Genomic DNA, 40,980 nt, shown 5'->3' with positions numbered 1-40,980 from the left:
GTGTCCGCGGCATGGATGCCGCGGCCAAGCCCCCGGGGACGGGTTCACGGCGTCCCCCGCGAATCCACCCCGCCCGGCCAAGCAAGGCTTCTGCTCTCAAAACATCCAGCCACGAGGGGCTCAGCCGTTCGCCGCCAACTCAGCATCCAGCGCGCGCAGCCGATCCACGGTCCCGACATCGGTCCAACGCCCGCGATGGTGCTGCCCCGTCATCAACCCCTGCGCCATGAAATGCTTCTGCAACGGCACCACCGAGAACTTCGGCGGAACACGCTCGCTACCCGGCGCATCGCCGATCACCGTGTGCCAGTCGGCCACGATGGAGGGGCGATACACGCCGATGCCGGCATAGGTCAGGCACGGCCCTGCGCGGTCGTGGTGCAGCAGGCCCTGCGCATCGAGTCGGTAGTCACCGTCGGGGTGTTGCGCCGGATTGTCGACCAGCACCAGGTGTGCCTGGCCCTGCGGCTCGCGCGGCAGCGTGGCGAAATCGAAATCGGTCCAGATATCGCCGTTCACCACCAGGAACGGGGCATCGCCCAGCACCGGCAATGCGTTGAGGATGCCGCCGCCGGTTTCCAGCGGGGTCTGCCCTTCGTAAAGGAAATGCAGACGCAGGCCCCACTGGCTGCCATCACCCAGCGTCGCCGGGAACTGCTCGGCCAGCCACGCGGTGTTGACCACTACCTCGCGCACGCCGAGCGCCGCCAGGCGTTCCAGGTGCCAGACGATCAACGGCTTGCCGGCCACTTCCAGCAGCGGCTTGGGTGTGTGCAGGGTCAGCGGGCGCATGCGCTCGCCGAGCCCGGCGGCAAACACCAGCGCCTTCATCGGGCCACACGCATTGGTGCGCCCAGGTCGGCCAGCGCCGGCTTGATGCGGTTTTCCAGCAGCTGCTGCAGGGGGGCCAGCTCGCGATAGCGTGGCAGCACTTCATCCAGATAGCCGATGAAGCGCGGTGCGTCGTCCAGGTAATGGCCCTTGTTGTCGCGGTAGCGCAGGCGGCAGAACAGGCCGAGGATCTTCACGTGGCGCTGGATGCCCATCCAGTCGGCATCGCGCAGGAAGGTGGCGCGGTCGGGCACCGGCAGGCCGGCGTCGCGCGCGCGTTCGTGGTACTGCGCCAGCCACTCGTCAACGCGCTGCAGCGGCCAGCTCAGGAAGGCGTCCTTGAACAGGCTCACCGCGTCGTAGGCGATCGGGCCACGCACCAGGTCCTGGAAATCCAGCACCGCGGGGCCGTCGTCGACCGGCATCAGGTTGCGCGGCATGTAATCGCGGTGGGTCATCAGCTGGGCCTGGCCCAGCGCGTTGTCCATCAACCGGCGATGCACCCGCTGCAGCCCCTCGAGCTCACCGCAGTCCAGTTCCAGGTTCAGGTGCCGCTGCAGGAACCATTCGTCGAACAGCCCGGCATCGCGTTGCAGCAGCGCCTCGCCGAACTGGCCGAAGTCGGCTGGCACCGCAATCGCCTGCAGGCGCAGCAGCTGTTCGATCGAGCGGCCAAACCATTCATCGGCATTGCGCGCGTCGAGGATCCTGGCCAGGGTCGGACCGCCGAGATCTTCCAGCAGCAGGAAGCCGGCCTCCAGGTCCTGTGCCAACAGCGCGGGCACGCGCAGGCCGTGGTCGTGCAGCAGGCCGCGCATGCGCAGCCACGGCCGCGGATCTTCCAGCCCCGGTGGGGCGTCCATCACGACGTGGCTGCCACGGGTGCTGGTGGTGCGCCAGTAGCTGCGCATGCCGGCATCGACCGAAGCGCGCTCGACCACCGCGCTGGCATCGTCGAGCTGGGTACGGGCCCACTGCAGGCGCCGCGCGCTGCGCTGGGGATCGGAGGCGGGTTCGGTCATGCGGGCATATCCGGGGGCGCTGGGCGCGCCAACGTCGGGAACAGGAAGGGAAGCGGGGACGGGGTCAGCGGCGGCCGCTGAACAGGCGGAGGACGGCCAGCACGGCCACCGCGCCGACCACCGCACCGAGGAAACCGGCCGGTTCGCCGGGGGCGTACCAGCCCATGTACTGGCCGAACCAACCGGCCAGCAGCGCACCGAGGATGCCCAGCACGATGGTCAGCAGGCAGCCCATGCGGTTGTTGCCGGGCATGAAGAAACGCCCGAGCAGGCCGACGAAGAAGCCGACCAGCAGGATGTACAACCAGCTGCTGCTGCCGAACAGACCATTCATGCGCGCGGATTCCGCTTGAGTGTGGACGCAGCCTAGCAAGGCCAGGCTGCGTCCGTCACCGGTGCCGGATCAGCAGCAGCCGTGGTCGCCGTGGCGGGTGCCGCTGTCGGCAGCCACCGGCGAACCGCTGGTCTCGCCACGCAGGCTGGCGGCGTAGTGCTCGCTGATCACCTTGGACACGCAGGCGGTGACCTTCTTGCCCATCGGGATGTGCAGGAACTCATTCGGGCCGTGCGCATTGGAGTGCGGACCGAGCACGCCGGTGATCATGAACTGCGCACCCGGGAACTTCTCACCGAGCATGCCCATGAACGGGATCGAGCCGCCTTCGCCCATGTACATTGCCGGCTTGCCGAAGAAGGCCTGGCTGGCATCGTCGATGGCCTGGGTCAGCCACGGCGCCATGGCCGGGGCGTTCCAGCCGGTGGAGGCCTTTTCCAGGTCCAGGGTGACCTGCGCGCCGTTCGGCGGGTCGCGCAGCAGCGCTTCCTTCAGCAGCTCGCCGCAGGTCTTGCCATCGGCGGTTGGTGGCAGGCGCAGCGACAGCTTCACCGAGGTCTGCGGGCGCAGCACGTTGCCGGCCGATTCCAGCGGCGGCATGCCGCCCACGCCGGTGACCGACAGCGCCGGGCGCCAGGTGCGGTTGAGCACCAGCTCGGTCAGGTCCTCGTTCATCGGACGCAGGCCGTCGACCATGGGGAACTTCTCGAAGATCTCGGTATCGACCACTTCGGCAGCGCGCCTGGCCTGTTCCTGGCGCTCGGCGGGGATTTCGACGTTCATGCCGTCGATCAGGATACGGCCGGTGTCCTGGTCCTCGATGCGCGACAGCAGTTGGCGCAGCAGGCGGAAGCTGGACGGCACAACGCCGGAGGCATCGCCGGAATGCACGCCTTCGTTGAGCACCTTCACGGTGAAGTTGCCGCCGGTCAGGCCGCGCAGCGAGGTGGTGCACCACAGCTGGTCGTAGTTGGCGCAGCCCGAATCCAGGCAGACCACCAGCGAGGGCTTGCCGATGCGCTCGGCCAGGTGGTCGACGTAGGCCGGCAGGTCGTAGCTGCCGGACTCTTCGCAGGCCTCGATCAGCACCACGCAGCGGGCGTGCGGCAGGCCCTGGGCCTGCAGCGCCAGCACCGCGGCCAGCGAGCCGAAGATGGCGTAGCCGTCGTCCGCACCGCCGCGGCCATACAGCTTGTCGCCGCGAAGGACCGGCGTCCACGGGCCGAGATCGTCATCCCAGCCAGTCATTTCCGGCTGCTTGTCCAGATGGCCGTAGAGCAGGATGGTGTCGTCGCCGGTTTCGGCGCCGGTCGCTGGAATTTCCAGGAAGATCAGCGGCGTGCGGCCTTCCAGGCGCACCACTTCAACCTTCAGGCCGGGCAGCTGCTGGGCCCTGGCCCAGTTCTCCATCAGGGTGACCGCCTGTTCCATATAGCCGTTCTGCACCCAATTGGCGTCGAACATCGGCGACTTGTTGGGAATGCGGATGTAGTCGACCAACTGCGGGACGATTTCGCTGTCCCACTTGTCATTGACGAATTGGCCGAGCTTGGCGCTGTCCATCTGAAACTCCGGTTGCATGGGCTGATCCGGCCATTCTACGCCTGTGCCATGGGTAGGGTTTTTCCTACATCACGTCGGGTATTTGGCTGGCTTACGGAAATCCGGGAAACCGATAGGCTGTGCACATGTGGTGACGGACACTGTTCCTGCCGACGGGATTGCCGGTCGGGGCGGCCAGAATCACAGGGAGATACACGTCGTGCCTTGGAGTGTCGTGTTGAGGGCACTGGTGCTGGTAGTGGGGATCGCTGGGGCGCATGCCGCCGAACCGATCGACATCAACCGCGCCGATGCCCAGGCGCTGCAGCAGGGATTGACGATGGTCGGAGCCGCCAAGGCCGAGGCGATCGTCGAGCACCGGCGCAGACACGGCCCGTTTCATCGCGTCGAGGACCTGGCGCAGGTGAAGGGGATAGGGAAAGCGATCGTCGAACGGAATCGACAGCGGATCACCGTAGGCAACAGGTTGTTGCCGGCGGATCCGGTACCCGGATCGGTACCGGTGCGGACCGTACCCAGGCGCTGACAGCAGGAATCGTCGGAACCGGCAGGAGGCTGGTTCAGCGGTCGCGGACAGGAAGGCCGTGACCACCGACCGCCGCAGGACGCGGCACCAATCACCAGGATGGTGGCATCACAGACCTGTGGAAGGGGCTGAGATACAAACAGGACAGACGCGGCCGCGTGCAGGATGCAACGCTGCCCCCACAGCGCAGGATGCGAGGGGGCGGCAGCAGGCCGACAAGGACGTAACGATTGCCCGGTACGACACATGGCTGTGTCGCCGGGCAGTTTCATTTCCGGCGCCTGGTTTTGCCGCGGCCACCACGGGCCGATGGTGTACGGTGGCCGCTCTGCATGGAAAGGACCCCCGCTGGATGCTTCCGCACCGCCCCACCACCCTGATGCTCGCCCTGGCACTGGCCCTGCCGCTGCTGGCCCATGCCGCTGCGCCGGCACCGGCTGCCAAGCCCGCAGCTGCCACTGCCGGCACCGCCGAAGTGCGCGGGCCGACCGACCTGAAGCCGGGCGAATACCTGTGGCATCCGGAAATCTCGCCGACCGGCCCGATCGTGCTGGTGGTCAGCCTCGATGAGCAGCGTGCCTACGTCTACCGCAACGGTATTGCCATCGGCCTGACCACGATCAGCTCGGGCAAGGCCGGGCACGAGACACCGACCGGTGTGTTCACCATCCTGCAGAAGGACAAGGACCACAAGTCCAACCTCTACAACAGCGCGCCGATGCCGTACATGCAGCGGCTGACCTGGGACGGCATCGCCCTGCATGGCGGCAGCCTGCCCGGGCATCCGGCCTCGCACGGCTGCGTGCGCCTGCCGCAGGCCTTCGCGCAGAAGCTGTTCAGCGAAACCCAGCGCGGCGATACCGTCGTGGTGGCCGATGCCAAGAGCTCGCCGATGACCCTGGCCTATCCGTCGGTGCTGGCACCGGTCAATGCACGCGGCCAGGTCCTGCCGGAGACGGAGGGTGGGGCGCCGGCACAGGCCTGGTGGAACGACAACGCGGCGCCGACCGGGCAGGTCGGCATCCTGGTCAGCCTGCACGACCAGCGCCTGTACGTGCTGCGCGATGGCGTGATGATCGGCGAGTCGCCGCTGAAGGCCGACGCGCTGCCGGCCTTCCAGGGCACCACCCTGTTCGTGATGGGGCAGGGTTTCAGCGATACGCCCAGCCCGCTGGACGCGAACCAGCGCCTGCACCAGTGGACGGCCTACCCGTTGCTGGGCCAGGACCGCGCCCGGGCCACCCCGGACCTGCTGGCCACGCCCTCGCTGCCGATGGCGCTGCCGGCCGAGTTCGCCCGCCAGCTGTACCAGGTACTGGTGCCGGGCACGACCCTGCTGGTCACCTCGCTGCCGGCGGTCCGCCCAAGCCCGGCTGAATCCGGAATGCAGCCGGTCTTGGAATCCGAGCCGCCAGGGTCCACCCTCAAGGGCAACTGAGTCCCTTCGTTGTGCCCATGACTGCATCCCGCCTGTGCCGGCTGGCCGCGTTCGGCCTGCTGGCGACCTCCGCCAGCGCCCCGGCGCTGGCACAGACGCCCGCCCTCGCCACCAGTGCCGATGATCTGGCTGCCCTGCTGTCGCGCAGTGCGCCCAAGGCCGACCGCCACGTGTTGCAGCTGGCGGCGCACGCCATGCGCTGTGCGTTGCAGCGGCCGGAGCTTGGCATCAACGGTGATCGACTGAGCGTTATCGATTACTCGCGACCGTCCACCGAGCCGCGCCTGTGGGTGTTCGACCTGGCCCACCAGCGCCTGCTGTTCGAGGAATGGGTGGCGCATGGCCGCAACAGCGGCGAGAACCGCACCGAGCACTTCTCCAACCGCGATGGCAGTTTCATGTCCAGCCTCGGCGCGTTCACCGCGCAGGAGACCTACATGGGCGGCAACGGCTATTCGCTGCGCCTGGCCGGGCTGGAGCCGGGCTTCAATGACCGCGCGCGCGATCGCGCGATCGTCATCCACGGCGCGCCGTATGTGAACCCGGCCACCGCGCAGTTGCAGGGGCGGCTGGGCCGCAGCCTGGGCTGCCCGGCGGTGCGCCTGTCGGTGGCCAAGCCACTGATCGATGCGTTGCGTGGCGGCACGATGGTGTTCGCCTATTACCCCGACCAGGACTGGTTGAAACACTCGCAGCTGCTGGCCGGCGGGTGCGGCGGCCAGGGCACGCTCGCCACGCGGTGATGCACGATGGCGCGCGGCGTGATGCAATGCGCCGATGAACGTCGACTCCCTGCTGCACACTCCGAGCCGGGTGATCTCCCACCTGGACTATCGCCGCGAACGCTGGCGCAACGGCCTGGGCTGGACCCGCGAGATCCTGCGTCTGCCCGCGCAGGGCGACGACTGGGCGCTGCGCCTGTCGGTGGCCGAGATCGAGCAGGACGCGGCGTTCTCCGCCTTCCCCGGCGTGGAGCGCGAACTGGTGCTGCTGCAGGGCAATGGCGTGTGTCTTCGCTTCGAGGATGGCCGTCTGGCGGAAGTCCTGCCGCCGCACGGGCGCGTGCGCTTTGCCGGCGAGGAAACGCTGCACGGCGAACTGGTCGACGGCACCACGCACGACTTCAACCTGATGTGGAAGCGCGACCTGCTGCAGGCCGAACTCCTGCACCGGCCACTGGTGGGCAGCATGTTCTTCTTCTGCGAACCAGGTGTTGCCTGGGCGCTTTACCTGTTGGCCGGTCATGCCGAGTTCGGTGCCGACAGTGGCCTGCCGCCGCTGCAGGCCGGCGATACCGCGTGGCTGTCAGCGGGTGAACGGCAGCGGCACGCGTTGCAGGGCGGGGGCGAGTTGTTGGCGATCCGGGTGAGTGCGGCAGAGGGATGATTCCTGGGCGCCTGTTGGCGATATCCACGCATGGCGTGGATCTACTGCACATGCGGTTGCCACCCTGCCTGGACGCGCCGTCCAGTAGATCCACGCCATGCGTGGATGGGGCCACCGACACCGCGTCATGATGCGAACCAAGGTTCGCACCCACCAGAAAGCGGTTCGCACGCGTCGATGCCGTTCAGTAGATCCACGCCATGCGTGGATGGGGCCGCCAATGTCGCGTCATGGTGCGAACCAAGGTTCGCACCCACCAGGAGGCAGCTCGAACCCGCTGTAGATCCACGCCATGCGTGGATGCGGCGACCTCAATACACATCGCGCCGGTAACGACCGGCCAGCAGTAGCGCTTCCTTGTCCGCAGTCCCCAGCACCTGCTCGATCACCGCATCCACCGCCGGGGCCATGCCCTGCAGGCTGCCACAGACCAGGATCGTCGCGCCTTCATCCACCCACTGCCGCAGTGTTGCTGCTTCGGCCAGCAGGCGGTCCTGCACATAGCGATGCACACCGCCATCGCGGCTGAACACAGCATCCAGCCGCGCCAGCGTGCCGTCGGCCAGCATCGCCTGCAGCTCTTCGCCGAAATGGAAGTCATGCGCGGCGGTGCGCTCGCCGAACAGCAGCCAGGTACGGCGCGCGCCACTGCGTACGCGTTCGTGCAGGTGTGCGCGCAGGCCGGCGATGCCGGTGCCGTTGCCGATCAGCAGCAGCGGTACCTCGGCGGCGACGCCATGGAAATTGTCGTTGCGGCGCAGGCGCAGTTGCACCGGTTCGCCAAGTGCGGCGTGGTCGCACAGCCAGCCGCTGCCGATGCCGGGTGTTCCATCGGCGCGTAGCTGGCGACGCAGCAGCAGCTCCACCGCGCCGTCGGCCATCACTGAGGCGATGGAGTACTCGCGATGCGGCAGCGGCTGCAGGGTCGCCAGCAGCGCGGGCAGATCGCCCGGGGGGACCAATGAAGGCAGGTGCGAGTGCGCGACGCGTGCCAGCAACGTCTGTCCGTCATCCAGCACCCTGTCCGCATCGAAGCGCTGTGCGTCCAGCCAGGCACGCACGGTGTGCGACGCATGCTGCGGGCCGATCTCGGCGATGTCGCCGGCCTGCCACTGCACATCTGCGCCGGCCGGTGGCCGCAGGCGCAACCAGTACACTGGACCGCCGGGGCTGCCCGGGTTCAGATGTTCGCGCTGCAGCAGCGTCCACGGCTGGTATTCGGCCGGGCTCCAGTCGGGCAGTTCACTGGCGCCACCACCGAGTTGTCCCAGCAGCTGTTGCCAATGACGCAGCGCTGCCGGATCGGCGTTGTCGACCTCGATCGCATCGAACAGCGGATGCGCGCCGTGCTGCCGCAGCCATTGGTCAAGCTGGTGGCCGAATCCGCAGAAGTGGCCGTAGCTGCGGTCGCCCAGCGCGAGCACGCCGTAGTGCAGGTGCGGCAGTGAAGGCGACGAGACCATGACATCGCGCAGGAACGGCAGCGCGTGGTCAGGCGGATCGCCCTCACCGGTGGTGCTGGCGATGAACAATGCACGCTGGCTGCCGGCCAGCAAGGCGGCGTCGACCTCATGCAGACCGCGCACGCGCACCGGCACGCCGGCACCACGCAATGCCTCGCCACTGCGTTCGGCCAGTTCGCGGGCGAAGCCGGTCTGGCTGGACCAGACCAGCAGGATCGGTGCGGCATCGCCGAAGGCAGCATGGTCGCGCGGTCGCCCACGCCACCACAGTGCGGCGCAGGCCAGCGCATACAACGCCGTAGCGAGCACCGCGATCTGCGACTGCCGCGCCGGTGGCGCGCCCTGCCACCAGGCTTCGCCCAGATGCAGCCGCAGCAGCGCCCAGCCGATCACTGCCAGCAGGAACAGCACCAGAGCGTTGCCGAGCCACGCGCGCGACGGACGGGTGCTCATGCGCCTTGCTCGTCGAGCAGGCGCTGGAAGGCGCTGCTGAGAAATTCGAGTGGGCCATCCGCTGCGCGATGCAGGTAGCGCGCGGCCAGTCCTTCGCGTTCGGCCAGCGCCATGCCGTGCTCGCGGCCGAGTACGGTCAGTGCGGTGGCCCAGGCATCAGCATGCATCGCGTCGTCGGCGACCACCGTCACCGCCGCTGCAACCTGGCGAACCGGCCTGCCGCTGCGCGGGTCGAGGCTGTGGCTGTAGGCCTCGCCATCGGCCTGGTACTGATGCCAGCGATCGCCGGAGGTGGCGACCGCCTTGCCATCCAGCGCCAGCACCCGCAGTGGTGTTTCGGTGTGCGCGTCTTCTTCGGGTGCGGATTCCACCAGCACGCGCCAGGGATGGCCATCCGGTTTGCGGCCGTAGCCGGCCAGCTCGCCGCCGACTTCGATCAGCGCTGCCGCAATGCCTTGCCCACGCAGCCAGGCAGCCACGTGATCGACGCCGAAGCCCTTGGCGATCGCAGAGAGATCCAGTTGCAGTCCGCCCGGCTGCAGCAGCGCATCGCCGCGCCATTGCAGGCGCTGCCAACCGCAGCGCTCGCGCGTGGCCTGTACGGTGGTGGCATCGGGTTGGCGGCGTTCGCCGGCGTGTGCACCGAAGCCCCACAGCGCAACCAGCGGACCGATGGTGGGATCAAAGGCGCCGCCACTGGCGGCAGCGATGGCCTGTGCGCAGGCCAGAACGTGGCGGGTCTCGGCCGGCAGCACGCACCATTGGCCCGCGTTGGCGCGGTTGTAGCGACTCAGGTTCGAGCCGGGCTCCCAGGTGCTCATCTGCGCCACCACCGCATCCAGCCGCGCCTGGATGCCGGCATGCAGTGGATGCAGGTCGCGCTGGCGCGGCGCGACCAGCGACACGCTCCACGTGGTGCCCATGGTGGTGCCGCCGAGGCGGGCGATGTCGAGCTGGGGATCGGTCATGGTGGTCTACCGCAGGCACGATGCCGGGGCCTGCCCGGCATCGCGGTCCACATCTATTACTGCGGCAACACTTCCAGCGTGGCGACGTAGCTCAGGCGGCGCTTGGCGGCCTGCTTCACCGAGGTCTTGTTGTCTTCGGTGCCGGTTTCCAGCCAGTACATGCCGGCTTCCGGCCAGGTCACCTTGATCTCGCCCCTGGCGTCGCTGGTGAGCTTCAGTTCGTCCTGTGCGTTGCGGTAGCGGGTGGCACCCCGCACGATCTCGAACTCCAGGCCAGCGGTCGGCTTGCCATCGACCAGCACGCGGAAGGTGGCTTCCTCGCCGGCGAACAGGTCGTTCGGGTGGCCAACAGCGACCAGCTCGATACCCCGGTTGGTCGGCTTCAGCGCGGTGTCGTTCGGCGCACCGTTGGTGACGAAGGTCTCCACGCGGCCCACCGACTGGCTCAGTTCCAGCTTCTTCGCGTCCTTGGGCAGTTCGCCAAGGGTCGCCACGCTGCCGCGCCAGCGCTTGCGCTCGCCGTTCTGCTCGTAGGTGGCGAACAGGCCGTCATTGACCGACGCGATGCGGTAGGTGCCCGGCTGCTTCAGTTCGATGTCGAACACGCTGCGGTACTTGCCGGTGGTCGCGTTCTGAGGCTGCACGGTGCTGCCGTCCGGCGCGGTGATCACCAGCGATTCCAGTCGCAGCGGCACGTGGTTGAAGTAGAACAGGTCGTTGGAGACCGCACCGTCGACGGTGATCCACGGTGCGTTGCCGGCGATCACGGTCTGCGAGGGCAGCAGCCAGGCCTTGTGGGCCAGGGCGGAGAAGGGAAGGGCAGCGGCCAGGGCGGCGGCGAGGACGAGCGTGCGCTTCATGCGGAAGACTCCAGTGGATGCGGGGTGATGCGGCAAGGAGAAGGGGATTACGACTTAATCCCCTCCGTCCCCTTTTCAGGGTTTGACGGACAGGGTGACCTGACCCAGTTCGGTGGCGCCCTGCGCCTTGCCGTTCTGCGCGGCGGTGGCCGGCCAGGTGAAGGGGATCTTCAGCAGTTCGCGGCCGCCGACTTCGCGCACCGCCTCCACCACCAGGGTGTAGTTGCCCGGGGCCAGCTGCTTCAGTGCCGGCTGCCTGTCGCTGAACGACAGTGCGTGCTTGCCGGCCGGGCGGGTCGGGCCGGTCACGCCGTCCACCGGCACCTGCAGGGTACGGCCACTCTTGCGCCACCACTGGCGCAGGTCGGGCAGCCACTTGGTGCCGTGGCCCTCGCTGTTGCTGGTCTGCTGGTACCAGACCGACAGGTTGGCCGCGACCTTCTGGTCGGCGCCTTCCAGCCACACCGCCACATACGGGCGGTGGTACTCGGCCACGTTGAGCTTGGGCACTTCGACGTTGATGTCGAGGGTGGTGGCATAGGCCGGCGAGGTGGCCAGCAGGCCGCTGAGGGCGATGGTCAGGGTGACGCGCATGGGGCGGCTCCGGAGGAACGGATGGAATTCACGGTGGAAGTCAGTGGATCAGCAGCAGGGCGATCAACAGCGGGATCATCAGGCCGAGGCCGACCAGCGGCCAGGTCATGCGCCGTTGCCGCGCATGCAGGTGCAGCAGGAACAGGCCGGTGATGCAGAACACCAGGCAGGCCACGGCGAACAGGTCCAGGAACCATCCCCACGCCGGGCCTGCGTTGCGGCCCTTGTGCAGGTCATTGAGGTAGGAGACCACGCCGCGCGAGGTCGATTCGTACTCCACCGCGCCGGTTTCGCGGTCGATGCTCAGCCAGGCGTCGCCACCGGGGCGCGGCAGCGACAGGTAGATCTCCTCGGCCGACCACTCGGCCGGGCGCCCACCGATGGCGATGCCCAGCTGCGTGTCCAGCCATTGCCGGGCCGGGCGCGGAATCGGCGCGTTGCCGTCCTCGCGCGTGCCCAGCTGGCCCAGCAGCGCGGCCGGCAGTTCCAGGTGCTGGTTCTGCACCTGGGGTTTGGCCTCGATCTTCGCGGCATGGTTAAGAGTCAGGCCGGTCACCGCGAACAGCAGCATGCCGATCAGGCAAACCGCGGAGCTGATCCAGTGCCACTGGTGCAGCGTCCGCAGCCAGAAGCCACGGTTCTGTTGCTGCTGCACGGTGGAAGAGGCAGGACGGCTCACGGCACGGTTCGAAGCGGACGGGGACTGCCCATTACATCATTGATGAGAATAGCTCGCAATTGCGTGTCGTTCTGTATCCCGGAGCAGGCATTCCGGGGTGCCGGCCAGCGGCCGGCACTACCGATCGGTAGATCCACGCCATGCGTGGAGCAGGAGCAGGGCGCGGCGATCAGAACTTCGCGTTCAGCGAAATCCAGTAGCTGCGCCGCTGGTCCTTGGTCGCATAGTCGTCCACGCAGTTGAATTCGCTCTGGCTGATCAACAGGCACGACTGCGAGACAAAATCCTTGTCGAGCAGGTTGTTGACCCGCGCGTTCACCGTCAGCCAGGGCGTGGCCTTCCAGCTGCCACCGAGATGGAAGATCGTGTAGTCCTCGTAGTAGCGGGCGTTGCTGGCGCCGTTGGCATCCAGCAGCGTGTCGCGGTAGCGGTCGTAGCGGCCCTCACCGATCAGCGACAGGCTGACCGCTTCATTGATCTGCCAGTTGAGGCTGGCGTTGGCCATGTGTCTTGCCGGCATGGTGCCGCTGATCGGCAACCCCTTCTGTGCGCCACTGGTCTGCTCACTCTTCGTCCAGGTGTAGTTGCCGCGCAGCTGCAGAGTGTCGAGCAGGTCGACATGCGCGGCCAGTTCGGCACCGCGGGTCTCGGCCTTGTCGATGTTCACGCTCTGGGTGAAGGTGCTGTAGCCCAGTGCCGCCCAACCCGGGCCGATGTCCACGCAGTAGCCGCTGCCGACGCGCGCCACTTCGCAGTTGGGGAAGGTGCCGCCGCTGGCGATCTTGTCTTCGAACGTGTTGAAGAAGCCGGTGACGTTGAAGCCCCAGCGCTGGCCCTCGTAGTAGGCGGCCAGCTCGTAGTTGGTGCTGGTTTCAGGCTTCAGGTTCGGCGAACCCACCAACGGCAGCACGCCCTGGCCACCGAAGCCGGTGATGCCCGGGAACAGCTGGTCCGGTCGCGGGGTCTTGTAGCCGGTGCTGACGCCGCCCTTGAAGGTCCACGCATCGCTGGCGTTCCACACCAGGTAGCCACGCGGACTGACGTGGCTGCCGAACACGTTGTGGTCGTCGTAGCGCAGGCCGAAGGTGGCGGTGAGGGTGTCGGTCAGCGCCCAGTTGTCCTCGGCGAACAGCGCCCACATGCGGTGCTTCTGCCTGGTGTTGCTGCGGTAGCCAGCGCCATCCATGCCGAACACGCCATCGACCATGTCAGTGTTGTTGTACTGGCCACCCACGGTCAGCTTGTGTGCGCCGAAGTCCAGGTCGAGCATCGTGTCGAGCACGTAGCCTTCCAGTTCCATGGTGCGCAGCGGGCGCGGCAGGAACGCCTGCAGGCGCGCCATCTCGCTGGGATGGAGTGCGGCCAGCGCATTGCCACGGCCGGCCGCGCAGTTGTTGGAAGCGCCGGTGCGACGGCAGACGTCATTCCACAGCGTCTGCAGGTTGGCACGCTCGTCCAGGGTCAGCGGCAAAGAACGGCCGAGATTGCTGCTCTTGCTGTGGGTCAGCGAAGTCTGCCAGGTGCCGAAGCTGTAGCGGCCCTGGTGGGTCAACGATAGCTGATCGCGCTCGTAGCGCTGGTAGGCGGTGTAGCCCACGCGCGGCTGCACCACACGGCGGGTGACGGTGCCGCTGCCGTTCGGGTTGGGGATCACCGCATTGCCGACGCGCCACAGGCTGGCCAGGCTGTCCAGCGTGCCGGTCTGGCCTTCGCGGTTGTCGTACTTCTGCCGAGACACGTCGTAGTCCAGCCACAGTTCGTGGTCATCGTTGACATGGAAGTCCAGGCGCACCCCGGTATTCCAGTTGGTGTTGGCGACCGACTTGCCGCCACCGCCGAAGCCGATGCTGCGCTCCCACAGGCTGCCGTCGGGCAGGGACAATGCATCCCATTCGGGGTTGGATGCCTTGGCATCGTAGTAGCTGCCGCGTAGTGCCAGGCTGAGGCGATCCTTCAGCAGTGGGCCGCTGAGGTAGAGGTCGGTGGTGCGCGCATCGCCGAACTGGTCGTCCTGCTGCACGGTGAAGCTCTGGCTGACCGAGCCGTGCCAGCTGTCCTGGTTGCGGCGGGTGATGATGTTGATGACGCCGCCCATCGCGTCCGAGCCGTACAGCGTGGACATCGGCCCGCGCACGACTTCGATGCGTTCGATCGCCTCCAGCGGCGGCAGGTAGGCGAACTGGCCGCCACCGAAGTTGTTCGGATAGATCTGGCCGACATTGCTCTGGCGGCGGCCGTCGATCAGCACCAAGGTGTACTCGGACGGCAGGCCGCGCATCGACACGGTGGCGCGGCCGTTCTTGTCGGTCGCTTCCAGGCCCACGTCGATGCCTTCGACGTCGCGCAGCGCGTCGACCAGGCTGGTATAGGGGCGCTTGCTCAGTTCCTCGCGGCTGACCACGCTGATGCTGGCCGGGGCATCGATCACCTTCTGTTCGAAGCCGGAGGCAGTGACCACCACCTTGTCCAGCGTCTGCGGTGCGCCGGCGGCGTCACCGTGGGCGAAGGCGGGGCTGGCGAAAGCCGCCAGCACGGCGCTGGTCAGCAGGGTACGGGACAGGGACGAACGGACACGATGGCGCTGGGCCATGGCAGTTACCTCGAAGGATGCAGGGTGGCGCGATGCCGTGCGCGAAGGGCGCGGCAGGCACGGAAGGCCCGGTCAGGGGCGGCAGGGATGAAGCAGACAGCGGCGTGCAGGCGCGACCGCGCGGGCGGTCACGCCAGGCCGTGGATCAGGCGAGCGGCGGCGCCTGGCCGCGTTGCTGGCGGCGCCCGGGCGCATCGGCCCAGGGCGTGTCCGGAGCGGCCAGCGGCCAGTCCGGGCGCACGCCGGGCATGGCCGGCGTGGCGGGTACGAGTTCGAGTTCAGTGCGCAGCCAGTGGCTGGCCAGCAGCAACGGCGGGTGTGCCTGCTCGGCCGCTTTCACCGGGGTGGCGGCACAGCGGCGCAGCTTGGCCGGCGCCTCTTCCTGCAGGGGGCTTTCGCCACCGCGCTCTTCCAGCGGCATCTGCATGGCCATTCCGGCCTGGGCCTGTGGCAGCAGTGGCAGGGTGCCCAGCAGCAACGCCAGCATCGCCACCCATGCCAGCAGGCTGGCCAGCGCCGGACGCTGGCCGCGCATGGCGGTGCCCATCTTGCGATGGATGAGTGGGCGAGGGCGAAGCGGACGCAGCAAGCAGGGGTCCCCAGGGGTCTGCCGGCAGCGGCCGGCACCAACGGGGCGTGATTGTAATGAGAGCCGTTAGCTGTTGCAAATGAGAATGATTGCCAAAATGCCGCAGGCCGGCCCGGCAAGGCTCAGACTTCGCTCCAGCGCCGCAAAAGGTTGTGGTACACGCCGGTCAGCTGCAGGATCGCCTCGGCGTCGCCGCCGGTCTGCCGCAGGCGCTCGATCGAGCCATCCATTTCCCACAACAGGCGGCGCTGCACGTCGTCGCGGATCATGCTCTGCACCCAGAAGAAAGAAGCCACGCGTGCGCCCCTGGTAACCGGCCGCACCTGGTGCAGGCTGCTGGACGGATACACGACCAGGTCGCCGGCCGGCAGCTTCACTTCGTGCTCGCCGTAGGTGTCGCTGATGATCAGCTCGCCGCCTTCGTACTCCTCGGGCGCGGACAGGAACAGGGTGCAGGAGATGTCCGAGCGCAGCTGCTCGCCATTGGCCAGGTTCATCACCGCACCATCGACGTGGTAGCCATAGGCGCCGCCACCGCTGTAGCGGTTGAAGCGCGGCGGCAGGTACTTCAGCGGCAGCGCGGCGCTGAAGAACAGCGGGTGCCGGGCCAGCGCGACGAGGATGATCTCGCCCAGTTCGCGGCGCAGCGGGGAAGCCTCGGGCAGCTGCTGGTTGTGCTTGGCCTGTGCGCCCAGATGCCCCACGGTTTCGCGGCCATCGGTCCAATCGGCGTCGTCGAGGCGGCGCCGGAAGCCGGCGACCTGGTCGGCGCTGAGAATGTCGGGGATGTGCAGCAGCATGCGGGACTCCTCAGAGGGACGGCGGTGCGATCAGGGCGCGCACCTGGGGATGCGGCGACGCGGCCAGTTCCGGCACGATGTGCGCCATGAACGCCGGACTGCCGTGCGCCAGGGCGAGCCGCAGCCAGTGCACGGCCTGCTCGACCTGGCCGGCCTGCAGCAGGATCGAGGCGTAGTTGGCCTGGCCGCGGAAATCACCGGCCTCGGCCGCACGCTGGTACCAGGCGAGTGCCGCCTGCGGATCAGCCGCGGTATCCAGCCCGTCTTCGAGATGGCGGGCCAGCAGGTTCATCGATTTGGCATGGCCCAGGTGCGCGGCACGGGTGTACAGGGCCAGTGCCTGCGCGCGGTCCTGGGGCACGCCGCGGCCGGTGGCCAGCAGGTTGGCCAGGTTGTACAGGCCCCAGTCCAGCCCGGTGTCGGCCGCGCGCCGGTACCACACCGCGGCCAGCGTGGGATCGGGCGTGGTGCCCTGGCCCAGCTCATGGCAGCGGCCGAGCATGTTCATCGCCATCGGCGCGCCGTTGTTGGCGGCGGTTTCGTACCAGAGCAGCGCAGCCGAGGCGTCCTGCGCGGTGCCTTTGCCTTCCATGTGCATCTGCGCGAGCAGCAGTTGTGCATCGACCTGCCCGGCCTGTGCGGCGTCGCGCACGCGTGCGAACGCAGCCTGTGGATCGTGCTGGAGCAGCTCGGCCAGGGCGTCGCTGTCGATGGGGGTACGGGGTGCCATGATGGGGTGAGTATCGCCGGAAACAAAAACGGCGGCAGGAGCCCCTGCCGCCGTGATGGAGCGCCGTTACATCAGAACTTGACGTTCAGTGCCAGGGTGGCCGAGCGACCCGGGGCGATGCTCGCGTAGTGCGAGGCATAGGCCTTGGTGAAGTAGGTCTTGTCGGTCAGGTTCTGCACGTTGAGCTGCAGGCTGATGTTGTCCTGGATCGCGTAGCTGGCCATCGCGTCGAAGCGGGTGTAGCTCGGGATCCACTTGGTGTTGGCGACATCACCGTACTGCTTGTCCGAGTAGAACGCGCCGGCGCCGATGGTCAGGCCGATCGGGAAGCGGTAGGTGGTCCACAGGTTGGCGCTGTGCTTGGCAGTGTTCGGGAACACGTTGCCGTTGTATGGCGACGGCACGTACACGTTGGACGGGCAGGTGCGGCCCACCGGTGCGCCACAGACGAAACCGTTGTCCTTCAGTTCCGAGTCCAGGTAGGTGTAGCCGCCGTACAGGCTCCAGGCGTCGGTCAGCTGGCCGGTGAAGCCCAGTTCGAAGCCGTTGATCTCCTTCTTGCCGGCGTTCTGGCTGGTGCCGTTGTCGACCGTCACGCGTGCGTTGTTCATCACGGTGTGGAAGATCGCTGCGGTCAGGTTCAGGCGCTGGTCGAACAGGTCCCACTTGGTGCCCAGTTCGAGGTTCCTGGTGTCCTGCGGCTTGAGGTCGGCCACGGCGGCGCTCAGACCGTCCGAACCGTCACCACCGTCCATGCCCGGCGGGGTCGAGGAGGTGCCCCACGACAGGTAGATGCTGCCGTTGGCGGCCGGCTTGAACACCACACCGGCCTGGTAGTTCAGGAAGTCGTTGCTGTTGCGCACGCGGGTCGGTGCCTTGCCGGCCACCGGAGTGGTCAGGGTGGTGCGGAAGTCGTCGTAGCGCAGGCCGAGGTTGATCATCCACTGCTCATTGAGCTCGATGGTGTCGAACACGTAGGCGGAGGTGGTCCTGGTGCGCTGCTCGACGTCCAGTGCCTTGTCGCTGCGGTACACCGAATGGGTGGCTGCCCACGGATCGCGCGGATCCGGATTGGCGAAATCGGTGCAGTTGTAACCGGTGGCCGCGCCGGTGGTCGGGCACTTGCTGTTGCCGGTGAGCGGGTTGCTGGTGCCCGGCGTCATCAGGTAGCTGCCGCGGGTCATCTTCTCGTCGCTGTATTCGACGCCAGCGCTGTAGCTGTGCTTGAGCGCGCCGGTCTGGAAGGCACCGGTTAGGCCCAGCTGGTCGGCGAAGCTCTTGACGTCGACGGCGCGGGCGTTGGTACGGCGCCACAGGGTGCCGTAGTTGTTCGGGTTGCCCTGGCTGTCGTCCGGCTGGGTCCACAGGTAATCGTTGCTGGTGTTGCCCAGGCGCGCGATGTTGCGCAGCTTGTGGCCGCCGAAATCGTAGCTGGCATCCAGGGTGCTGATGTCGGCGCGGGTGCGCTGGAAGTCACGATCGACCAGGCCGTAGTAGTTGTTGCGGTCCGGCACCATCGGGCGGCCATCGACCCACTTCGAGGCCGGCGCCCCGTTCGGGTTGCCATACGGGAAGCCACCGGCGTCCGGCAGGTCATCGCTCTGCATGTGGTAGTGGCTGGCGATCAGCTGTGCCGGGCCGTTCAGGCCGAATGCGATCGACGGCGCGATGCCCCAGCGGCTGACATTGGCGGCGTCGCGGCCAGCGATGTCCGATTCGTGCTTCATCAGGTTCAGGCGCGCGGCGATGCCATCGCCCAGCACGTAGTTGGCGTCCACGGTGCCGCGTGCGTAGCTGTCGGTACCGATGCCCATGCTGGCGCTGGTCTCGTTCTTCAGCTTCGGCGTCTTGCTCACCAGGTTCAGGCTGCCACCACCGGAATCGCGGCCACCGTAGGCCGAGCTCGGGCCCTTGACCACTTCCACCTGCTCCAGATCGAAGATCTCGCGGGTCTGCGAGCCGACGTCGCGCAGGCCGTCGACGAAGACGTTGCTCTGCGAATCGAAGCCACGGATGAAGGGGCGGTCGCCGGTCGGGTTGCCGCCTTCGCCGGCACCGAAGGTGATGCCCGGCACCATGCGCAGCGCATCCTGCAGGTTGGTCGCACCGGTTTCGGCGATCAGCTTCTCCGACACGATCGACACTGACTTGGGGGTGTCCAGCAGTTCGGCGGTGAATTTCGGCGAGGACGGATTGAACCAGCTGCCGCGCACCTGCACCTTGTCCAGGTCGGTGGCCTTGCTGGATGCGGCATCAGCGCTGTCGGCAGCCTGCGCGGCCAGCGGCGCGAAGCCTGCGGCCAGGGTGGCGGTGGCGAGCAGGGAAACGCGCGGGGCGTGCTTGCGGGACGTGATGTGGGTCATGGCTTTGGGTAGTGGCGTGGATCGGGAAACGGCGAAGGCCGAAGCGCAGACAGCGCGACGACAGGGAGGGAGCGTCTTCTGTAGAGCCGAGCTGATGCCCGGCGATGCGGCGAACGACTTCAGGCGCACGGCAACAGCCGCAGGGCGCCTCAGCTGGCGTGGGGTGCGGGCGGTGCGTGGCCGGGGTTCAAGCGCAGTGCGGGATCGTGCAGTTGCCGGCGCAGGGCATCGGAGCGCCATAGCGGGATATGTGCGACCAGGGGCGCGCGCAGGGGTGCCACACCGGTGCAGGGCGTGTTGCCCTCACCATCAAGCGGCGGCTCCGGTGCAGGTGCAGCATGTTGCGGGCATTCGTCTGCCGACGGCGCCGGCAATGGCATGACCTGGCGCAACCCTTCGGCATGTGCCTGCCAGCCTTGGGTAGTCGGGGCGTTGCTGCGTCCTTCGTGCAGCGCCGACCAGCCCAGCAGCAGCGTCAGCAGCACGGCCACGGCCAGTGGCCACCCCTGGCGGGCGAGCTGGCACAACGTGGCAGTGGGCGCGGGCGAAGCCATGGCGCGAGGGCGAAGTCGTTACGAAGATGTTACGTAGAATAACATCAACGATAATGATTCGCATGTACGGGGTGTTGCGGGACGCCGGGGCGGCCGGGGAACGCCCTGCGAAGGCCCTTGCGGGGCCTCCTGCAGATCCAGCCCAGGGAGGATACCCCCAGGTCGGGGCGCCGCCTCAATCCCGGTCGTCGCGCGTCCAGACGGCGTCGTGTTCGCGCTTCACCGGGAACTTGGGCACCGGGGTATAGGCCGGTGCGCACAGGGCGCGGCCATCGCGTACGTCGAAGCGCGCGCCGTGCAGCACGCACTCCACGCTGCCTTCGGCAGTGTTGAACTCGCCCGAGGACAGCTCGAATTCCTCGTGCGTGCACTGGTCTTCCAGCGCGTACAGCTCGCCGTCGAGGTTGAACACCACGATCGGGGTGCCGGTCACCTCGTCGAACACGCTCTTCATTTCACCGGGCAGCAGCTCGTTGCTGGCGCACACGAAGGTCCAGGTATCGCTCACGCGGCCGCTCCGGCCAGCGGTTTTTCCAGGATCTCGAAGCGCAGGTCGTCGCGCTTGGGGATGCCGAAGCGTTCGTCGCCATATGGGAAGGGTTTCTTGATGCCGGTCCGCTGGTAGCCACGACGCTCGTAGAAGGCGATCAGTTCCTCGCGTACGTCGATCACCGTCATCTGCATCACCGGCACGTTCCATTCGCGTGCGGCGTGGGCTTCGGCGGCGTCCATCAGCTGCTTGCCGACGCCGCCGCCCTGCTGTGCGGGGTCGACCGAGAACATGCCGAAGTAGCCCTTGCCCTCAACGTCGGCAACGTGGGCGCAGGCCACAAGAACGCCTTCGCGCTCGGCCAGCAGGATGGTGGAGCGGGGGCGGTCCAGGTCGGCCTGGATGCCTTCGGCGTCGATGCGGGCGCCATCCAGCAGGTCGGCTTCGGTAGTCCAGCCCACGCGGCTGGCGTCGCCACGGTAGGCCGAGGTGACGAGGGCGATCAGGGCGGGGATGTCGGCCGGCGTGGCGGCGCGGAAGGTCAGGGTGCTCATGGGGGCATTTTAGGTGGGCAGTAGGCGGGCGCAAATGGGGGAGGCCCTCGGCGGCCCTGGCAACCGCTATGCTCGTGCATTCTTCAAATGCCAGGCGGAGTGCAGGGGTGGGCATACCGAAGGGAATCGCGCTGGCCGCAACTGTCCTGCTTGTGGCTCTTCTGGCTTGCCTGCCGGCGCAGGAGGAGAGTGGCGGCATCGCGCCCAACGGCCTGGGATGCCCGCGTTTCAGTGCGTCCCGTGCGTTGCCAGTGACGGTGGAGGCGCTGCGTGCCGATCCCATGCGTTATCACGGCAGACTGGTGCGCGTACGGGGTGCCTACGTTGAGAGCTTCGAAATGTCTGCGCTGCACGCGGGGCCACCGGTGCAGGATCCATGGGCGGCCGACGGCGTGTGGGTGAATGGAATTCCCGTCACGGCGCTGCCGTCGGAGCAGGCGGTTGAACTCACCGGAATCGTATCGGCGGGCCAACCCGCGTTCCCTTACGGCAAGGGGCACCTTGGGCAATGGCCTGCGGAGCTCTGCGTGTCTTCGATCCTGCCCTTGGCGGCGCCATGAAAAACGCCGCGGTTTCCCACGGCGTTCTCGTTGCTTCCGGCTGCGCTGTGAGTCTTACCCCAGCAGCTTGCGTACCTTGGTCAGCGCGGTCATGAACCGCTCGATCTCGGCGTGCGTGTTGTAGAACGCCAGCGAGGCGCGGCAGGTGGCGGCGACGCCGAAGTACTGCAGCAGCGGGTGTGCGCAGTGCTGGCCCGATCGCACGGCCACGCCTTCCAGGTCGAGCAGGGTGGCCAGGTCGTGGGCATGCGCACCCTCGATCAGGAACGAGACCACGGCCGCCTTCTCCGGTGCCTGGCCGATGATGCGCAGGCCGTCGACACGGCGCAGTTCCTCGGTGAAGTGCGCCAGCAGTTCGGCTTCGCGCGCTTCCACGTTGTCCTGGCCAAGCTGCTGCAGGTAGTCGGCGGCCACGCCCAGGCCGATGAAACCGGCGATGTTCGGGGTGCCGGCTTCGAACTTGTGCGGGGCGTCGTTGAACACGGTGCCGTCGAAGCTGACTTCCTTGATCATCTCGCCGCCGCCGAGGAACGGCGGCATCGCGTCCAGATGCTCGCGACGGGCCCACAGCGCGCCGGTGCCGGTCGGACCACACATCTTGTGGCCGGTGATCGCGTAGAAGTCGCAGCCGATCGCGGCGACGTCGACCTTGCGGTGCGGTACTGCCTGCGAGCCATCAACCACGGTGATGATGCCGCGCTTGCGCGCTTCACGGCAGATCTCGCGCACCGGGTTGACCGTGCCCAGCACGTTGGAGACATGGGTGACCGCCAGCAGCTTGACTTCGGGGGTCATCGCCGCACGCAGCGCATCCAGGTCGAGCGCGCCATCGGGGGTGATCTCAGCCACGCGGATGGTGGCGCCGGTACGCTGCGCGACCAGCTGCCACGGCACGATGTTGGCGTGGTGCTCCATGCGCGACACCAGGATCACGTCGCCGGCCTTCAGCCGCGGCAGCGCCCACGAATACGCCACCAGATTGATGGCGAAGGTGGTGCCGCTGCAAAGCACCAGGTCGCTGGGGCGCACGTTGAGGAAGCGGGCCAGCGTGTTGCGTGCGCCTTCGTAGGCGTCGGTAGCTTCGCTGCCGAGCGCGTGCACCGCGCGGCTGACGTTTGCGTTGTAGCGGCGGTAGAACTCGTCCACCGCGCCGATCACCTGCACCGGCTTCTGGCCGGTGTTGGCATTGTCGAAATAGACCAGCGGCTTGCCGTGCACTTCGCGCATCAGCAGCGGGAAGTCGAGGCGGACGCGGTCCCAGTCGGGCGCGCCGGTGCGTTCTTCGATCGGGCGCGGCGTGGACAGGTTCATGCCACACCCGCCTCGGCCAGGGCCTTGTCCAAACGGCGTGCCAGCTGCTCGCGCAGGGCTTCCGGCAGGATCTTCAGCGGCTCATGGCAGAACGCAGCGCTGAGCAGCGCCTGCGCCTGGGCCTGCGGCAGGCCGCGCGAGCGCAGGTAGAACAGCGCATTGGCATCGAGCTGGCCGACGGTGGCGCCATGCGCGGCCTTCACTTCATCGGCGTCGATCACCAGCGTCGGCTGGGTATCGATCTCGGCGTCGGCCGACAGCAGCAGGTTCTTGTTGGACAGGTTCGCATCGGTGCCGTCGGCGCCTTCGCGGATCTGGATGCCGCCATGGAACACCACGCGGCTGCGGTTGGCGGCAACGCCGCGCCACAGCAGTTCGCAGGCGGTATCGCGCGCGATGTGATCGATGCCCAGCCGGGTCTCGACGTGGCGGCGGCCATTGCCGAGCAGCACGCCGTTGGCGGTCAGCTGGGCGTTGTCGCCTTCCAGTCGCACGTTCAGTTCATGGCGGCTGAGCGCGGCGCCCAGTTCCAGGTCGACGCGGTGGTACTGCGCGTCGCGGGCCAGCACCGCGTCGGTACGCAGGAAGCTGGTCTGGCGCGCGCTGCCGGCCTGCACGCGGGCGTGCTTGAGCACGGCGTCGCGCGCGACGTGGGCATGCAGCACGGTGTTGTCCAGGTGGGCGGAGTCACCCACGCTGAAGCGGTGCTCGACCACGCCGAGGCTGGCGCCGGCACGCAGTTCGATCAGGTGGCGGTGATGCCAGGCCAGGTCGGTCTCGCCGGCCACACTGGCGAACACCAGCTGCAGCGGCGCTTCGACCTGCACGCCTTCATCCACGCGCAGCACCACGCCTTCATCGGCCAGCGCGGCATTCAGGCGGGCGAAGATCTCTTCGCTGCGTTCGTAGCGACGGCCAAGGAAACGAACGGCGTCTTCGCCGGCGGCCAGCGCGGCCGACAGCGGCTGCAGCTGCACGCCGGACGGCAGGGCCTGCACGTCGCTCAGCGCGGCATCCAGGCGACCGTTGACGAACACCAGGCGCGGCGCCGGGATGTCGTCCAGCAGCGCGGCGTCCAGCGCCGGGCCCTGCACCGGTGCCGCAGCAAACGCACGGCGTTCGAGCTGGCGCAGCGAGGTGTACTTCCAGGCTTCATTGCGAGCGGCCGGCAGGCCATCGCGCAGGGCCGCATCCAGCACTTCGCGGCGCGCATCGCTGCCGCAGAAGGCCTGGGCCATCGAGTCGAGCAGGGCGCTCATCAGACCGCCGCCTCGGGCACGACCCGGTCCTTCAGGAAATCATAGCCGTGCGCTTCCAGTTCCAGCGCCAGCTCGGGGCCGCCGCTCTTGACGATGCGGCCATCGGCCAGCACGTGCACCACGTCCGGCTTGATGTAGTCCAGCAGGCGCTGGTAATGGGTGATGACCAGGAACGAACGGTCGGCGGCGCGCAGCGCATTGACGCCGTCGGCCACGCTCTTCAGCGCGTCGATGTCCAGGCCCGAGTCGGTCTCGTCGAGGATGGCCAGCTTCGGTTCCAGCACGGCCAGCTGGAAGATCTCGTTGCGCTTCTTCTCGCCGCCGGAGAAGCCTTCGTTGACGCCACGATGCAGCAGCTCGTCCTTCAGGTGCAGCACGGCCAGCTTCTGGCGCACCAGCTTGAGGAACTGCATGGAGTCGAGTTCGTCCTCACCGCGTGCCTTGCGCTGGGCGTTCAGTGCCGCGCGCAGGAAGTAGGTGTTGTTCACGCCCGGGATCTCCACCGGGTACTGGAACGCCAGGAACAGGCCGGCAGCGGCACGCGCTTCCGGGTCCTGCTCCAGCAGGTCGACACCGTCGAACTGCACGCTGCCTTCGGTCACTTCGTAGCCGTCGCGGCCGGCCAGGACATTGCCCAGGGTGGACTTGCCTGCGCCGTTCGGGCCCATGATGGCGTGCACCTGGCCGGGCTTCACATCCAGCGACAGGCCCTTGAGGATTTCCTTGTCGCCGATGCGGGCGTGGAGATTGTCGATCTTCAGCATGGTGGGGGTTTCCGTGGGGCGGGCCTGGGCCCGCCGGTAAAGAGAATGCGTTTGCGAGGGGCAGGGGCGGGCGGTCAGCCCACCGAACCTTCCAGCGAGACTTCCAGCAGCTTCTTGGCTTCCACTGCGAACTCCATCGGCAGTTCGCGGAACACCTGCTTGCAGAAGCCGTCGACGATCATCGACACCGCGTCTTCCTGGCTGATGCCACGGGCGCGGCAGTAGAACAGCTGGTCGTCGGAAATCTTCGAGGTGGTGGCTTCGTGCTCGACGGTGGCGCCCGGGTTCTTCACCTCGATGTAGGGGAAGGTGTGGGCACCGCACTGCTTGCCGATCAGCAGCGAATCGCACTGGGTGTAGTTGCGCGCGCCGTCGGCATTGCGGTCCACGCGCACCAGGCCGCGGTAGGTGTTCTGGCCGCGGCCGGCGCTGATGCCCTTGCTGACGATCTTGCTCTTGGTGCGCTTGCCGACGTGGATCATCTTGGTGCCGGTGTCGGCCTGCTGGCGGTGATGGGTCAGCGCGACCGAGTGGAACTCACCGACCGAATCGTCGCCCAGCAGCACGCACGAGGGGTACTTCCAGGTGATCGCCGAGCCGGTCTCGACCTGGGTCCAGGTGACCTTGCTGCGCGCGCCGCGGCATTCGGCACGCTTGGTGACGAAGTTGTAGATGCCGCCGACACCGTTCTCGTCGCCCGGGTACCAGTTCTGCACCGTGGAGTACTTGATCTCCGCATCTTCCAGTGCCACCAGTTCGACCACCGCAGCGTGCAGCTGGTTCTCATCGCGCATCGGTGCGGTGCAGCCTTCCAGGTAGGAGACGTAGGCCTTGTCCTCGCACACGATCAGGGTGCGCTCGAACTGGCCGGTGTGGCCGGCGTTGATGCGGAAGTAGGTGCTCAGTTCCATCGGGCAGCGCACGCCTTTGGGAATGAACACGAAGCTGCCATCGGAGAACACCGCCGAGTTGAGTGCGGCGAAGTAGTTGTCACCCACCGGCACCACGGTGCCCAGGTACTGGCGCACCAGCTCCGGGTGTTCCTTGATGGCCTCGGACATCGAGCAGAAGATGATGCCCTTCTCGGCCAGTTCCTTGCGGAAGGTGGTACCGACGGAGACCGAGTCGAACACCGCATCCACCGCCACGCCGGCCAGCTTGGCGCGCTCGTGCAGCGGCACGCCCAGCTTGTCGTAGGTGTCGAGCAGTTCCTTCGGCACGTCGTCCAGCGAGGCGTACTTCGGGCCCTTCGGCGCGGAGTAGTAGCTGAGCGCCTGCAGGTCGATCGGGGCGATCTCCAGCTTGGCCCAGTCCGGCATCGGCAGGGTCAGGAAGTGGCGATAGGCGTCCAGGCGCCACTGCGTCATCCACTCCGGCTCGTCCTTCTTGGCCGACAGGGCACGGATGGTGTCCTCGTCCAGGCCCGGCGGCAGGGAGTCCGACTCGATCTCGGTGATGAAGCCGGCCGAATACTTGCGGCCGAGCTGCTCGTGGATCTCGCGGTTGGGGGTGTCGTCGTGGGCGACGTTTTCGATGGTTTCGGTGGCCATGGGGGGGCTGCCTGTGGATCAGGAGACGACGTCGACAGCGATGGTGCGGCGCTGTTCGTCATCGGCAAGGGGAAGGGGGGGCAGGATCTGCGCAAGACTGACGTCGCGCAGGGCCTCGGAGACCACGTCGTTGATCAACCGCCAGCTGCTGCGCGCGCCGCACTTGGGTGCCATGCCGCACTGGTGGTGGTCGTGGCTGCATTCGGTCAGGGCAAGCGGCCCTTCCATCGCTTCGACCACTTCGAACAGCGAGATCTCGATGGCCGGGCGGGTCAGCCGGTAGCCGCCACGGACGCCGCGCAGGCCTTCGACCAGGCCGGCCTGGGCCAGCGGCTTGAGTACCTTGCTGACGGTGGGCGGCTCTAGGCCGGTGAATTCGGCCAGTTCGGTGGCACTGAGCACCTCGCCCGGACGGGCGGCGAGCACGGTCAGCACGACGGTGGCGTAATCGGTGAGCTTGGTGACGCGCAACATGGGGATGCGAGTGGTTCTTAAAGCGGACTGAAATTGTACGCTTTTATTCGCCACCATCCAACCCGGGCATTCAGCCGGCGCTGGGGCCGGGCCGGGAGGCGTTGCCAGCGGGCGCTGCCGGGGGCGCCATGCTGCGCCAACCGGGTGATTTTCGCAATCACCCGGAATGGGCGAGAATCCCTGTTCCATCCGCTGCAAACAGCCCGTGCCGATGCCGAAGAAGATCCAAGCCCGCAAGTCCGCCATCCATGGCAACGGCGTGTTCGCCGTCGCCCCGATCAAGCAGGGCGAGCGCGTGATCCAGTACAAGGGCCTGCTGCGCAGCCATGGCGACGTTGATGCCGATGACAGCGGCGACGTCGAAAGCGGCCATACCTTCCTGTTCACCCTCAATGACGACTGGGTGATCGATGCCAACTACAAGGGCAACGATGCGCGCTGGATCAACCACAGCTGCGACCCGAACTGCGAGGCGGTGATCGAGGAGGATGAGGATGGCGACAGCCGTGGCGACAAGGTGTTCATCGAGGCGCTGCGCGATATCAAGGCTGGCGAAGAGCTGACCTACAACTACGGCATCACGCTGGCCGAGCGCCACACCGCCAAGCTGAAGAAGATCTGGGAATGCCGCTGCGGCTCGCCCAAGTGCACCGGCACCATGCTGCAGCCCAAGCGTTGACCCGCGACGGGGAGTGCCGGCCAGCAGCCGGCACTAGCGGGAGGCTCTCCACCTGCCGTGCACGGCAGGGTCACCGCCGTGCAAGGGCCGTTCGTCCACGCTGTGCACTCCCCCAACTGGAGTGCACCCATGGCAGAGCGATTGAAGGGCAAACAGATCGCAATCCTCGCGACCCACGGCTTTGAACAGTCCGAATTGACCGAGCCCAAACGGCTGCTGGAAGCGGAAGGTGCGCGGGTCAGCGTGGTGTCGCCCGCAAAGGAGGCGACCATCAAGGGCTGGAAAGAGAAGAACTGGGGCGACGCCGTCGCGGTCGACATTCCGCTGGACGAGGCGGATCCGGCGGGCTTTGATGCCCTGGTGCTGCCAGGGGGCGTCATCAATCCGGACACACTGCGCACCGACGACGCGGTGCTCAGCTTCATCCGCTCAGTGGATGAAGCCGGCAAGCCCGTCGCGGCGATCTGCCATGGTCCGTGGCTGCTGATCAACAGCGGGCTGGCAGATGGCCGCGAGCTGACCTCCTGGCCCTCCCTTCAGCAGGACCTGGCCAACGCGGGCGCGAACTGGCGCGATGCCGAGGTCGTGGTCGACGGCAACGTGATCACCAGCCGCAAGCCGGATGACATTCCTGCTTTCAGCGAGGCGGTGGTCAAGGCACTTGCCGCGTGATGCCTTGCCGGTAGTGCCGGCCGCCGGCCGGCACTACCTTATTTGCCCAGCAGGCCTGCCGGCACCAGGTTGCCCAGGTTCTGGTTGAAGGTGACCACCAGCTTGCCGTTCTTGACCTGTGCCGCCTGCACCTGCAGCGCGCCGAGCACCCCGGCCACGGCCGGGTCCAGCTTGTAGATCGGTTCGCGCTGGGCGTAGTCGCTCAGCCAGGCATTGAGCAGGCCGCGGGTGCGTGAGTCGAGGCGGCCGCCCTGGTTGGCCGGGGTGAAGTCATCCACGCTGGGCTGCTGCAGGTGGAAGCCCTGGGTCTGCGCGTCGTAGCGCAGGCCGCTGCTGAGCTTCACCGTACCCAGTTTGGCCGGGTTGCCGCCGGCGGTGGCCAGTGCCACGTCCATGCCAAGGTTCAAGCGCTCGCCGGCCGGAAGGCTCAGCTGAGGATGGCTCATGGTCAGGGAGATCAGGCCGCCAAGGGCATCCTGGGTGCGCGGGAAGCTGCCATCGAGGTACTGCTGCACGTCGCTGGCACCCACCGACAGTTCGCGGCCGGAAATGGAGGGAGCCGCCTGCGCGCCGATCGCAGCGGCGATCAGTACGGTGGAGGCAGCGAGGCGGGTCATCAGGGAACGCAGGCGCATGGCGGTGACCGATGGCAGGGAATGGATGGATCAAAGAGTAGCCGTGCAGGCTGAATCGCGCGTGCATGCGGCTGTAACGGTTCAGTCCAGCATCGGACGCAGTTGCGCCGACTGGATCTGCCAGGCGCTGCCATCGCTGCTGGGTTGCACGCGGTACCAGCCACCGAAGCGGAACGCACCGTTGGCGGTGACCGCGCGGATCTGCACCGGCACTTCAAGCAGCTGCGGTGGCTGCCGATCGTCGCGGGCGAGCGGGGGGTCGCTGTGCAGGCGCAGGGTGCGCAGGTCCTGCAGCTGCCGCAGTGCGGCGTCGTCCGCATGCCGCGGGTCGCTGGGCGGGATCGTCCAGGCGGCATCGCTGGCGGCGCGGTCGCGGTTGAGCAACGCCGCTACGTAGCGGTTGAGCATCGTCGATGGCGGCTCGGCACCGTCGGCGACAGCAGACAGCACCGGCATTTCACTTGCCTGCACTGCTGCGGGATCGGGGCCGGTGCGGGTGTCCGTGGCTGCGGTGGCAGCGACGGGAGCGGACGCTGCCGCGATGTCGCCGGTCGTCTGTGCTGCCGGGCGTGAACAGCCCAGCAGCACCAAGGGTGCGATCAGCAACAGGTTCCTGCGCATGTCTGCCTCCTCCGCGAGGCAACCTGGAGGGCGGCAGTGTAGCGATTGCGCCGGGATCAGCGGGAGGAGGGCAGCTGATCCAGAGCGTCCAGCGCTGGCAGGACCTGGCCGGCGATGGCCGCCAGTGCATGGCCGCCGGTCTCGGCATGGCGCTGCACGATATCGCGCAGCAGCTGGGTGGCGATCACCAGGGTCGCACGCTCGTCGCCGCTGATACCGGCGGTACGCGGGGCCGCCTCCAGCAGGCGCATCAGGTCGCGGCTGGCGCGATGCTCCAGTTCGATGGTGCAGCGCCCTGTGCACTGCAGCCCGTCCTTTTCGATGGGGGTCACCGAGATCCGGTAGCGGGTGGAGGGGCTGGCCATGAGGGTGTGCTCGCCGTAGCTGTGGAGGATGTGCCCACCATAGGCAAGGCCACGGCCTGAGGCGACGGCCGGCGCTGCACGCAGTGTTCCACCCGGTACGTTCCAGCACCTGCCCAAGCCGCGCTCGGCCAGTGGCGACGGGCCTGTACGGGCATTGCCGGGGAGGCGGCAACGCTGTGTTGCGGATTGCCGCAGCGCGACGCATCCATGCATGGCGTGGATCTACCGCCGGGCACGCAAAAAAAAACGGGACGGCCAGAGCCGTCCCGTCGGAATCCACGTTGGGGCGCGCGCTTACAGCGCGGCGTCCTTCAGCTTCTTCAGCGGACGCACCTTCAGCTTGGTGGTGGCCGGCTTGGCGGCGAACCACTGCTCTTCCTTGGTGAACGGGTTGATGCCCTTGCGCTTCGGCTTGGCCGGCACATTGACGGTGGTGATCTTCAGCAGGCCCGGCAGGGTGAAGGAGCCAGCGCCCTTCTTGTGCACCGAGGAGGCGACGGCGCTTTCCAGCGAGGCCAGCACAGCGCGGACGTCCTTGGCGATGACGCCGGAGGCTTCAGCGATGTGTGCAACCAGGCCGGACTTGGTCAGCACTTCCTTGATCGGCTTCGGAGCGGCCGGCTTGGCGGCTGCCTTCGTCGCGACTTTCTTCGCTGCCTTCTTCGGGGCAGCCTTCTTAGCGGTCTTTGCCATGGTTTCCTGTTCCGTGAACGGTTGGTTGTTTGGTCGGCGCCGAACCCCGTCGGCAAGCGCAATGTAGGGCAACTCTTGGGCGCCGCCAATAGCCCGAAGCGCGGAAAGTGCATGTTTTTTCATATCCAGGCCGATTCAGTACATGGTCGGCGGTGGGGGATGGGGGCACGCCAGCGTGTTCGATCGCCGGCGCCCGCCGATCGGTGGGGTGCGCGAAACCACTGAAAACAAGAGGAAAATGCGTTCCGGGCTGGCGAGGAAGTGTCCACGCGCCGGGCTCGGGGACGACGTCCGGCGTGCGGCGGAGCGACGCAGGGCTAACGCGTGGCGTGCCAGGGTAGCCGTTCATCACCGCCACGCAGGAGCAGCACAATGGGAATCTCGCGACACGCCACCGCGCACTGGGAAGGCGATCTGAAGACGGGCAAGGGCCAGTTGAGCACGCCGCAGAGTGGGCTGCTGGAGAAGACCCGCTACGGTTTCAACAGCCGCTTCGGCGACGAAAAGGGCACCAATCCGGAAGAGCTGATCGCCGCCGCGCACGCGGGTTGTTTCACCATGGCGCTGTCGGCCAAGCTCGGCGAAGCAGGCTTCACCCCGACCTCGCTGGACACCGAAGCCAAGGTCGACCTGTCGCTGGAAGGCGGTCCGCAGCTGTCGCAGATCCGCCTGAAGGTCAGGGCGGTGGTGCCCGGCATCGATGCGACGCAGTTCCGTGCCATTGCCGATGACGCCAAGCAGAACTGCCCGGTATCCAAGGCGCTGAGCGCGGTGCCGATCAGCCTGGAAGCCGAACTGGGCTGAGCCGGCGCATCTGTAGAGCCGAGCCCATGCTCGGCTTCTGCAGGTCCCGTGATCTGGCCGAGAAGCAGCCGAGCGTGGGCTCGGCTCTACAGTATCCCTTTACCAATCAAGGGTGCCGGTGATCACCGTCTGCACCTGGCCGCCCGACCAGACCTCGCCGTCCTCGTCGACCCGCAGGGTCAGGCGCGCATCGTGGCCGACTTCGCGGCCCTGGCTGACTTCGAACGGCGCACGGCCACGTGGCAGCGCGTCGCGCAGGTCCAGCCACGCGGCCAGCACTGCATTGGCGGCCCCCGAGGCGGCGTCCTCGAAGCGCCGACCATTGCCGACGAAAGCGCGCACGGCCAGATCGAATCCCTCACTGCCATCGCTGAAGGCATAGGCGAACACGCCCATGCTGTCGGTGGACTCGGCCAGCGCAGCCACCGCGTCCCAGTCAGGGCGCAGCGCGCGTAGCGCTGCTTCATCGGCCACCTGCACCACCCACCAGCTGCGTCCGCCCTGCATGCGCGCCGGCGGCAGCGAGCCCAGTGGCCAGTCCTTCAGTGCTGCCCGCAGGCGCGGATCGGTGGCTTCAGCGGTCTCCGCCAACTGCGCGCGCGGGGTGCGGATGGCGATGCGCTGCTGCGCGCCCTCACCGCTGACGCGTAGCGGCAGGGCGCCGGCAATGCCGTCCTGCACCAGCACGCCATCGATCGGTGTGGCCAGGCCTGCCTGCAGTACCGCATGCGCCGTGCCGACGCTGGGGTGGCCGGCGAACGGCACTTCCTTCTGCGGGCTGAACATACGCAGCCGGTAGCTGGCACCGGCGGCCTGGGGCGGGAACACGAAGGTGGTCTCGGGCAGGCGCGTCCAGCGTGCGATGGCCTGCATGCTGGCGTCGTCCAGGCCTTCGGCATCGAGTACCACGGCCAGCGGGTTGCCAGCGCCGGCGCGCGGGGAGAACACATCCAGCTGCAGGAAACGGCGGGTGGTCATCGGGGCGAAACTCCAGGATCGGGTGGCGCGCAGCTTAACGCGCCGCTGCAGCGCCGAGCCTACGCTCGGCTTTACAGCCAACGGATCTGGCCGTCGATGACCGGCTGCACCTGGCCGCCGATCCACACCGTGCCCTGCGCATCGACCTGTACCTGCACGCGACCATCGCGACCGACTTCGCGGCCCTGGCTGGCCACGTAGCGGCCCTCGCGGCCGGGCAGGGCATTGCGCTGCCGCAGCCAGGCGCCGATCAGTGCATTGGCACTGCCGGTCACGGGATCCTCGGGCACGGCGGACGCATCAGCGGGGCAGAAGGCACGCACCACGCGGGTGTGGCCGGTGCCGGCTTCATCGGCGAAGACGGCCAGGCCTGTAGCGTCGGTGGCGAGGCTCCAGTCTGCCAGCGCGGCCATGTCCGGTGCCAGCTCGCGAACGGCGGCGGCATCGCGCAGTGGCAGCAGCCACCAGCGTGCGCCGTTGTCCCAGAGTTCGGGCACCTGCCCGTCGGCAGCGAGCGCCAACAGCGCGGCGGGCGCTCCGTCTGCCTCCGTGTCCAGTTGCCGTGCCGGCGGGCTGGCCAGCTGGATCTCCAGTGCCTCGGCCGGGCCGCTCACCCGTACTGGCAGCACCCCTGCCGCGCATTGCTGCAGCAGGGCGCCGTCGCGCGGTTGGGCCAGGCCGCAGGTCACCGCCGCCCAGGCGGCGCCGACGCTGGGGTGGCCGGCGAAGGCCAGCTCACGGGTCGGGGTGAAGATGCGGATGTGGTAGTCGGCGCCGGGCGCGGTGGGGCGCAGGAAGAACACCGTCTCGGACAGGTTCAGCCAGGCGGCCAGGGCCTGCATCTGGCTGCTGGAGAGCGCGTCGGCGTCCAGGATGACGCCCAGTGGATTGCCGGTTCCGGGGCGGGGGGCGAAGACATCGAGCTGCAGGTAACGGAGGACGGCCATCTACGGGGATATTGCGCTTAGAATCAAAGGTTCCGCCCCCGAGGGCGGCTTCCCCACATTCTACATAGCCAATCCATGTCAGCTTCCCCCCTTGTCGATCGTTGGATCGTACTGAAGTTCGGCGGCACTTCGGTGTCGCGTCGTCACCGCTGGGACACGATCGGGAAGCTGGCGAAAAAACGCGCGGAAGAGACCGGATCGCGCGTGCTGGTGGTGGTATCGGCGCTGTCCGGGGTCACCAACGAACTGACCGCGATTGCCGACGGCGCGCCGGACAGCGGTGATCGAGTGGCAGCGCTTGTCGAGCGCCATGAGGGCTTCCTGGCCGAACTCGGCCTGGGCCGCGAGGTGTTGGCCGAACGGCTGGCGGCGCTGCAGGGCCTGCTCGACGATGCGCGGGCGGCCACCCGTCCGCTGGATTGGCAGGCCGAAGTGCTGGGCCAGGGCGAGCTGCTGTCCTCCACCCTGGGCGCGGCCTATCTGCGCGCCTCGGGCCTGGACATGGGCTGGATGGACGCCCGCCAGTGGCTGGACGCGATGCCGCCGCAGCCGAACCAGAGCGACTGGTCGCAGCGCCTGTCGGTGAACTGCCAGTGGCGCGCAGACGCGGAGTGGATGCAGCGCTTCCGCGCGCAGCCGACCCGCCTGCTGATCACCCAGGGCTTCATTTCGCGGCATGCCGATGGCGGTACCGCCATCCTTGGCCGTGGTGGCTCGGATACCTCGGCGGCGTACTTCGGTGCGCTGCTCGGCGCCAGCCGGGTGGAGATCTGGACCGATGTGCCGGGCATGTTCAGCGCCAATCCGAAGGACGTGCCGGACGCGCGCCTGCTGACCCGCCTGGACTATTACGAGGCGCAGGAAATCGCCACCACCGGCGCCAAGGTGCTGCACCCGCGCTCGATCAAGCCGTGCCGCGATGCCGGCGTGCCGATGGCCATCCTCGATACCGAGCGCCCGGAACTGCCGGGCACTAGCATCGATGGCAGCGCCGCACCGGTGCCGGGGGTGAAGGCGATCAGCCGCCGCAATGGCATCGTGCTGGTGTCGATGGAAGGCATCGGCATGTGGCAGCAGGTCGGCTTCCTGGCCGATGTGTTCAACCTTTTCAAGAAGCACGGCCTGTCGGTGGACCTGATCGGTTCGGCCGAGACCAACGTCACCGTGTCGCTGGACCCGTCCGAGAACCTGGTCAACACCGATGTGCTGGCCGCGCTGTCGGCCGACCTGTCGCAGATCTGCAAGGTGAAGGTGATCGTGCCGTGCGCGGCGATCACCCTGGTGGGCCGCGGCATGCGGTCGCTGCTGCACAAGCTGTCGGACGTGTGGGCGACCTTCGGCCGCGAGCGCGTACACATGATCTCGCAGTCGTCCAACGACCTGAACCTGACCTTCGTCATCGACGAGGCCGATGCCGATGGCCTGCTGCCGATCCTGCACGCAGAGCTGATCGACAGCGGCGCGATGCCGGTGGAAGAGACCGAAGTGTTCGGCCCGCGCTGGCGCGAGATTGCCGGCACCGTGCGCCCGCGCGGCACGCCGTGGTGGCGCGGCCAGCGTGCGCACCTGCTGCAGCTGGCCGATGCTGGTACGCCGCGCTACGTCTACCACCTGCCGACGGTGCGTGCCCGCGCCCGTGCGCTGGCCGCGATCAAGCCGATCGACCAGCGTTACTACGCGATCAAGGCCAACAGCCACCCGGCCATCCTGCAGCTGCTGGAAGCGGAGGGCTTCGGCCTGGAGTGCGTGTCGCACGGTGAGCTGAAGCATGTGTTCCAGCACCTGCCGGAACTGTCGCCCAAGCGCGTGCTGTTCACCCCCAGCTTCTGCCCGCGCAGCGAGTACGAGGCGGCGTTCGCGCTGGGCGTGACCGTGACCGTCGACAACGTGGAAGCGCTGCAGCGCTGGCCGGACCTGTTCCGCAACCGCGAGCTGTGGCTGCGCGTCGATCTGGGCCGGGGCGAGGGCCACCACGCCAAGGTCCGTACCGGTGGCAAGGAGTCCAAGTTCGGCCTGCCGATCGCCCGCGTCGACGAGTTCGTGCGCGCGGCCACCGAACTGGGCAGCCGCGTGGTGGGCCTGCATGCGCACCTGGGCAGCGGCGTGGAAACCGCGCAGCACTGGCGCCTGATGTGCGATGAGCTGGCCGGTTTCGCTCGCCGCATCGGCAGCGTACAGACCATCGATATCGGGGGCGGCCTGCCGATTCCGTACAGCGACGAAGACGAACCCTTCGACCTGGACGCCTGGGCCGAGGGCCTGGCCGAGGTCAAGGCACTGCACCCGGCATTCCGCCTGGCGATCGAGCCGGGCCGCTACCTGGTGGCCGAATCGGGCGTGCTGCTGACCCATGCCACCCAGGTGGTGGAGAAGGACGGCGTGCGCCGTGTCGGCCTGGACGCCGGCATGAACGCACTGATGCGCCCGGCGCTGTACGACGCCTGGCATGACATCGAGAATCTCAGCCGCCAGGGCGGTTATGCCGAAGCGGCGTTCGATGTGGTCGGGCCGATCTGTGAATCCAGCGATGTGTTCGGCAAGCGCCGCAAGCTGCCGGTGTCCACTGCGCCGGACGACGTGATGCTGATCGCCGATGCCGGTGCCTACGGCTATGTGATGGCCAACACCTACAACCAGCGGATGCTGCCGCGCGAAGACGTGATCGAATGACCACCGCGCGCGCCCTGCACCCGCCCACCGACACGCCCCGCGCCTTCGCGCGGGCCCGTGCCTGACCGGATACACCATGACTGCTTTCGACAAACACCAGGTTTCCCGCTTCCGCTTCGTCCACTGCGACTTCGCAGCGGATACCGGCGTGGCCCGGCTGGTCTACGCCTTCGACGACGGCCCGGAGATGGTGGAAACCATCACCGTGCCGGGCGCCCCGTTCGTGCTGGACGAGGCGCGTGCCGCCGCCGTGCAGCGTGCGCTGCAGCTGCTGCACCTGATCGCCGGCGTCAGCTACTACAAGGCCGGCGTACCGGATACGGTCAGCATCGACAGTTACAGCATCGATGCCGATACCGCCGCACTGGTGGAGACCATTTACCTCAATGGCCTGGGCGAATTCGCCTATCGCAACGGCCTGAACCTGCGCGGCCGCTTCCGGTTGCCGGTGCAGGGCGAGGCCGTGCAGGCGCCGGCGCTGGGCCTGCGGCCGCACGCGCTGGTGGCCATCGGCGGCGGCAAGGATTCGCTGGTCAGCATCGAAGCGCTGCGCCGTGCCGGCGTGGACGAGACGGTGACCTGGATCGGTGGCTCGCAGCTGATCCGCGCCTGCGCCGAGCGCACCGGCCTGCCGACATTGAACCTGGGCCGCACGCTGGCACCGGAACTGTTCGAGTTGAACCGCCAGGGTGCCTGGAACGGCCATATCCCGGTGACGGTGGTGAACTCGGCAATCATGGTGCTGGCCGCCCTGCTGCACGGCGTGGACCAGGTCGTGTTCTCCAACGAGCGTTCGGCCAGCTACGGCAGCCAGATTCCGGGCACCGGCGAAGTGAACCACCAGTGGTCCAAGGGCTGGGCCTGCGAGCAGGCGTTCGGCAGCCATGTGCGGAAGTACGTGGCGGCGGATCTGCAGTACTACTCGCTGCTGCGCCCGATGTCCGAGCTGGCGGTGGCCCGCCAGTTCGCCAAGACCGATTTCTACGACGCGCACTTCTCCAGCTGCAACCGCAATTTCCACATCCTCGGCGAGCGCCCGGTGAACCGCTGGTGCGGCGTCTGCCCGAAGTGCCATTTCGTGTTCCTGGCGCTGGCTCCGTTCATGCCCAAGACGCGCCTGGTGCGCATCTTCGGCCGCAACCTGCTGGACGATGCCGAGCAGGCCGCTGGCTTCGACGCGCTGCTGGAGTTCCAGGACCACAAGCCGTTCGAGTGCGTGGGCGAAGGCCGCGAATCGCGTGCGGCGATGGCGACCCTGGCCCAGCGCCCGGAATGGAAGGAAGACGTGTTGGTGAAGCGCTTCTGCAATGAAATCCAGCCGCAGCTGGATGCCGCCGAACTGGAACTGGCGCCGCTGCTGCAGTTGCAGGGCGAGCACCGCGTTCCGGCTGCGCTGTGGGACCGGGTGCGTGAAGATTTCGAAGCTTGAAGGAAAGCGCGTCGCGCTGTGGGGCTGGGGCCGCGAGGGCCGTGCCGCGTTTGCAGTACTTCGTGAGCGCCTGCCCACGCTGCCGCTGAGCCTGTTCTGCCCGGCGGCCGAAGTCGGGGCCGCACGCATGGAAACACACGGCGCCCTGGACGTGCGTGGCGAGCCTTCCGCTGAAGCGCTGGCCGCGTTCGACGTGGTGATCAAATCGCCCGGCATCAGTCCCTATCAGCCGATCGCGCTGGCGGCGGCAGCGCAGGGCACCACCTTCATCGGCGGCACTGCGCTGTGGTTCGCCGAGCATGCGGCTGACGATGGCATCGTGCACGACACCGTGTGCGTGACCGGCACCAAGGGCAAGAGCACCACCACCGCGCTGGTCGCGCACCTGTTGCGCGCGGCCGGCCACCGCACCGGACTGGTCGGCAACATCGGCCTGCCGCTGCTGGAGGTGCTGGACCCGCAGCCGGCGCCCGAGTACTGGGCCGTCGAGCTGTCCAGCTACCAGACCGGTGAAGTGGCGCGCAGTGGCGCCCACCCGCAGGTGGCAGTGGTGCTGAACCTGTTCCCGGAACACCTGGACTGGCACGGCAGCGAACGGCGTTACATCGAAGACAAGCTGCGGCTGGTGACGGAAGCCGCGCCGCGCATTGCCGTGCTCAATGCGGCCGATCCGCACCTGGCGGCACTGTCGCTGCCCGATAGTGAGGTGGTCTGGTTCAACCAGCCGCAGGGCTGGCATATGCGGGGCGACATCGTGCATCGCGGCGAACAGGCGGTGTTCGATACCCGCAACACGCCGCTGCCGGGACGCCACAACCGCGGCAATCTGTGCGCGGTGCTGGCTGCACTGGAAGCGCTGGGCCTGGATGCCGTGGCGCTGGCACCGTCAGTGCAGGATTTCCGCCCGCTGCCGAACCGCCTGCAGCGCATCGGCGTGGCCGATGGCCTGACCTACGTCAATGATTCGATCAGCACCACGCCGCATGCCAGCCTGGCCGCGCTGGAGTGCTTTGCTGGGCAGCGCATCGCGCTGCTGGTGGGCGGGCACGACCGTGGCCTGGATTGGACCGACTTCATGCAGCACATGGCGCACGATGTGCCGCCGGTGGAGATCGTGACCATGGGCAGCAACGGCCCGCGCATCCACGCGATGCTGCAGCCGCTGGCCGATGCCGGCCGCTTTGGCCTGCACGCTGCGGGCGATCTCGCCGAGGCGATGGCGTTGGCGCGCACGGCGCTGGGCGCACAGGGCGGGGTGGTGCTGCTGTCGCCGGGTGCGCCGAGCTTCGGGGCCTACCGCGATTACGTGGCGCGCGGACGCCATTTCGCCGAACTGGCCGGGTTCGATCCGGACATCATCAGCGCGATTCCGGGGTTGGGCATCGCCTGACCGGCGGGATCGGGGTCGGATCCCTTTCCGCGGGAAAGGGTTCTGACCCCATCGTGCATTTATCATGCAGGCATCCCCGGACGGACCCGGATAGCCGCATGTGCACCTTCATTACCCTTTTCCTGCCCGCATCCTTATCGCACGTTGAAGCCGCCGCGATCATGCAGCGCAGTGGCCGGTGCCTGTTTGCGCAGGATTCGCCCAGCCTGCAGTCAGCGGTCGGGCCCGGTTGGCAGCCGTGGTTGAGTGCCGTGCACTGCGATTGCGGCACGTCGCTGGCCTCGGCGCAGGCGGTTCGTGAGTGGAACGGCGATGCCGAACGCTGGCGCAGGAAGGGCTGGAGCGAAGCGAAGATCGCACGCGCGTTGGCGGCGCAGTTGGCGCGGCATGAACAGGATCAGCAGGCACGCCGCGATGAAGCCCTGGATGATGCCGGCCAGTGGTTGCAGCGTATCGACGCGCTCTTGCAGGCTGGGGCCGCGCGCATCGGCCTGCTGGTGCGCGACTATGACGGTTCGGTGGGTGCCCGGCAGCCGAAGCCGCCGAAACGGCGCTGGTCGCGGGATCAGCTGGCCGCAGCGGACCTGCTGGCGTTCGAGCCGGGCACGTTGCATTGGATCGAGCGTGGGTGAGGTCGTCATCCACGCATGGCGTGAATCTACTGTAGAGCCGAGCCCATGCTCGGCTGGGTTTCAATCCTCGTCCTGGTCGATGAACGCATAATCGCGATCAATCATCTGTTGCAGGTACGCGTCGAAGCTGGGGGCGATCACTGCGTAGCTGTCCGGATCGTGCAGGTAGCGCACCACCTGGCCGACCGTACCACCCGGTGCCGGATCGAAATCCAGGTACAGCATCGAGGTGCCGCCGTTGTTCATGCAGTGCGAGAAGCACAGGCGCCTGCTCATCGGCAGATCACCGTCGATGCCCTCACCGAGGATCTCCGGCTCCTCATCCAGCCACTCTTCGTAGATGGAACGGATGCTGTCGTCCCACTGCTGCTGGTCCTCGAAGATCTGCGCGACCGAGCGCAGGTAGTACGGGTAGCCACCGTCCTCCACGTCCGAGCCCAGCATCAGTACGCAGACCTTGCCGCCGGGGTACTCCCGGTAGTGGGTGCCATCCACGCGCGATAGAAGTTCCACCAGGCTGCCCGGCACCTGCGGCCACTGCACACGCAGGCGCTGCAGGTCCTCGGCGCTGGCGCCCTGGACATGTGCCCACTGCGGGGCATCCTCGGCAGGCAAACGCGGGATCAGGCCAGACAGAAAGCGATCAACAAGATTCATGCAAAAAAAGGGGACGGAGGGGATTAAGTCGTATCCAACCACACCTGCGTCACGCCGCCAATGCAGAATGCGACGCGGGAGGGGCGAATACGGCTTAATCCCCTCCGTCCCCTTTTTCTTGTGGAGCAGGCGCATGAATCGTTGGCGATGCGGTGTGGCGATGATGCTGGGGCTGGCGACGATGCCGGCCTGGGCGGCGATGAAGACGCAGCCGGTGGAGTGGAAGCACCAGGGCACGACCTTCAGTGGCGTGCTGGTCTATGACGATGGTGGGCACGACAAGCGCCCGGGCCTGGTGATGGTGCCGAACTGGAAGGGTGTGAACGAGTCGGCCATCGAGAAGGCCAAGCAGCTGGCCGGTGATGACTACGTGGTGCTGGTGGCCGATGTCTATGGCAAGGGCGTGCGGCCGAAGAGTGATGCGGAGGCGGGGCCGGTGGCCAGCAAGCTGCGCAATGACCGGCCGCTGCTTCGTGCGCGTGCACTGGAAGCGGTGAACGTGCTCAAGGCGCAGGCCGGCAAGGTGCCGCTGGATGCCAGCCGGATCGGTGCGGTCGGTTTCTGTTTCGGTGGCACCACGGTGCTGGAGCTGGCCCGCGCCGGTGCGCCGCTGGCCGCTGTGGTCAGCCTGCACGGTGGGTTGGGTTCGCCCTTGCCGGCGCAGGCCGGTGGCACCCATCCGTCCGTGCTGGTGCTCAATGGGGCCGATGACAAGAGCGTGACCGCCGAGGACATCGCCGCTTTCCAGAAGGAAATGGACGCGGCCAAGGTCGATTGGGAGTTCACCAACTACAGCGGTGCCGTGCACTGCTTCGCCGAGCGCGACGCCAACAGCCCGCCGGGGTGCCAGTACAACGAGCGGGCGGCAAAGCGCGCGTGGAAGGCGCTGGATGAGTTCTTCGAGGAGCGGTTCGAGAAGCGTTGAGCCGTGTAGTGGTAGTGCGGGCCGCTGGCCGGCAACCTCATGATGCTGCGGACGTCATCGGAAATGCCGGCCTGCGGCCGGCACTACCGATGCTTCAGTGCCGACCAACGGTCGGCACCTACCGATGCTTCAATGCCGGCCAGCGGCCGGCACTACCAGATGTGGTCAATGCGACCGT

The 40,980-nt window shown here is 67.5% G+C and carries 42 protein-coding genes; 13 read left to right on the top strand and 29 right to left on the bottom strand.

All coding sequences use genetic code 11. The features are described 5' to 3' along the window. Nucleotides 1-120: 120 nt before the first annotated feature. From murU to HMPREF3114_RS09805, 4 genes are all read right to left on the bottom strand, one after another. Complete coding sequence (murU, locus tag HMPREF3114_RS09820) at nucleotides 121-831, bottom strand: N-acetylmuramate alpha-1-phosphate uridylyltransferase MurU (RefSeq protein ID WP_070489681.1); 711 nt, start codon at nucleotides 829-831, stop codon at nucleotides 121-123. Then, nucleotides 828-1,853, bottom strand: coding sequence for an aminoglycoside phosphotransferase family protein (locus HMPREF3114_RS09815; RefSeq protein WP_053496830.1), 1,026 nt, complete (start codon nucleotides 1,851-1,853; stop codon nucleotides 828-830). Before HMPREF3114_RS09815 ends, murU begins: the two co-directional genes overlap by 4 nt. A gap of 64 nt (nucleotides 1,854-1,917) precedes the next feature. Continuing rightward, nucleotides 1,918-2,187 carry a GlsB/YeaQ/YmgE family stress response membrane protein gene (locus HMPREF3114_RS09810; protein WP_005415577.1) on the bottom strand — a complete coding sequence of 90 codons (270 nt, stop codon included), beginning with the start codon at nucleotides 2,185-2,187 and terminating at the stop codon, nucleotides 1,918-1,920. A 69-nt stretch (nucleotides 2,188-2,256) separates the two neighbouring features. Beyond that, nucleotides 2,257-3,750 carry a M20 family metallopeptidase gene (locus HMPREF3114_RS09805; protein ID WP_053496832.1) on the bottom strand — a complete coding sequence of 498 codons (1,494 nt, stop codon included), beginning with the start codon at nucleotides 3,748-3,750 and terminating at the stop codon, nucleotides 2,257-2,259. Between the two features lie 199 nt (nucleotides 3,751-3,949). Between HMPREF3114_RS09805 and HMPREF3114_RS09800 the strand changes: the two genes are divergently transcribed. The 4 genes from HMPREF3114_RS09800 to HMPREF3114_RS09785 all read left to right on the top strand — a co-directional run bounded on the left by HMPREF3114_RS09800 (nucleotide 3,950) and on the right by HMPREF3114_RS09785 (nucleotide 7,100). Further along, nucleotides 3,950-4,276: a ComEA family DNA-binding protein gene (locus tag HMPREF3114_RS09800; protein WP_032953992.1), complete on the top strand. Its 327-nt coding sequence runs from the start codon at nucleotides 3,950-3,952 to the stop codon at nucleotides 4,274-4,276. A 352-nt stretch (nucleotides 4,277-4,628) separates the two neighbouring features. After that, nucleotides 4,629-5,714, top strand: a complete 1,086-nt coding sequence (locus HMPREF3114_RS09795; RefSeq protein WP_053496834.1) for a L,D-transpeptidase — start codon at nucleotides 4,629-4,631, stop codon at nucleotides 5,712-5,714. Nucleotides 5,715-5,731: 17 nt separating this feature from the next. Then, the gene (locus HMPREF3114_RS09790) at nucleotides 5,732-6,457 is read left to right on the top strand and encodes a murein L,D-transpeptidase catalytic domain family protein (protein WP_010483599.1); all 726 of its coding nucleotides are present in this window, start codon (nucleotides 5,732-5,734) and stop codon (nucleotides 6,455-6,457) included. A gap of 34 nt (nucleotides 6,458-6,491) precedes the next feature. Beyond that, nucleotides 6,492-7,100, top strand: coding sequence for a HutD/Ves family protein (locus tag HMPREF3114_RS09785; RefSeq protein ID WP_053496835.1), 609 nt, complete (start codon nucleotides 6,492-6,494; stop codon nucleotides 7,098-7,100). A gap of 311 nt (nucleotides 7,101-7,411) precedes the next feature. Here HMPREF3114_RS09785 and HMPREF3114_RS09780 read toward each other — a convergent pair whose 3' ends face one another. From HMPREF3114_RS09780 to HMPREF3114_RS09720, 13 genes are all read right to left on the bottom strand, one after another. Further along, entirely contained in the window at nucleotides 7,412-9,016 is a 1,605-nt protein-coding gene (locus HMPREF3114_RS09780; RefSeq protein WP_053496837.1) for a sulfite reductase subunit alpha, read from the bottom strand. Further along, nucleotides 9,013-9,984, bottom strand: a complete 972-nt coding sequence (locus HMPREF3114_RS09775; protein ID WP_053496839.1) for an FAD:protein FMN transferase — start codon at nucleotides 9,982-9,984, stop codon at nucleotides 9,013-9,015. The genes HMPREF3114_RS09780 and HMPREF3114_RS09775 overlap by 4 nt, the downstream gene beginning before the upstream one ends. A 56-nt stretch (nucleotides 9,985-10,040) precedes the next feature. Then, nucleotides 10,041-10,844 carry a DUF4198 domain-containing protein gene (locus HMPREF3114_RS09770; RefSeq protein ID WP_053496840.1) on the bottom strand — a complete coding sequence of 268 codons (804 nt, stop codon included), beginning with the start codon at nucleotides 10,842-10,844 and terminating at the stop codon, nucleotides 10,041-10,043. Nucleotides 10,845-10,919: 75 nt separating this feature from the next. Then, nucleotides 10,920-11,438, bottom strand: coding sequence for a DUF2271 domain-containing protein (locus tag HMPREF3114_RS09765; RefSeq protein WP_053496842.1), 519 nt, complete (start codon nucleotides 11,436-11,438; stop codon nucleotides 10,920-10,922). Nucleotides 11,439-11,478: 40 nt separating this feature from the next. Beyond that, nucleotides 11,479-12,117, bottom strand: a complete 639-nt coding sequence (locus HMPREF3114_RS09760) for a PepSY-associated TM helix domain-containing protein (protein WP_053496843.1) — start codon at nucleotides 12,115-12,117, stop codon at nucleotides 11,479-11,481. Between the two features lie 169 nt (nucleotides 12,118-12,286). After that, entirely contained in the window at nucleotides 12,287-14,707 is a 2,421-nt protein-coding gene (locus HMPREF3114_RS09755) for a TonB-dependent receptor domain-containing protein (RefSeq protein ID WP_053496845.1), read from the bottom strand. A gap of 145 nt (nucleotides 14,708-14,852) precedes the next feature. Then, entirely contained in the window at nucleotides 14,853-15,254 is a 402-nt protein-coding gene (locus tag HMPREF3114_RS09750) for a hypothetical protein (RefSeq protein WP_053496847.1), read from the bottom strand. Between the two features lie 164 nt (nucleotides 15,255-15,418). Continuing rightward, nucleotides 15,419-16,096 (bottom strand): Fe2+-dependent dioxygenase, encoded by a 678-nt coding sequence (locus HMPREF3114_RS09745; protein WP_053496849.1) that lies wholly within the window; start codon nucleotides 16,094-16,096, stop codon nucleotides 15,419-15,421. A 10-nt stretch (nucleotides 16,097-16,106) separates the two neighbouring features. Continuing rightward, complete coding sequence (locus HMPREF3114_RS09740) at nucleotides 16,107-16,826, bottom strand: tetratricopeptide repeat protein (RefSeq protein WP_005415590.1); 720 nt, start codon at nucleotides 16,824-16,826, stop codon at nucleotides 16,107-16,109. A gap of 71 nt (nucleotides 16,827-16,897) precedes the next feature. Continuing rightward, nucleotides 16,898-19,189, bottom strand: a complete 2,292-nt coding sequence (locus HMPREF3114_RS09735) for a TonB-dependent receptor (RefSeq protein WP_053496852.1) — start codon at nucleotides 19,187-19,189, stop codon at nucleotides 16,898-16,900. A 149-nt stretch (nucleotides 19,190-19,338) separates the two neighbouring features. Then, nucleotides 19,339-19,743, bottom strand: a complete 405-nt coding sequence (locus HMPREF3114_RS09730; protein ID WP_053496854.1) for a hypothetical protein — start codon at nucleotides 19,741-19,743, stop codon at nucleotides 19,339-19,341. A 175-nt stretch (nucleotides 19,744-19,918) separates the two neighbouring features. Beyond that, a complete protein-coding gene (locus HMPREF3114_RS09725) occupies nucleotides 19,919-20,251 on the bottom strand; it encodes a non-heme iron oxygenase ferredoxin subunit (protein WP_005415593.1) in 333 nt (110 codons plus the stop codon). Beyond that, nucleotides 20,248-20,787 (bottom strand): GNAT family N-acetyltransferase, encoded by a 540-nt coding sequence (locus HMPREF3114_RS09720; protein ID WP_053496856.1) that lies wholly within the window; start codon nucleotides 20,785-20,787, stop codon nucleotides 20,248-20,250. Before HMPREF3114_RS09720 ends, HMPREF3114_RS09725 begins: the two co-directional genes overlap by 4 nt. 68 nt (nucleotides 20,788-20,855) lie before the next feature. Between HMPREF3114_RS09720 and HMPREF3114_RS09715 the strand changes: the two genes are divergently transcribed. Then, complete coding sequence (locus HMPREF3114_RS09715; protein WP_053496858.1) at nucleotides 20,856-21,347, top strand: hypothetical protein; 492 nt, start codon at nucleotides 20,856-20,858, stop codon at nucleotides 21,345-21,347. A gap of 54 nt (nucleotides 21,348-21,401) precedes the next feature. Here the strand turns inward: HMPREF3114_RS09715 and HMPREF3114_RS09710 are convergent, their stop codons facing one another. From HMPREF3114_RS09710 to HMPREF3114_RS09690, 5 genes are all read right to left on the bottom strand, one after another. Further along, nucleotides 21,402-22,658 (bottom strand): cysteine desulfurase, encoded by a 1,257-nt coding sequence (locus tag HMPREF3114_RS09710; RefSeq protein WP_053496860.1) that lies wholly within the window; start codon nucleotides 22,656-22,658, stop codon nucleotides 21,402-21,404. After that, the gene (gene sufD, locus HMPREF3114_RS09705) at nucleotides 22,655-23,917 is read right to left on the bottom strand and encodes a Fe-S cluster assembly protein SufD (RefSeq protein ID WP_053496862.1); all 1,263 of its coding nucleotides are present in this window, start codon (nucleotides 23,915-23,917) and stop codon (nucleotides 22,655-22,657) included. Before sufD ends, HMPREF3114_RS09710 begins: the two co-directional genes overlap by 4 nt. Further along, nucleotides 23,917-24,681 (bottom strand): Fe-S cluster assembly ATPase SufC, encoded by a 765-nt coding sequence (gene sufC, locus HMPREF3114_RS09700; RefSeq protein ID WP_049414163.1) that lies wholly within the window; start codon nucleotides 24,679-24,681, stop codon nucleotides 23,917-23,919. Before sufC ends, sufD begins: the two co-directional genes overlap by 1 nt. Before the next feature lie 74 nt (nucleotides 24,682-24,755). After that, nucleotides 24,756-26,231, bottom strand: a complete 1,476-nt coding sequence (gene sufB / locus HMPREF3114_RS09695) for a Fe-S cluster assembly protein SufB (protein WP_019659402.1) — start codon at nucleotides 26,229-26,231, stop codon at nucleotides 24,756-24,758. Nucleotides 26,232-26,249: 18 nt separating this feature from the next. After that, a complete protein-coding gene (locus HMPREF3114_RS09690; RefSeq protein ID WP_049414161.1) occupies nucleotides 26,250-26,705 on the bottom strand; it encodes an SUF system Fe-S cluster assembly regulator in 456 nt (151 codons plus the stop codon). Between the two features lie 211 nt (nucleotides 26,706-26,916). On the opposite strand from HMPREF3114_RS09690, the gene HMPREF3114_RS09685 reads away from it, so the two are divergent. Together HMPREF3114_RS09685 and HMPREF3114_RS09680 are read left to right on the top strand one after the other, a co-directional pair. Further along, nucleotides 26,917-27,384, top strand: coding sequence for an SET domain-containing protein (locus HMPREF3114_RS09685; RefSeq protein WP_012479369.1), 468 nt, complete (start codon nucleotides 26,917-26,919; stop codon nucleotides 27,382-27,384). A gap of 129 nt (nucleotides 27,385-27,513) precedes the next feature. Continuing rightward, a complete protein-coding gene (locus HMPREF3114_RS09680) occupies nucleotides 27,514-28,056 on the top strand; it encodes a type 1 glutamine amidotransferase domain-containing protein (protein ID WP_005415602.1) in 543 nt (180 codons plus the stop codon). 38 nt (nucleotides 28,057-28,094) lie between these two features. On the opposite strand, the gene HMPREF3114_RS09675 is transcribed toward HMPREF3114_RS09680, so the two are convergent. The 4 genes from HMPREF3114_RS09675 to HMPREF3114_RS09660 all read right to left on the bottom strand — a co-directional run bounded on the left by HMPREF3114_RS09675 (nucleotide 28,095) and on the right by HMPREF3114_RS09660 (nucleotide 30,370). After that, nucleotides 28,095-28,691: a YceB family lipoprotein gene (locus tag HMPREF3114_RS09675; protein WP_005415603.1), complete on the bottom strand. Its 597-nt coding sequence runs from the start codon at nucleotides 28,689-28,691 to the stop codon at nucleotides 28,095-28,097. Nucleotides 28,692-28,772: 81 nt separating this feature from the next. After that, complete coding sequence (locus tag HMPREF3114_RS09670; protein WP_053496863.1) at nucleotides 28,773-29,312, bottom strand: hypothetical protein; 540 nt, start codon at nucleotides 29,310-29,312, stop codon at nucleotides 28,773-28,775. A gap of 56 nt (nucleotides 29,313-29,368) precedes the next feature. After that, nucleotides 29,369-29,677, bottom strand: coding sequence for a DUF3861 family protein (locus HMPREF3114_RS09665; RefSeq protein ID WP_005415605.1), 309 nt, complete (start codon nucleotides 29,675-29,677; stop codon nucleotides 29,369-29,371). A 294-nt stretch (nucleotides 29,678-29,971) separates the two neighbouring features. Beyond that, on the bottom strand, nucleotides 29,972-30,370 hold the full coding sequence (locus HMPREF3114_RS09660; RefSeq protein WP_005415606.1) for an HU family DNA-binding protein: 399 nt from the start codon (nucleotides 30,368-30,370) through the stop codon (nucleotides 29,972-29,974). A 372-nt stretch (nucleotides 30,371-30,742) separates the two neighbouring features. On the opposite strand from HMPREF3114_RS09660, the gene HMPREF3114_RS09655 reads away from it, so the two are divergent. Next, entirely contained in the window at nucleotides 30,743-31,174 is a 432-nt protein-coding gene (locus HMPREF3114_RS09655; RefSeq protein WP_005415607.1) for an OsmC family protein, read from the top strand. Between the two features lie 99 nt (nucleotides 31,175-31,273). On the opposite strand, the gene HMPREF3114_RS09650 is transcribed toward HMPREF3114_RS09655, so the two are convergent. Both HMPREF3114_RS09650 and HMPREF3114_RS09645 read right to left on the bottom strand, forming a co-directional pair. Beyond that, the gene (locus HMPREF3114_RS09650) at nucleotides 31,274-32,152 is read right to left on the bottom strand and encodes a PhzF family phenazine biosynthesis protein (protein WP_053496865.1); all 879 of its coding nucleotides are present in this window, start codon (nucleotides 32,150-32,152) and stop codon (nucleotides 31,274-31,276) included. A 71-nt stretch (nucleotides 32,153-32,223) separates the two neighbouring features. After that, nucleotides 32,224-33,099, bottom strand: coding sequence for a PhzF family phenazine biosynthesis protein (locus HMPREF3114_RS09645; protein WP_053496867.1), 876 nt, complete (start codon nucleotides 33,097-33,099; stop codon nucleotides 32,224-32,226). 75 nt (nucleotides 33,100-33,174) lie between these two features. Between HMPREF3114_RS09645 and HMPREF3114_RS09640 the strand changes: the two genes are divergently transcribed. The 4 genes from HMPREF3114_RS09640 (at nucleotide 33,175) to HMPREF3114_RS09625 (ending at nucleotide 39,220) form a co-directional block, all read left to right on the top strand. Beyond that, the gene (locus HMPREF3114_RS09640; RefSeq protein WP_061479209.1) at nucleotides 33,175-35,769 is read left to right on the top strand and encodes a bifunctional aspartate kinase/diaminopimelate decarboxylase; all 2,595 of its coding nucleotides are present in this window, start codon (nucleotides 33,175-33,177) and stop codon (nucleotides 35,767-35,769) included. 76 nt (nucleotides 35,770-35,845) lie between these two features. Beyond that, a complete protein-coding gene (gene murL, locus HMPREF3114_RS09635) occupies nucleotides 35,846-37,198 on the top strand; it encodes a UDP-N-acetyl-alpha-D-muramoyl-L-alanyl-L-glutamate epimerase (protein WP_053496871.1) in 1,353 nt (450 codons plus the stop codon). Then, entirely contained in the window at nucleotides 37,179-38,588 is a 1,410-nt protein-coding gene (gene murD / locus HMPREF3114_RS09630; RefSeq protein ID WP_070489678.1) for a UDP-N-acetylmuramoyl-L-alanine--D-glutamate ligase, read from the top strand. The genes murL and murD overlap by 20 nt, the downstream gene beginning before the upstream one ends. Nucleotides 38,589-38,686: 98 nt before the next feature. Next, a complete protein-coding gene (locus HMPREF3114_RS09625; protein ID WP_070489676.1) occupies nucleotides 38,687-39,220 on the top strand; it encodes a hypothetical protein in 534 nt (177 codons plus the stop codon). Between the two features lie 60 nt (nucleotides 39,221-39,280). On the opposite strand, the gene HMPREF3114_RS09620 is transcribed toward HMPREF3114_RS09625, so the two are convergent. After that, entirely contained in the window at nucleotides 39,281-39,877 is a 597-nt protein-coding gene (locus HMPREF3114_RS09620; RefSeq protein WP_053496876.1) for an SMI1/KNR4 family protein, read from the bottom strand. Nucleotides 39,878-40,010: 133 nt separating this feature from the next. Here HMPREF3114_RS09620 and HMPREF3114_RS09615 point away from each other — a divergent pair, with 133 nt between their 5' ends. Further along, the gene (locus HMPREF3114_RS09615; RefSeq protein ID WP_070489674.1) at nucleotides 40,011-40,802 is read left to right on the top strand and encodes a dienelactone hydrolase family protein; all 792 of its coding nucleotides are present in this window, start codon (nucleotides 40,011-40,013) and stop codon (nucleotides 40,800-40,802) included. The last annotated feature ends 178 nt before the right edge of the window (nucleotides 40,803-40,980 follow it).

It is taken from the genome of Stenotrophomonas sp. HMSC10F07 (genome assembly GCF_001807895.1).
Classification (GTDB): domain Bacteria; phylum Pseudomonadota; class Gammaproteobacteria; order Xanthomonadales; family Xanthomonadaceae; genus Stenotrophomonas; species Stenotrophomonas sepilia.
The sequence above is the reverse complement of the archived record's forward strand: the minus strand, read 5'-3'. Positions and strand labels throughout refer to the sequence as shown.

Bases quoted from the DNA above. Each gene is read 5' to 3' on its own strand.
- sufB (WP_019659402.1), bottom strand. From the start codon at position 26,231: ATGGCCACCGAAACCATCGAAAACGTCGCCCACGACGACACCCCCAAC.
- HMPREF3114_RS09660 (WP_005415606.1), bottom strand. From the start codon at position 30,370: ATGGCAAAGACCGCTAAGAAGGCTGCCCCGAAGAAGGCAGCGAAGAAA.
- HMPREF3114_RS09795 (WP_053496834.1), top strand. From the start codon at position 4,629: ATGCTTCCGCACCGCCCCACCACCCTGATGCTCGCCCTGGCACTGGCC.
- HMPREF3114_RS09615 (WP_070489674.1), top strand. From the start codon at position 40,011: ATGAATCGTTGGCGATGCGGTGTGGCGATGATGCTGGGGCTGGCGACG.
- HMPREF3114_RS09750 (WP_053496847.1), bottom strand. From the start codon at position 15,254: ATGGGCACCGCCATGCGCGGCCAGCGTCCGGCGCTGGCCAGCCTGCTG.
- HMPREF3114_RS09675 (WP_005415603.1), bottom strand. From the start codon at position 28,691: ATGCGCCTGCGTTCCCTGATGACCCGCCTCGCTGCCTCCACCGTACTG.
- HMPREF3114_RS09790 (WP_010483599.1), top strand. From the start codon at position 5,732: ATGACTGCATCCCGCCTGTGCCGGCTGGCCGCGTTCGGCCTGCTGGCG.
- HMPREF3114_RS09665 (WP_005415605.1), bottom strand. From the start codon at position 29,677: ATGGCCAGCCCCTCCACCCGCTACCGGATCTCGGTGACCCCCATCGAA.
- HMPREF3114_RS09815 (WP_053496830.1), bottom strand. From the start codon at position 1,853: ATGACCGAACCCGCCTCCGATCCCCAGCGCAGCGCGCGGCGCCTGCAG.
- HMPREF3114_RS09670 (WP_053496863.1), bottom strand. From the start codon at position 29,312: ATGCGCAGGAACCTGTTGCTGATCGCACCCTTGGTGCTGCTGGGCTGT.
- HMPREF3114_RS09680 (WP_005415602.1), top strand. From the start codon at position 27,514: ATGGCAGAGCGATTGAAGGGCAAACAGATCGCAATCCTCGCGACCCAC.
- HMPREF3114_RS09810 (WP_005415577.1), bottom strand. From the start codon at position 2,187: ATGAATGGTCTGTTCGGCAGCAGCAGCTGGTTGTACATCCTGCTGGTC.
- HMPREF3114_RS09740 (WP_005415590.1), bottom strand. From the start codon at position 16,826: ATGGCACCCCGTACCCCCATCGACAGCGACGCCCTGGCCGAGCTGCTC.
- HMPREF3114_RS09780 (WP_053496837.1), bottom strand. From the start codon at position 9,016: ATGAGCACCCGTCCGTCGCGCGCGTGGCTCGGCAACGCTCTGGTGCTG.
- HMPREF3114_RS09710 (WP_053496860.1), bottom strand. From the start codon at position 22,658: ATGAACCTGTCCACGCCGCGCCCGATCGAAGAACGCACCGGCGCGCCC.
- HMPREF3114_RS09640 (WP_061479209.1), top strand. From the start codon at position 33,175: ATGTCAGCTTCCCCCCTTGTCGATCGTTGGATCGTACTGAAGTTCGGC.
- HMPREF3114_RS09625 (WP_070489676.1), top strand. From the start codon at position 38,687: ATGTGCACCTTCATTACCCTTTTCCTGCCCGCATCCTTATCGCACGTT.
- HMPREF3114_RS09755 (WP_053496845.1), bottom strand. From the start codon at position 14,707: ATGGCCCAGCGCCATCGTGTCCGTTCGTCCCTGTCCCGTACCCTGCTG.
- HMPREF3114_RS09745 (WP_053496849.1), bottom strand. From the start codon at position 16,096: ATGCTGCTGCACATCCCCGACATTCTCAGCGCCGACCAGGTCGCCGGC.
- HMPREF3114_RS09620 (WP_053496876.1), bottom strand. From the start codon at position 39,877: ATGAATCTTGTTGATCGCTTTCTGTCTGGCCTGATCCCGCGTTTGCCT.
- HMPREF3114_RS09735 (WP_053496852.1), bottom strand. From the start codon at position 19,189: ATGACCCACATCACGTCCCGCAAGCACGCCCCGCGCGTTTCCCTGCTC.
- HMPREF3114_RS09775 (WP_053496839.1), bottom strand. From the start codon at position 9,984: ATGACCGATCCCCAGCTCGACATCGCCCGCCTCGGCGGCACCACCATG.
- sufC (WP_049414163.1), bottom strand. From the start codon at position 24,681: ATGCTGAAGATCGACAATCTCCACGCCCGCATCGGCGACAAGGAAATC.
- sufD (WP_053496862.1), bottom strand. From the start codon at position 23,917: ATGAGCGCCCTGCTCGACTCGATGGCCCAGGCCTTCTGCGGCAGCGAT.
- HMPREF3114_RS09805 (WP_053496832.1), bottom strand. From the start codon at position 3,750: ATGGACAGCGCCAAGCTCGGCCAATTCGTCAATGACAAGTGGGACAGC.
- HMPREF3114_RS09770 (WP_053496840.1), bottom strand. From the start codon at position 10,844: ATGAAGCGCACGCTCGTCCTCGCCGCCGCCCTGGCCGCTGCCCTTCCC.
- HMPREF3114_RS09655 (WP_005415607.1), top strand. From the start codon at position 30,743: ATGGGAATCTCGCGACACGCCACCGCGCACTGGGAAGGCGATCTGAAG.
- HMPREF3114_RS09765 (WP_053496842.1), bottom strand. From the start codon at position 11,438: ATGCGCGTCACCCTGACCATCGCCCTCAGCGGCCTGCTGGCCACCTCG.
- HMPREF3114_RS09785 (WP_053496835.1), top strand. From the start codon at position 6,492: ATGAACGTCGACTCCCTGCTGCACACTCCGAGCCGGGTGATCTCCCAC.
- HMPREF3114_RS09690 (WP_049414161.1), bottom strand. From the start codon at position 26,705: ATGTTGCGCGTCACCAAGCTCACCGATTACGCCACCGTCGTGCTGACC.
- HMPREF3114_RS09720 (WP_053496856.1), bottom strand. From the start codon at position 20,787: ATGAGCACCCTGACCTTCCGCGCCGCCACGCCGGCCGACATCCCCGCC.
- HMPREF3114_RS09645 (WP_053496867.1), bottom strand. From the start codon at position 33,099: ATGGCCGTCCTCCGTTACCTGCAGCTCGATGTCTTCGCCCCCCGCCCC.
- HMPREF3114_RS09730 (WP_053496854.1), bottom strand. From the start codon at position 19,743: ATGGCTTCGCCCGCGCCCACTGCCACGTTGTGCCAGCTCGCCCGCCAG.
- murU (WP_070489681.1), bottom strand. From the start codon at position 831: ATGAAGGCGCTGGTGTTTGCCGCCGGGCTCGGCGAGCGCATGCGCCCG.
- HMPREF3114_RS09650 (WP_053496865.1), bottom strand. From the start codon at position 32,152: ATGACCACCCGCCGTTTCCTGCAGCTGGATGTGTTCTCCCCGCGCGCC.
- HMPREF3114_RS09715 (WP_053496858.1), top strand. From the start codon at position 20,856: ATGCTCGTGCATTCTTCAAATGCCAGGCGGAGTGCAGGGGTGGGCATA.
- murL (WP_053496871.1), top strand. From the start codon at position 35,846: ATGACTGCTTTCGACAAACACCAGGTTTCCCGCTTCCGCTTCGTCCAC.
- HMPREF3114_RS09685 (WP_012479369.1), top strand. From the start codon at position 26,917: ATGCCGAAGAAGATCCAAGCCCGCAAGTCCGCCATCCATGGCAACGGC.